Origin of the sequence: Actinomadura sp. NTSP31 (assembly GCF_041951385.1) — a bacterium.
GTDB lineage: Bacteria > Actinomycetota > Actinomycetes > Streptosporangiales > Streptosporangiaceae > Spirillospora > Spirillospora napierensis.
Genome location: NZ_JBGNUT010000014.1, coordinates 165,001 through 219,133, shown reverse-complemented (window position 1 = coordinate 219,133; position 54,133 = coordinate 165,001). Strand labels below are relative to the sequence as shown.

Here is a 54,133-nt window from a genome sequence, read left to right as displayed (position 1 = left end):
GGTTCGGTGCGGCGCCGTGCCAGTGCTCCTCGCCGGCCTCGAACAGCACGCGGTCACCGGGCCGGATGACCTCGACCGGCCCGCCCCGGCGCTGGCACAGGCCGATCCCCTCGGTGACGAAGACGGTCTGGCCCAGCGGGTGGCGGTGCCAATGGGTGCGTGCCCCCGGCATGAAGTGCACCAGGCTGGCGGTGACCCGGGACGGGGCGGGCGCGGCGGCGACGGCGTCGATGTAGACGTCGCCGGTGAACCAGTCCGCCGGGCCCTTGACGGTGTCGATCGAGCTCCGCGTGATCTCCATGGTCGCTCCTCTCCTGTGAGCGTGGTGGTCAGGGCTTCAGGAGGGTCTTGATGGCGCGGCGCTCGTCCATGGCCTTGTAGCCCTCGGCGACCTGGTCCAGGGGAAGGGTGAGGTCGAAGACCTTGCCCGGGTCGATGGCGCCGGTCAGGACGCGGTCGATCAGGTCGGGCAGGTACCGCCGTACGGGGGCGGGGCCGCCGCGCAGGCCGACGTGGGAGAAGAACAGCTCCTGCCCGTCGAGCGCCACGTCGTGGGGGACGCCGACGAAGCCGACGTTGCCGCCCGGCCGCGCCGAGTGCAGGGCCTGCCGCATCGCCTCGGCGGTGCCGACGCACTCCAGCACGCTGTCGGCGCCGATCCCGCCGGTCAGCTCCTTGATCCGGGCCACGCCCTCCTCGCCGCGCTCGGTGACGATGTCGGTCGCGCCGAACGCGCGGGCCAGCTTCTGCCGGGGCTCGTGCCGGGACATGGCGATGATCCGTCCAGCGCCCATCTCCCTGGCCGCGATCACCGCGCACAGGCCGACGGCGCCGTCCCCGACGACCACGGCGGTGGAGCCGGGCCCGACCTCGGCGGCGTCGGCGGCCCACCAGCCGGTGCCCAGCACGTCGGAGACGGCCAGCAGACCCGGCCAGAACTCCTCACCGGGTACGCCGTCGGTGGCCACGAGCGTGCCCTGGGCGTTGGGGATGCGGACGTAGTCGGCCTGGCAGGTGCTCATGAACTCGCGGTTCAGGCAGTTCGACGGGAAGCCGTTGCGGCAGTTGGCGCAGGTGTTGTCCGAGGTCGCGAACGACCCGACGACGAACTGGCCCGGCTTCACCGCGGTCACCTGCGAGCCGACCTCCTCCACGAAGCCGACGTACTCGTGCCCCATCGGATGCGCCGCATCGGTCGGCTCCGTACCGCGGTAGGGCCACAGGTCCGAGCCGCACACGCAGGTCACCGCGGTGCGGATGATCGCGTCGGTGGGGTGGAGGATCTTCGGGTCGTCCAGGGTCTCCAAACGGATGTCGCCGGGGGCGTGGATCACTGTTCCGCGCATGAGGAAATTCCTTTACGTGTTCGATAGGGGCGCGCCGGCAGGTGCCTGGCCGTGCCGGTCGCGCATGGCACGCTGTCCAGATAACCGCTGGTGGGCGCGCGTAACCAGTCACCAGCGAAGGGTGTACCGGCAGTACATCCCTACGGCCGCTTCCGGCACGTAACGTCGAGGTGTGGACAACCATGAGGAAGTCCGCGAGTTCCTGACCTCGCGGCGCGCGAAGATCACCCCGGAGCAGGCCGGGCTGCCGTCCGGGTCCCGGCGGCGGGTACCGGGGCTGCGCCGCAGCGAGGTCGCGGCTCTGGCCGACATGAGCGTCGAGTACTACGCCAAGCTCGAACGCGGCAACCTCGCCGGCGTCTCGCCGGCCGTCCTGGAGGCCCTCGCCCGCGCCCTGCGGCTCGACGACGCCGAACGCGCCCATCTGCTGAACCTGGCCCAGGCCGCCGACGGCACCGACGTGCTCACCCGGCCCCGCCGCCGGCGCACCAAGGACCAGTGGAAACCGCACCGCAGCCTGCAATGGGTCCTGGACGCCGTCACCGCCGGGCCGGCGTTCGTCCGCAACGGCCGCATGGACGTCCTCGCCGCCAACCAGCTCGCCCGCGCCTTCTACACCGACGTCTACGCCACCCCCGGCAACCAGGCGAACCTGGCCCGCTTCAACTTCCTCGACCCCGTCTCCCGCCGCTTCTACCCCGACTGGGACCAGGCCGCCGACATCGCGGTCGCGATCCTGCGCACCGAAGCCGGCCGCAACCCGCACGACAAGGACCTGCACGACCTCGTCGGCGAGCTCTGCACCCGCAGCGACGAGTTCCGCACCCGCTGGGGCGCCCACAACGTCCGCCAGCACGGCACCGGCACCAAACGCTTCCACCACCACGTCGTCGGCGACCTCACCCTCGCCTACGAGGGCCTGGAGATGGCCGCCGAACCCGGCCTCACCCTCACCATCTACACCGCCGAGCCCGGGTCCCCCTCCGAGGAGGGCCTGCGCCTGCTCGCCTCCTGGGCCGCCACCCCTCAGACGCCTTTACCCGCACCGCACTCCGGCAGCTGACGACCCCGCCGCGCGCTGCCTCGGCGGCGCCGGACCGCGTCAGCCACCTGACTCGCCGCCGGGCGTGGCTCCGGTGACGGCCTGCATCTCCTGCCCGGTCATCTCCTGCAGCGGCACGCCGTCGATGTTGCTGAGGATGACGCCGACCCAGCCGCTGTAGGGGTAGATGGTCCAGTTGGCGCCGACGCCGGGGTTGCCGCCGCCGCGACTCCACGCCCATTGGCCGTTGACGATGCGGACCACCGGCCCGTAGGCGCCGAATGACGCCGGTCCGTGGGGGCTGTTGGCGGCGGTGAACACGTCGGCCCAGGGCCGGTCCAGGACTGTGCCGTCGCCCAGCGCGTGCGCGAAGCGAACCAGATCCGGTGCGGTGGTGAAGCCGCCGTCCCCGGGGGCGTCGATGAAGGCGCGGCCCGGGTTCTTGCCCAGCGTGGACGGGGCCGGGCTGCTCTTGTCCAGGTTGCGGACGGCGTCGACCCGGCTGCCGTCGGCCAGTGTCATGTACGGGTGCGCGATGTGGGGGTCGGTGAGCCACTGCGGCCTGGTGGAGAACGCCGTGCCGGTCATGCCGCAGCGCTTGAAGATGTTCTCCTGGACGTAGTCCCAGTACGTCTTGCCGGTGACGGCCTCCACGATCAGCGTGGCCATGGTGATGCCGGCGCCGGCGCCGTCGGTGTGGCCCTGGTTGCCCGCTCCGGGGACGCCCACCAGTTTCGCCTTCCGGGTCCACTGCTCGTAGTACTCGTGCACCTCGTCCCGGCTGTTGAAGATGCGTTGCAGGTCCAGCGGCGGGGCGTCCAGTCCGGCGGTGGTGGTGAGGAGGTGGTGGATGGTCACCTGCTCGGCGATATCTGTGGCGTAGCCCTTCAGATGGGTGCCCACCGTGTCCGCCAGCCGCAGCCTGCCCTGCTGGGCCAGCTGCAAGACGGCCACCGCAAGGAACGGCTTGCCCGCCGAGCTGAGGTTGAACGCGACGTTCTCGCTGTTGGGGATCCCTTTTTCCTTGTCGGCCATGCCGTAGCTGCGCGACAGCACGGTCTTGCCGTGGTGCGACAGCAGCACCACGCCGGAGAACTTCCCATCGGCGGCCAGCTTCGCCACGTACCGGTCATAGGCTCCGCCGGGCCGGGTGTCCGGCGGGATCGCGCCGGCCGGTGCCGGGGCGGCGTGGCCGGGTCGGGCGCCCACCAGCTGCGCACCTGCCGCCACCACGCCCGCGGCCGCCAGCCCGCTCCACCCGAGCAGCCGCCGCCGGTCGACACCACGTACGGAATCCTCGTCCATGATCACGGCCTTCCTGGTCGACGAACCGGACCACCGTCCGGCCCGCAACGTTCTAGCCAACGGGCGGTCACAGCGGGGTGCCGGAAGCTGTGACCCGGCTGCGACCCCGGGACGGGGGGCGGTGCGGACTCCGCGGTGGAGACCTTGGCTGGTCCCGGACGGCCGTTCCCGGACGGCGGAGCCCGTTCTGCTGGAAAACCGCTGTGCGTTCGCTATCTTCCGAACTGTCGGCGGGAGGGGTGGATGCCTGTGTCGAACGTCATCCGGATCAGTGTCAACGGCGATGCCCACGGCGCCGACGAAGACCTGCGCTCGCTTCAGCAATGGCTGCGCGACGAGCCGGACATCCGCGGTCACGCGGTGATCTCGGCGGAGTCGGCGCCGGCCGGCGAAGGCGAGATGGGCGGCGCCCTGGACGTGGTGAAACTGGTGATCGACACCGGCTTCCAGGTCATGAACTTCGGCCTGGCCTATGCCGCCTGGCGCTCGACCCGTCCCCGGCCCGCTCCGGTGACGGTCGAACGCGGCGGGACCAGGATCGTCCTGGACGACGACGACCCGGAGACCATCGCCCGGCTGCTCCGGGCACTCGACGGGTGAACGCCGTTCCCGATCCGTCCGCGTCCCGTGCGGTGCTCGTCGGGACCGGCCGCTACGCCCATCCCTCCCTCGACGACCTTCCCGCCGTGGCGGCCAACCTGGCCGGGCTCGCCGAACTCCTGCGGTCGCCGGACGTGTGGGGCCTGCCCGCCCGCAACTGCACGGTCGTCGCGGACCCCGCCAGCGCGGCCGAAATGATCACTCCGATCGTCCAGGCCGCCGCCGAGGCGACCGACACCCTGCTGGTGTATTACGCCGGCCACGGGCTGGTGGCGCGGCTCGCCGCGGAGCTCCACCTGGCCCTCACCGGCTCAGAGAAGGACAAGGCGTCCTACACCGCCGTTCCCTACGGGCTGATCCGTGAGGAACTGGCGGCCGCGCGCGCCGACCGCCAGATCGTCGTGCTCGACTGCTGCTACAGCGGACGGGCCCTCGGACGCATGGCGGGCGGCGACTCGGCGGCGATCGTCGCCGACGAGGCCGTCATCGACGGCACCTACCTGATCGCCGCCGCGGCCGAGACCCGGACGGCGCTGTCGGTCCCCGGCGAGCCGCACACCGCGTTCACCGCCGAACTGCTCCATGTTCTCCGCCGGGGCGTGCCGGGCAAGGGCCCCTACCTCGACCTGGACACCCTCTACCGGGAGATCGCGGCGTCCTTGCGGGCCAAGCAGCGTCCCCTGCCCCAGCGAAGGGTCCGCAACACCGCGGACCGCCTCACCTTCCGCAACCGCGCCTTCAAGGGAGGCGCCCAGCAGCAGGCCGAGGACGGGAACGCCGGCGACACCACCGCGCCCGCCGACCTCCGCCGCCACGGACGGGAACTGCTGACCGAGGCCGAGCGCATCGCCCACACCGTCAACGCCAAGAACCAGGCGTCGGCCTTCGAATGGGTGTGCGACGGGCTCGCCGAGTACGACCCCGCCGCGGCCGAGCGGCTGGCCCGGACGAAGATCCCGCCGAAGAAGCAGGGCTGGGCGTTGTGGAGCATCGTCAGAACCTGGGCCGGAACCGACCTCGCCGAGGCCGAGCGCGTCGCCAGGACGATCACCGACCCGGAGATCCTGGCCAGTGCGCTGAACATCGTGGTCGGCGAGATGGCCCGACGGGCCCCCGGCGAGGCCGAGCGGCTGGCCCGGACCATCACCGACCCGAGGGCGCGGCTCCTGGCGCTGCGCTCCGTCGGCGAGGCCGTCTCGGACCCCGGCCAGGTGTTGCGAATCCTGGCCGAGGCCGAAGATCTGGCCCGCTCCTTGGCCGACCCGGCCGCACGGATTCACGAGCTGCAGGAGATCGCTGTGCTGCTGCTCGAGCTCGACCCTCGGCGGGCCCGCGATCTGCTGGCCGAAGTCCAACGGCTCGCCCGCTCCACCACCGACCCCTACAAGAGATGGATGGAGCTGCGGAAGGGCATCGTCGCCATCGCGCAGCGTTCGTCTGATGAGGCCGAGCGGCTCATCCACTCCATCGTCGAGGCCGCCGACCCCACGGCCCGGAGGTCGGTGGTGACCTCCATCGTCAGGGAGATGGCCGAGGACGTTCCCGCCGTGGCCGAGCGCATCGCCTACACCATCGCGGATCCCCACCTGCATGCCTGGGAGATCCGGGAGATCATCGAGGCGCTGGCGCGGCGGGACCCCGCCGCGGCCCTGCGCCTGGCCCGCGCCGTCACCGGTCGGGAGGAGTGGGTCTCGGCCTCCTGCATCGTCGCCGAGGTCGTGGCCGACCATGATCCCGGCCATGCGGCGGCGCTGCTGACCGAGGCCGAGGGACTGGCCCGCGCTCACGCTTCCCCTCACGCCCAGGCCCAGGACCTCGCGTCCATCGCCGTCCGCACGGCCGGCTTGAATCCCTCCCATGCCGTGGACCTGTTGACCGAGGCCGAACGCCTCGCCCGCACCGAGATGAGGCCCGCGGCGGGCAAAAGCCGCGATCTCTTCGGGCGCGATCCGGCCACCATCGCGGCGCTGGTCAAGGCGAACGCGCTGCGCTCCACCGCGCAAGCGTGGGCGGTCGTGGACCCGCCCCACGCCGTGGACGTGCTGGCCGAGGCCGAGCGCCTTTCCAGCGGCGGGGCCTACGACCTGATGGACGTCGTCAAGGTGCTGGCCCAGCGGGACCCGGACGCCGCCCTGCGCGCCACCCGCCTCGCCGCCGACCCCGACCAGCAGTCAAGGGCGGTGACCGCCGTCATCGACGTACTCGCCGTGCAGGACCCCGCCGAAGCGGAACAGCTTTCCCTCACCCTCACGGGCCGGCGAAAGCAGTCGACCGCGCTCCAGACCGTCGCCAGGGCGCTGATCGAGCGGGACCCGGCCGAAGCCGAACGCGTCACCCGCATCATCCCGCACCCCGCCTACAGGATCGAGGTTCTGACGCACATCGCCAGGGCACTCGCCCACCGCTCCGCCACCACCGCGCAGAACCCCCGCACCCACGAGATCGGCTAGGTGGCCCGGTCGGAAACGGCCGCCCACGGAGTAGCGCGGGCCCGGCTCGGATCGCTTGATCCGGGCCGGGCCGCGATAGGGGCCGCCGGTCAGTTGGCCATCTCGGCGAACTGTCCGGGCTGGTAGGAGCCGCCCGGGTTGCGGACCATCACGTTGAGCCGGTTGTTGGCGTTGATCATGGCGATCAGGGAGAGCAGCGCGGCGATCTGGTCGTCGTCGTAGTGCTCGCGCGCCTTCGCCCAGGTCTCGTCGGACACGCCGGGGTGGGCGTCGGCGATGCGGGTGCCCTCCTCCGCCAGGGCCAGCGCGGCCCGCTCGGCGCCGGTGAACACCGTCGACTCGCGCCAGGCGGCCACCAGGTGGAGCCGGACGGCGTCCTCACCGGCGGCGGTGGCGTCCTTGGTGTGGTAGTCGACGCAGAAGCCGCAGCCGTTGATCTGGCTGGCGCGCAGCATGACCAGGTCCTGGGTCGACCTGGGCAGCGGCGACTCGGTGATCGCCAGGGCGACGTTGTAGATCCGCTTGGCGATCTTGGCGCCGAGCGCGTTGGCCATCAGGTCGAAACGGGGTTCCATACGTGGTTCTCGCTTTCACTGGGGACGGACCGGGGGATGCGGGTCGTGCGGGTCAGGCGGGCTGGTACTCGCCGCCGCGCTGGTCGACGATGACGGCCATGCGGTTGGTGGCGTTGATCAGGGCGATGAGCATCACCAGATCGGACAGCTGGTCCTCGTCGTAGTGCTCGGCGGCGTTCGCCCATGCCTCGGCGGTGACGCCACCGCCGGCGTCGGCGATGCGGGTGCCCTCCTCGGCCACCCGCAGGGCGGCGCGCTCGGCCTCGGTGAACACCGTCGACTCGCGCCAGGCCGCGACCAGGTTGATGCGGGTGGCGCTCTCCCCGGCGTGCGCGGCGTTCTTGCTCCACACGTCGGTGGCGTAGCCGTCGCCGTTGATCTGGCTGGCGCGCAGCACGACCAGCTTCTGGGTCGCGGCCGGCACCGTCGACTCCTCGAGGATCGTCCGGCTCGCCGTTCCGAAGTGCTTGGCGGCCTTGGCCGCGGTCGCGGTCGGGTTGCCGAAGAGGTTCAAACGAGCAGCCATCGTGAGCTCCTTGATGTGGTGAGCGGTCGGACATGAGATGCCGGCGACCTGGATCCTGTGACACCCGAATCCGGGCGAATCGCGCCAAGGCACTCTGTGGCCGGGCTGGAGGATCCCGTTGCGCGACGGGTGGTTCAGAATCCGATGGTTTCCCGGAGCAGCAGGACGGTGCCGCGTCCTGGTTGGCCACCGGGCGGTGTTGCTAAGTGGACTGCGGTCCGGTAGTTTCCCGAAAGTGATGCGGACCGTAGTCCGCTTGTTGAAGGGAGCAGGTCATGAGCCGTTTGCTGCATGTCTCCGCCTCGCCGCGCGGAGCGTCCTCGGAGTCGCTGGCGCTCGCCGCCACGTTCCTCGACGCCTACCGGGAGACCCACCCCGCCGACACCGTCGACCACCACGACCTCTGGGACGGCACGCTCCCGGAGTTCGGCCCCGCCGGAGCCGGGGCCAAGATGACGGTCTTCGGGGGCGCCGACCCGTCCGGCGCCCAGGAGCGCGCCTGGGCCGCCGCCCGCGCCGTCTTCGAGCGCTTCGACTCCTATGACCGCTACCTGTTCAGCGTGCCCATGTGGAACTCGGGCGTGCCGTACATCCTCAAGCAGTTCATCGACGTGGTCTCCCAGCCCGGCTGGGTGTTCGGGTTCGACGCCGAGCGGGGCTACACCGGCCTCCTGCGGGACAAGAAGGCGGCCGTCGTCTACACGAGCGCCGTCTACGGCGACGGCCGCGAACCGGCTTTCGGCGCCGACTTCCAGAGCACGTTCTTCGAGGGCTGGCTGCGCTGGGCCGGGGTCGCGGACATCACCGCCGTGCAGTTCCGTCCCAACCTCGCCACCGCCGACGCCGAGACGGGACGCCGCGAAGCCCACGCCCGGGCCCGCGAGGAAGGCAAGCGTTTCTGACGGGTCCGCGCCGCCCGCGGCCGCAACGTGACGTCGCATTCCTGCCAGCGCGGGCGGTCTGGCTCGCGAGAGGGTCGGCGACGGCTCGCGGTTCCGGCCGCGGGCCGTCCCCCTCGGCATTCCGCGAAAGGCGCTTCGCATGCACGTCGTCCCCGGACTCAAGGTGCTGTACTTCGGAACTCCGGTGGTGTTGATCAGCTCGGTCAACCAGGACGGCACGGCGAACCTCGCGCCGATGTCGTCCGCGTGGTGGCTGAACCAGTCGTGCATGCTCGGCCTCGGCAACAGCGCCCGGACCACGGCGAACCTGCTGCGCGACGGCGATTGCGTGCTCAACCTGCCCTCGTCGGCGATGGTCGACGCCGTTGACCGGCTGGCCCTCACGACCGGCAGGCCGGACGTGCCGGACCACAAGGCCGCGCAGGGATACCGGTACGAGCCGGACAAGTTCTCGGTCGCCGGGCTGACCGAGCAGGCGTCGGACGTGGTCCGGGCCCCCCGGGTCGCGGAATGCCCGATCCAGCTGGAGTGCAGGGTCGTCTCGGCGCATCCCGTCGGCCGGCCGACTCCGCAGGCCACCGCCTTCCAGGTCGAGGTCCTCCGCGCCCATGTCGAGGAGGAGCTGGTCATCCCGGGGACGAGCCACATGGACCCGCTCGGCTGGGATCCGCTGATCATGAAGTTCTGCGAGTTCTTCGGCGGTGGCGGCAACGTCCATCCGTCCCGGCTCGCCGAAGGCTGGGACATGCCGCACGACCTCCGGACGTCGACCGTCTGAGCCGTGCTCCCCTGGAGGACGTCGTCCGGGAGCCCGGCCACGCCCGCGGGCCGGCCCGAAGGTGGCCCTGCCGGTACGGGTAACCGCCGGGCCTGGGACGCCGGCCGCGCGCTCGGCAGGCTTGCGGCTCATCGGACGACTTCCCCCAGGAGAGATCAGCATGTGTCACGACATCGACAGCAGGCCTCCCGCGGCGCCCGTCGTCACCGGAGGGGTGGCCGAGCACGGGCCGCTGGAGATCGGCGCCGCCGACGGCAACCGGCTCCGGGCCTACCGGGCGGCCCCGGCCGTGCCCAATGGCCTCAACGTGCTGCTGCTGCCCGACGTGCGCGGGCTGCATCCGTTCTACGCCGGCCTGGCCCGGCGGTTCGCCGAGGCAGGCTTCCACACCCTGGTGATGGACTACTACGGACGCAGCGCCGGCACCGCGCCCCGGGACGGCTCGTTCGACGGCTACGCCCATCTGCCCCTGCTGGAACCGCACCACGTCGAGACCGACGCCGCTGCTGCCGCTGAGGCGATCCGCGCCTGGCATCCCGGCCCGCTGTTCAGCGTCGGCTTCTGCCTGGGCGGCGGCTACTCCTGGCGGCTGGGTGCCGCCGGGCTCGGCCTGTCCGGCGCCGCGGGCTTCTACGGGCCGCCGCGCTTCGTCGGCGACCGCGCGGACCAGCCGTCCGCGCCGCTGCTCATGCTCCTGGCCGGCGACGACGTGGCCACCACGCCGCAGGAGCACGCCGAACTGACCGCCGCCTTCGACCGCGCGGGCAAGCGATACGAGGCCCACACCTACGAGGGCGCCCCGCACTCGTTCTTTGACGACTCCTATGACCAGTGGCAGGAGGCGTGCACCGACGCGTGGCACCGCATCCTCGCCTTCACCGCACGCCACGGCGAACAGTCCCCCAGGTGAACGACCGAGGCGCCCCCGTCCGGTTCGCGGACGGGGGCGGTGGCGCGGTGGTCGCGGTCAACTCGCGGTGGCGGGCGCCGGGTCGGGCGCTTCCGCGGCGGTCGAGGACGGTGTGGAAAAGCGGGGCAGGACCAGGCTGACCAGCAGCCCGATGACCATTCCGGCCGCGGTCAGCAGCACCACGACGAACTGGCCGTGGGCGGTGGCGGAGCGCAGGGCCTCGCCGGTCTTGCCGCCGGTGCCGATGTCGGCGAGCGCGGTGAATATCGCCAGCCCGATGGCGTTGCCGATGTTGAGGGCGGTGGAGGCGATGCCGTTGGCGACGCCCTGCTCGTGGGCGGCGGTGCCGGTGGCGGCGGCGATCCACATCGCCGTCCAGACGATGCCCTGGCCGACGCCGGAGACGACCAGTCCGGGCACCAGCAGGCCGTAGCCGGCGTCGGCGTCGAAGCCGAGCGCCATGGCGGCCGTGCCGGCGGCCCCGACCGCGAAGCCGATCAGCAGTGTCGTGCGCAGGCCGGTCCGGGTCGTCAGCCGCTCGCCGAGCTGGGTGCCGGTCGCGATCGCCAGCGAGGGGACCAGGAAGGCCAGCCCGGTCTCCAAGGCGCTGAAGCCGTGCACGCTCTGCATGAGCACGGTGAGGAAGTAGGGCAGCACGCCGAAGGTCGCCATGTAGAGGAACGTGACGGTCAGCCCGATGGTCAGGTTGCGGTTGCGGAACAGCCGGAACGGCATGAGCGGGTCGGCGCTGCGCCCCTCGATGGCCGCGAAGGCCGCCAGCAGCACCGCGGACAGCACGAGGGCGCCGATCACCAGCGGGTTCGTCCAGCCCTCCTCCGGCCCTTCGACCAGCGCGAACACCAGCAGCGTCGCGCCCGCGGTGACGGTCAGCGAGCCGGGCAGGTCGAAGCGCCGCCGCGGCCCGCCGGCCGGGTCGCGCGGGATCACCGCGAGCGCGGCCACCGCGAGCAGGGCGGCCAGCGGCACGTTGACGTAGAAGACGGCCGGCCAGCCGAAGTTCTCGGTGAGGACGCCGCCGAGCAGCGCCCCGATGGTCAGGCCGCTGGCGCCCGCGCCGCCCCAGACCGCGAGGGCCCGGTTGCGCTGCGGCCCCTCGGCGAACAGCGTGTTGATCAGCGAGAGGGTGGACGGCAGCAGCAGCGCGCCGCCGATGCCCTGCACCGCCCGCGCCACGATGATCGTGGCGGGGCTCGGCGCGAGGCCGCCGGCCAGCGACGAGACGGCGTAGAGGGCCAGCGCGAACACGAACACGCGGCGGCGGCCCAGCAGGTCGGCGGCACGGCCGCCGAACAGCAGGAACCCGCCGGCGAACACGACGTAGGCGCTCACCACCAGCTGCCGGGTCTGGCCGGGGAAGCCGAGGTCCGAGCCGATCTCGGGGAGCGCGACGAACACGATGTTCAGGTCCAGCGAGTAGATCAGTTGCGCGAGCGCCAGGAGGGCCAGGGTCCAGCCCAGCCGAGCCTGTCTTGGAGCAGCGGACATGCCAGCGGACACCCTTCGGGGGGACGGGCCGGCGGACGGGGCCGCCCGCCGACGTACGACTGTACGGATAATTACGTATGATCGTACGGAGCTGCAAGGGCGTTCTGGTGGATTGTTCGACCATCGCTGTACGGTGGGACCATGAGGTACCGCCACCCGGAGCGCGACCAGATCCGCATCGACGGGGTGCTGTCGGCGCTCGGCCACCCGGTCCGGCTGGCCGCCGTCCGCGTGCTGGACGCCGGCGGCGAGCACAACTGCACCAGCGTGCTGGTCGAGCTGGGCATCACGGCCAAGTCGACGATGACCCACCACTGGCGCGTCCTCCGCGACAGCGGCGTGATCTTCCAGGAGCCGTCCGGCCGGGAGAACCTGCTGACCCTGCGCCGCGACGACCTGGACGCCCGCTACCCGGGCCTGCTGGACGCCGTCCTCGCCGGCGCCCGCACCGACGAAGCCGGCTCCTGAGCCCGCGCCGGCGCGAGGTGGCGCCGCCTGGATGCGCCGGCTAGAGGTCGAGCACCAGAGCGCGGTGGTCGGAGACTTCCGGCGCGCTCACGATCTCGAACCGTTCCACTGCGCCGGGGTCGGAGACCAGCAGATAGCTGGCGTGCCGGAGCGGCTTCGGGTAGCGCGATGTCCTGGTGTCGGCGTCGCGGACCAGGTTGGTCAGCCCGAGGTCGGCGAGGATCTTGAAGGTCTTGCTGTCGGGGAGCAGGTTGAGGTCGCCGCACACCACGGTGACGTCGCCGTCCTGCCGTGCTCCCTCGATGAGGTCCGCGAGCCGTTCGGCCTGCGCGTGGCGGGCCGGGGTGTCGGCCTTGCCGCGCGGGTCGCGCAGGCCGTGGAGGTTGACGACGGTGACGGACCGCGCCGCCCGGCGGTCGTGCACGCGCACGGCCAACGCGGCGCGGGGCCGTCCGTCGGTCGGCCATCGGTCGCGGTGCTCGGTGTAGTCGCCGTGCACGAACGCCGACCGCACGCCGACCACGGGGAACGGCTCGCCGACGAAGGTGGCCACACCGAAGTCCTGCCGGTGCTGCCGCTGTTCGCGGTCCTGCACCGGGCCGGTGTCGCTCGCGACGAAAAGCCCGTGGTGATGCGGGAGGCGGGAGCGGACATCGGCGAGGAGGTTCGCCCGCTGGGGCAGCGAGCGGTCGGCGTCGTCGAAGCGCGTCCAGCCGCCGAGGGACGGAGTGTGGGTGACTTCTTGCAGGCACAGGACGCCGGCGCCGCACGCGTCGAGCCAGGGGGCGAGTTCGTCGAACATCGCGCCGCCCCAGGCGTTGAGGGAGATGATCCGCACGCCGACCAAATGTAGGTCCGCGGGGTCGAGTCGGCCAGCCGAGCGCTATGCGGGGGAGCGGACGGCGGCCCAGGCGGCGAGGCCGTCCTCGGTGAGGAAGTGGTCGAGCGCGGTCACCGCCGCGCCGTGGAGCGCCCCGTCGCGGCCGAGAGCGGCGGCGACGACCGGAGGCGGGTCCGGGCGGCGGAAGCGCATCAGGCCATCGGTGAGGGCGGCGTCGAACTCCGGCTCGGCGGCGGCTCGGAGCGGCTCCGCGAGGCCGCCCAGCGTGACGACGGCCGGGTCCAGGGCGTTGATCAGCCCGGCGATGCCGCGGCCCAGTCCAGTCGCCGCGCGGCCGACGGCCGTCCGGACGGCCGGGTCCGCCGGGGTGCGGGCGAGGGCGTGCTCCGCATACGCGCGGGAGTCGCGGGGCGGCGGCTCGCCGAGGTCGCGGGCGATGGCGCGGCCGTCGACCACCAGGTCCCAGCAGCCTCGGGCGCCGCACGGGCAGCGCAGGCCGGGGTCGCCGAACGGAAGGTGGCCGAACTCCCCGCCGGCGCCCGTCGCGCCGTCCACCGGCCGCCCGTCGACGACCAGGGTGCCGCCGACGCCCACCTCCACGGTGACGTGCAGGACGGTCCCGGCTTGGGCGGCGACGCCCTGCCGGGCCTCGGCGAGCCCCGCGAAGGTCGCGTCGTTGCCGAGCAGCAGCGGCACACGCGGGTCCACGGCCAGGGCCGCCAGATCGACCGGGCCCCAGCCGAGCGCGGCGGACTGGACGACCCTGCCGCGCTGTACGGTCGCGGCGATCGCCACGGAGACCGCGCGGACGCGCTGTCCGTAGCGGTGGTGGAGGCGCCGCACCGCCTGCGCGACCGTGTCGATCACGTGCTCGGGGTCGCGGCTTCGGTGGGTTCCGGTCTCCGCGATGCCGGGCCTTCCGTCAAGCGCGGCGACCGCGCACCGCCAGTCCCCCTGCCGGACGTCCACCGCGATCACGACGGGCCCGTCCGGATGAGGGGTGAGCACGGTCGTCGGACGGCCCCGGCCCGCCGTGGCGGCGGGCGTCTCGGCGAGGAGCGCGAGGTCGCGCAACCGGGCGGTGATCTCGGTGGCCGAGCCGGTGCTGAGACCGAGCCGGCGCGCGACGGCCGCCCGGGTCACGCCGGGCTCGCGGCGCATCTCTTCGAGCACGGCGAGCGCGCCGCGCCAGCGGGCGTCCCTGGCGCGCGCGGACGGCGACCGGTCCCGGGGGCTTGCCATGCGCACCTTCCCCTCAATTATGCTCGATTAGCGAGTTTATTAGAAGGGAACGCTGTGCGGCGACCACGGCGGCGCGATCCCGCCGTCACGCCCGACCACGCTCACCACCGACGCTCCCAGGAGGAGGGCGGCATGACCGACGAAGTGACCCCGTTCGAACTCGACGTCCCGGAATCCGCGCTGGCCGATCTGCGCGAACGTCTGCGGCGCACCCGCTGGCCGGAGGAGGCGACGGTCGACGACTGGTCGCAGGGCGTCCCCCTGGGCTACCTGCGCGAACTGTGCCGGTACTGGGCCGAGGAGTACGACTGGCGGACCACCGAGCGGCGCCTGAACACCCTGCCGCAGTTCCGCACGTCGATCGACGGCCTCGGAATCCACTTCCTCCATGTCCGATCGCCGCACGACGACGCGCTGCCGATCGTCCTCACGCACGGCTGGCCGGGCTCGATCGTGGAATTCCTCAAGGTGATCGGGCCCCTCACCGACCCGACGGCCCACGGCGGCGACGCCCGCGACGCGTTCCACGTCGTCTGCCCCTCGCTTCCCGGCTACGGATTCAGCGACAAACCGGCCCGCCGCGGCTGGGGCGTCGAGCGGATCGCCGAGGCGTGGATCCGGCTGATGGCGCGCCTGGGCTACGAGCGGTACGGAGCGCAGGGCTCCGACTGGGGCACCACCATCACCACGCTGATCGGCCAGAACGACCCGGACCGGGTGGCCGGCATCCACCTCGTCCCGCCCCTCGCGGCGCCGGACCCGGCGACGTTCGGCGACCTCACCGACGCCGAACGCGCCGCGCTGTCCGCACTCGAGCACGGCCGGGAGTGGGAGGACGGGTACTCGCTCGAACAGTCCACCAGGCCGCAGACCATCGGGTACGGGCTCGTCGACTCCCCCTCGCTGCTGTGCGCCTGGATCATCGAGAAGTTCCGCTCCTGGACCGACTGCGGCGGCCACCCCGAGAACGCGCTCACCCGCGACGAACTCCTGGACAACCTCATGTTCTACTGGCTGCCCGGGACCGGCGCGTCCGCCGCCCGGCTCTACTGGGAGAGCTTCAAGCAGGTCCAGCGGCTCTTCACGGCCGAGACGACCGACCTGGTGACCGTACCGACCGGATGTTCGCTCTTCCCCAGGGAGACTCCCCGCCCGTCCCGGCGATGGGCCGAGAAGCGCTTCACCGACATCCGCCACTGGAGCGAGCCCGGCAAGGGCGGCCATTTCGCCGCGTTCGAGCAACCCGAACTGTTCGTCGACGAGCTCCGCACGTTCTTCCGCCTCGTCCGCTGACATCAAAGCAGCGGCGGTGAAGCCATACGGGGACTCCCGCGAGACGCTGCCTTAACAACGAGAGACGTCGGAGCATTTCGCGTCTCCCCCGTCCCTTTCTACGGTGACGGGATGAAGAAAATCATTCTCGGTGATGTCGAGGTCTCGCGGGTGGTCGAGTGGCAGGGTGCTTTCGCCACCACCGATGTCCTGTTCCCGTCCGTGCCCGCCGAGCTGTGGCGCCGGCACGAATCCTGGCTGGCGCCCGACTTCCTGAACTCCAAGACAGGTGCGTGGCAGGCGAACGTGCAGACCTGGGTGCTGCGGAGCGCCGGCCGCACCATTCTGATCGATACCGGTCTCGGCAATGACAAGCAACGCGAAGTCGAGGTGTTCAACAAGCGCGACGGCGATTTCCTCGACCGACTGGCGGTGGCCGGGGTGCGGCCGGAGGACGTGGATCTCGTCGTCAACACCCACCTGCACAACGACCACGTGGGATGGAACACCCGGTTGGTCGACGGCGAGTGGGTGCCGACATTCCCCAACGCGCGATATCTGATCAGCCGGGACGACTTCGACTTCTGGAACCCCGCCAACGGCCACGCCCCGAAGTCTCCGTTCCAGTCCGCCTCGGACACCGGGGTCACGTTCAACGACAGCGTCCTGCCCGTCCATCAGGCCGGTCAGGCCGTGCTGTGGGAGGGCGACAGTCACCGCATCGACGAGGACCTGGTCCTGGAACTGGCCCCCGGTCACACGCCCGGTTCGACGGTGCTGTGGCTGGAATCCGGCACCGACCGGGCAGTGTTCGTCGGCGACCTGATCCACACCCCGCTGCAGATGCTCGAACCCGATCACGACACCTGCCTGAGCGAGGACCAGACCGAGGCCACCCGGTCGCGGCGCCGCGTCCTGGAGCGGGCGGCCGCGACGAACAGCCTGGTCGTGCCGGCGCACCTGGGCGGAGCGGGTGCCGCCGAAGTCGTGCGGTCGAACGGGGCCGTCTCGATCAAGCGATGGGCGCCGTTCTCGGACACCTGACCCGGTAAGGGAAGATTCGGCCATGGACGTGCTCAGCGACGCGATCGGCACCATGCGAGTGGGGCGCCCCTCCCTGTCGCTGGAGACGGCGGACCCGTCGTCGGAGAAGGAGGTCCGGCCCTTCGAGGGTGCCCGGTTCTATGTGGGCACCACGGGACGCGTCCGGGTGACGGTACCGGACGAAGAGGTCATCACCTTGCAGCCGGGCGACGCCGTTCTGCTCCCGCACGGGACTGCGCACACGCTCGTGAACGCCACCGACGGCACCGCCCAGTTCTTGTCCGGCACCTACCGGCTTCAGCGGGCCCGCCCGCACCCGCTGTTCCAGGACCTCGCCGATCTGGTGACCCTTCCGGCACGGCCGGACCGCTACCCGGGTCTCCAGGCGTCGATCGACCTGTTGCTCAGCGAACTGAGCGAACAGATGCACGGCAGGGACGTGGTGCTGCCGGCGCTGCTCGAAGTGCTCCTCGTCCACCTGATCCGCGCCTGTCTGATCGAACGTGCGGGAGTGCGGGCCACCGGCTGGTGCGTCGCCCTCGACGACGAGATGATCGCGCGATCACTGCGTGCCGTGCACGAACGCCCCGCCGATCCCTGGACCGTGGAGTCGCTGGGCGCGCACGCGGGCCTGTCCCGTGCCGCCTTCGCCCGCAGGTTCACCGCCATGGTGGGGCAGCCACCGCTCACCTATCTGACGTGGTGGCGGCTCACCATGGCGGCACGCCTGCTCCAGACGACCGATGTCCCGCTGTCCACCGTCGCGCAGCGCAGCGGCTACGGCTCCGCCTATGCCTTCGCCAACGCTTTCAAACGCGAGTACGGGATCTCAGCCGGCCGTTACCGGCAGCAGCACCGCACCGACCACCAGCATGGGACGTCGACTACGAACTCCCTGGACGACACCACCCGAGCCATGACTTCACGGCCCCGCGGCTAGTCCTCGACGGTGAACTCCGTGGTGACCGGTGCGGGACCGAGCACCCACTTCGCGGTGAGCTTCACCTTGGTGCCGGCCGGGACCGAGTCGGCGACATAGATCTTGAACTGGGCGCCGGCCTGGTCGGCCGGGATGCTGCCGTCGGACGGCACGTTGAGCTGCGCGATGACGCCGGGGGTGTCGCTGGTCAGGTCGATCCTGGCGCCGAACGGGTGCCAGATGTCGCCGAGGCCGACCACGCCGAAGTTCTCGGCGTTGCCGGGGTGGTGCCGCACCGGCCCGAGGACGCCGACGGAGAACTTCTTCGGCACGCCGATGACGCCGGCGAACTGCCTGGCGGTGCTCAAGGCGGCCATGACGGTGGCGAAACGCGGCTGGTCGTAGGCCGTGGACTCCAGGGAGAAGGTGGCGCTGGTCGCCCCGGCGGGCACGACCACGTAGTACGGGAACGAGACGGCCGCGCTCTCGTAGGGGGTCTTGCGCAGGTCGACGGCCAGCCCGCCGACCGGCGCCGGGGACTTGATCCGCACCGTGCCGGTGATCTTGCCGCCCTCCGCCGCGATGCGCTTGTCCACCGTGAAGCCGGTGACGTCCTGCACGCGAGCGTCGATCGGGTCGACGGTGACGGACGTCTCCGCGGCGCGGCCGCCGACACCGGCGGTCAGCCGGGTCACGGTCCCCGCGCTGGTCGCGGACTGCACCCGGATCGGGAAGCTGACGCGCTGCTGCCCGGCGGGCACCGTGACCTTGTGCTTGGTCGACTGGAAGTAGGTCAGGTCCTCGTACTCGTTGCCGTCCAGGAGGTTCACGGTGACACCGCCGGCGGGAGCCGGCTCGGCCAGGGTGACCGTCTGGATCGCCTCCTCACCGGAGGTGATCCTGGACGGCGAAACGCTCGTGGACTCGACCGTGACCTCGGCAGCCGAAGCCCGCAGCGGGGCGAACACGGCGGCCGCCAGGGCGAGGGGCAGCACGGCGACGGCGGCCCGGCGAGCGGCGAGAACTGACGTGGGTGCGTTCATGGGGCCAAGTCAATGATCTTCGCCGGGGCCCGCACCAGACCGCGGCCCCGTACGTTCGATCTTCGTAAGGACTTCGCCCACCAGAGTGATCAAGCCATCACACCGGTGCCGGCCGGGTGCAGGTCGCCGTGGAGCCAGAGGGGCGGGCCGTCCCAGCCGTGCGCGGCTGCGGCGTCGTCCCGGCCCTCCCGCGGCGGGTGGTCGGCTGTGTATTAGGGCCCGCGGACCTGAGTATGTGTGCTCATGTGCGTGCTGCGCCGGCGGGTCAGTCTCGTGGGCATGGAGATGATCCGGGAATCCGTGCAGGCCCCTTACGGGATCCGATCCGGCGCGGTGGCGTGGGCGCGGCGCCGCTGCTCCTCCTTGTCGTGCCCGGGGCCGTGCTCGCCGCGCGGTGCCGTCCCGGACGCCGGGGCGTCCATGCCGGGATCATGGTCTGGGAGACCGCGCTTCTGGCGGTCGGCGGCCTCGGGCTGGTCGTGCCCGCGCTGAAGATGGTGCTCGTCCTGTTCCTGGCGCTGGCTCCGGTGCCTGTCGTCGAGGTGTTCGCCGGGGTCGCCGTCCTGGTGCTGATGTTGCGGGTCGTGCGAGAAGGCTGAGGCTCACCATGCGAAGGCTTGGGCGGGGTTGGTCTTGAAGATGGCGGTGGCGGCGTCCTTGCCGAGTTGGGCCTCCACTCGGGGGCGGAGGACGCGGAGCAGGTGCGGGATGCCGGGGGTGTCGGGCGTCGTGGTGTCGCCGCCCATCAGGATCCGGCCGGTGTGCCCGGCCTCCACGAGCGCCGCCAGGACGTCGAAGAGCCGCCAGTCGGTGGCCTGATGGGAGCGGGACGGGCCGTCGAAGCACAGGTAGGCGCCCGATTCGGCGGCGCGGCGGTGGACCCAGGGGTCGGGAGAGCGGTTGAGGTGGCTCAGCATCACCCGGTCCGGCGGGACGTCCAGGGCCGCGCAGAGCAGGTCGAGGACGTCCAGGGCCGCGGTCCCCTCTTCGAGGTGGACGCCGATGGGGGCGCCGGTGGCGTTGGACGCCTCGGCGGCGGCGGTCAGGGTGTGCCGGGCGTGCTCGTCGAGGCCGTGGAAGCCGCCGGCGACCTTGATCATGCCGGCGGGGCCGTCGGTGAGCTCGCGGTGGAAGAGCTCGGCGAGGCGGGGGCGGACCCGGGCGAGGACGTCCGGGTCGTAGTGGACCGCCTGGTGCAGCCCCGTCGCGGCGATGATGTGGACGCCCGTGGCGGCGGAGAGCTCGGCGAGGTCCTTTTCGCGGCGGCCGAGGCCGTACGGGGTCCATTGGGCGATGGTCCGGCCGCCGAGGCCGGCGAAGGTCCGCAGGTGGGCGGCGGCGCGGGCCGGGTCGTCCAGTTCCTGGCCGGGCAGCCGGGGCGTGCGGAAGAACAGGTGGTCGTGGGCGTCGCAGACGCCGAGGTCGGCGGCGTCGACGTCGCCGAGGACGGTCCGGGCCCTCATCGGGCGTCGGTCAGGACCGCGGCGGCGACGCGCAGGCCGGCGAGCGCCTTCGGGACGCCGACGTAGGGCGCGAGGTGCACGAACGACTCGATGATCTCCTCGCGGGCCATGCCGAGCCGCAGGCAGGTGCGGACGTGCCCGGTGAGCTGCGGCTCGACGCCGCCGAGGGCGGTGAGGGCGGCGAGGTTGAGCAGCTGGCGGTCGCGCAGGGACAGGCCCTCGCGCTGGTAGGTGCCGCCGAACAGGCTGGTGACGACCCAGTCGGCGAAGCCGGGGGCGAGGCCCTCCAGGGCGGGGAAGGTGGCCTCCCGGGTGGTCTCGTCCTGGAGGACGTCCAGCAGGCGGTGGCCTTCGGCGCGGTCGAGGGTGGCTTCGGTCAGGTCCATGGGAACTCCTTCTGTAACGGCCTGTGCGTTACACACTAGCGTAACGGATGAGGCGTTACAATCAAGCCATGGTGAAGAGCGATCCGGAGGCCTTCCGCCTCGACTGCGGCGCGACCTGGCTGAACCTGCTCGCCACAAAAGGCCGGGCGTTCGGCGCGCGGCCGGTCGAGCGGATCCCCGATGTGCGGCGGTTCGCCGCGTGGCTCGACGCGTGCGAGCTGGCCCCGGCGCGCCCGGTGGACGCCGCCGACCTCGAACGGGCGCGGCGGCTGCGCGAGACGCTGCGGCCGATCGCGCTGGCGACCGTCGACGGCGAGCCCCCGTCGCAGGACGACGTGCGCGCCCTCGCCGGCTTCCTGGACGCCGCGGAGCCGGTCGAGCTGGCCGTGGACGGACGTCTCGTCCGGGCCGCGCCGGCCGATGGCGTCGCGGCGCTCGGCCGGATCGCGCGCCAGGCCGCCGACCAGCTGACCGGCCCGGAGCGGGCCTTCTTGAAGGTGTGCCCCGAGGACGACTGCCGGGGCGTGTTCGCCGATCCGGCGGACCGGCGCCGCTGGTGCCCGTCGCCCGCGTGCGCCAGCCGCGGACGCGTCCGTGCCCTGCGCGCGCGCCGCAACGCCGAAGGCGTGTAGCCGCCGGTGCAACCGGGACCCGCCGGGCGGGGTTCTTGAGGCGTCGCACGCCGGAGGAGGCGTGCGCACCTACGAGAGGGGATCCCATGGACCTGCGGCTCACCGGGCGGGTGGCGGTCGTCACCGGCGCCTCGAAGGGCATCGGGCTGGCCGTCGTCCGGACGCTGCTGGAGGAGGGCGCCCGCGTGGCCGCCGTCTCCCGCAAGCCGGGCCCGGAGCTCGACGCGCTCGCCGGGCCGGACCTGCTGCACGTGGCCGCCGACCTGATGGACCCGGCCGCGCCCGCGCTCGCGGTCGAGCAGGCCGTGGAGCGGTTCGGCGGGCTGGACGTCCTGGTCAACAACGCGGGCGGCCCGCCGCCCGGCGCGGTCATGCCCCGCTTCGGGTTCGGGACGCTGACCGACGACGACTGGCGCGACGTCTTCGAGTTCAACGTGGTCGCCGTGGTGCGGGCCGTCCGCGCGGCGATCCCGCACCTGCTGGAGAGCGACGCGGCGGCGATCGTCAACGTGTCGTCGGTGAACGGGCGCCGCCCGGGGCCGATGAACTTCGACTACAACGCGGCGAAGGCGGCGCTGAACAACCTGGCGAAGGGGCTGTCGGAGGAGTTCGGCCCGCAGGGGATCCGGGTGAACACGGTGTCGCCCGGCCCGGTCCGGACGGACTGGTGGACGAAGGAGGGCGGCGCCGCCGACGTCATCGCGCAGGGCACCGGGTCGGACCGCGACGCGGTCCTGAACGGCGGCGCGGCCGAGATGATGAGCCTCACGACGGGCCGGATGGCCGAGCCGCAGGAGGTCGCGGACGCGGTGGCGCTGCTGGCCTCGCCGCGGTCGGCGAGCACCACGGGGGCCGAGGTCGTGGTCGACTCGGGCTTCCTCAAGGAGCTGTAGCCCATAACTGGAGCTGCTCAACTCCAGAAGATTCATCTCTTTGACTTATGAAATGCCGGTGACCAGGATGGGTGGTGAGCGAGAGAGGCACCGCCCCGGCCAGACGATGACGCGAGGCCCCGCACGGCGCGGCCCGCGCCCTCCGGGCCCTCACGCCAGGACCCCCGCTCCGGATCTCGGAACGGGGGTTCCCGGCGTCACTTCGCCGGGGTCCGGCGCGGCAGGAACAGCGCCGGGACCAGCGCCAGCGCCAGGAGGCCGAGCGCGAAGGCGTAGGTGTGCCGGAACGCGTCCGACAGCTGGCCCGCGATCGCGTCGTGCGCCTCCGGGGTCAGCCCGTGGACGGCCTGGAGCGCGCCGCCCTCCGGGGCCCCGGGGACCAGCCCGCTCATCAGCGCGGACAGCACCACCGACGCCAGGGCCGTCCCGATCGCCCCGGACGCGGTGTTCACCAGGTTCACCGTGGTGCTCGCCGCGGGCGCCTGCTCGCGCGCCATGCCCCGGGTCGCCGCCGTCATCGCCGGCATCATCGTCGCGCCGCCGCCCGCGCCCATCAGCAGCATCGCCGCGCACAGCCCCCAGTACGGGGCGTCCGCGCTCAGCTGGACGGTGAACAGCGTGAACCCGGTCAGCGCGATCGCGATCGACACCGGGACGAGCCGCCCCGGCGGCACCCTGTCCGCGATCCGCCCGGCGACCTGCATCGCCGTCCCCGACCCGAGCGCGAACGGGATGCCGAGCAGGCCCGCGACCGTCGCGCTCTCGCCCCGCACGACCTGGAGGTACAGCGGGAGGAGCAGCATCGTCCCGAAGTAGCCGGACGCGAACAGCGCCAGCGTCCCGGTCGCCGCCGCGAACGTCCGGTCGCGGAACGGCCGCAGGTCGATCAGCGGGTTCCGGACGGTCAGCGCCCGTGCCGCGAACCCGGCGACCAGCAGCGCGCCGCCGGCGAGCGGGACCAGCACGGCGGCCGAGCCGAAGCCGCCGCGATCGCCGCCCGCGGTCACCCCGTAGAGCAGCGCGGCGAGGCCGGGCGAGAGCATCAGCAGCCCGAGGACGTCCAGCGGCCTGCGCTCCCCGGCGGTGTCGCGGGGGAACGTCCGCGCGGCGAGCGCCACGACCGCGACCGCGATCGGCAGGTTGATGAAGAACATCCACCGCCACGACACCTCGTCGATGAGCCAGCCGCCGACGACCGGCCCGGCGAGCGGGCCGACCAGGATCGCCAGCCCGAGCGTGCTCATCAGCCGGCCGAGCCGGTCCGGCCCGGCGGCGCGCAGCAGGATCGTCATGCCGACCGGCATCACCAGGCCGCCGCTGAGCCCCTGCACGACCCGGAACGCGATCAGCGACTCGATGTTCCACGCCAGCCCGGCCAGCATCGAGCCGGCCGCGAACGCGGCGATCGCCGCCAGGTACAGCCGCCGCGCGCCGAACCGCCCGATCGCCCACGCCGCCGACGGGATCACCGCGCCGAGCGCCAGCGAGTACCCGGTCGCGACCCACTGGACGGTGCCGAGCGGCGCGTCGAAGTCCGCCGACAGCCGGTTCACCGCCACGTTCACCACGGTCTGGTCCAGCGCGATCATGATCGAGCCGAGGACCAGCACCAGCACGATCGCCATCGGCCGCGCCGTCCGCCCCGCCGCCGCCGACGGGGCCTGCGTCATCGTCGTCATCTCAGGCTCCGTAGGGCCGGACGGCCCGCGCGTCGCGCAGCGCGTGCCCCCACCAGGCGAGCTGGTCGAGCATGCCCTTGGCCGCCGCGCCGGCGCCGCCCGGGTCGGTGGGCCGGCCGTCGTCGCCGAACCAGTTCCACGGGGCGTGGAAGCTGACGGAGTCCCGCATCGTGACCGCGTGCAGTTCGGCGAAGACGCCCCGCAGGTGCTCGACGGACCGCAGCCCGCCGGACACCCCGCCGTAGGAGACGAACGCGACCGGCTTGGCGCGCCATTCGTGGAAGTGGCTGTCGATCAGGTTCTTGAGCGTGCCGGGGAAGCTGTGGTTGTACTCGCAGGCGATGACGACGAACGCGTCCGCGTCCCGCAGTTTCCGGGTGGTTTCGGCGAAGCCGTCCGGCGCGGGGGAGCCGAGGCGGCTCGGCGGAGGCGCGTCCGCCGTGTCCACCAGGTCGATGACCATGTCGTCCCGCTGCCCGGCCTGCTCGGCGAACCAGGTCGTGACGGTCGGGGCGAACCGCCCCTCCCGGGTGCTGCCGGTGATGACCGCGACGCGAAGTGGTGTGGTTTCCATGGCCCTGACGCTAGGAACGCACCGACCGGCCGGGCATCTGTCACCCGACTGGCCTCCCCGCTCAGCCGACGGGCGTGGTCGTCCATTCGCGGTCGGACGGCGCCGGCGCGCACGCCCGCGCCAGGACGCGCAGGACGGCCTGCGGATCGCACCCGTAGAGGCCCGCGCCCCAGGCCGCGTTCGCCTCGACGACGGCCCAGCCCCGCCCCTTGACCAGGCCGATGTCGACGACGATCGCGGGCGGGAGGGGCACCTCGGCCAGGAGTGTGCCCGCGTACTCGCGGGCCTCCCCGTCCCGGGTCGCCTCCCAGCGGCCGTCACCGGTGAGCGCCAGTTCGCCGTTCCGCAGGTAGGGCGACATCGCGACGACCTCGCCGTCCAGCACCTGGCAGCGGTACTCGACCTCCCACTCGACCGGTTCGCCGACGAGCACGGGGGTGTCGCCGGGCACCGCGTCCGGGAGGTCGGCGGGTGCGCCGTAGACCCGGCCCTCGAAGCCCTTGCGGCCGTCCGCCGGCTTGACGAAGGCCGGTCCGGCGAACGCCTCGCGCACCTCCGCCAATGTCGACATATTCACTTTTCGACGGAGATGCCGCTCCGGCAGGCCCGGCAGCCAGGCCGGCGGCGCGTCGATCAGCGAGACGCCGAGCTGCGCCGCGATGACCTCCACGAACGTCGGCTCCCCGTACAGCGCCACGTCCTGCCGGCGCAGCCGCGCCGGAGCCCGCCACCCGCCCAGGCGCTCCGCCTTCCAGCCGGCTCGACCGGCGGCGACGCGCAGCACCTTCGAGTCCTCGGTGTAGCGAGGCGACAGCACGAGTGTCGGCACGTGGTCCTCCGGTGTCGGCGGCGAGGCCGTCAAAGAATGCCGCTTTCCCAAGCCCATGTCATCCAGATATGGAGGGATAGGTGCCTCCCCGGACCGTTCACACGGCCCCCAGTCGCGAAGCGATGCACACCGCCGCATCGACGACCCTGTCGGCCTCGGAGATCCACTCGCCCCAGGAATGGACGAACCAGAGCCGCCCGCCGTCGTCCGGCCTCGGCCTGCACGTGACGGTGTCGCCCGGCTCGGGGCTGTCGTCGCAGCACCCGTCGCCGAAGGGATTCGTCACCAGCAGGCCGTCGGGCTTGAGGCGGACGTCCAGCCGGTAGAGGTCCAGTCGCCGCATGAGCGCGCCGAGCCGAGCCTGCGCGCTCGCGATGGGGATGGTCATGCCCGAACCATACGCAGGCCTAATACTCCATGCTACTGTCTACCTAGTAATAATGCTGTCTAATAGCGCTCTCTGCGGATAGATACTGTCTGATATGTGACAGAGATCGACTTCGATGGGCCGGACCCGTTGTACCTGCAGCTGGCCGCAGTCCTGCGTGGTCGCATCCAGGACGGCACGTACCAGGTCAACCGGGCCATCCCATCGGTGGCCGCGTTGATCGATGAGTTCGGCCTGTCCACCATGACCGTGCAGAAGTCCCTCACCGTCCTGAAGGGCGAGGGCCTGGTCCGTGCCGTCAAGGGGCGCGGGACGTTCGTGGTGCCCCAGGACGACGCGCCACCGCAGTCCGGGTGATGGGGATCGATCTGGACGCGCCGGAGCCGCTGTACGAGCAGGTGGCCGCGATCCTGCGTGCGCGCATCGAGGACCGGACCTACGCGCGCCGCATCCCGTCCGGACCGTCCTTGTCGGACGAGTTCGGTGTCTCTGTGCCGACCATCGTCAAGGCCCTCGACCTGTTGAAGCGCGAGGGCCTGGTCCGTGCCGTCAAGGGGCGCGGGACGTTCGTGGTGCCTCAGGAGGACGTGCCGCCGAAGGGCACGTGACCGCGCGGCGCCGGGCGGGTCAGAGGGGGGCAGGAGAGGCTGCAGGCGGTGCGCAGGCCGGCGGGGACCTGGAACTCCGCCCATACGGCCGTGCCGCCGAGCGCTCGGTGCGTGCCCCAGGCGGTGGACAGGGCGTCGACCAGCCGCAGGCCGCGGCCGTTCTCGCCGCACGGGTCGTCGTGCACGCGCGGGGCCGCGGCGGTGCCGCCGTCGTCGAGGACGGTCACGCGCAGCACCTCGCCCGCGGCGCTGACGATGACGGTCACCGTCCCGCCCAGCCCGGAGGCGGTGTGCTCGCAGGCGTTGGCGACGAGCTCGTCCACGCAGAGGACGATGTCGGCGAGGGCTTCGGCGTCGATGTGCGGGGCGACCCGGAGCACGAACGCCCGCGCCTGCGGGGCGGACCGGGCGATCCCCGGCAGGCTGGTCGTGCCGAGGAGCCTCAGGGGGCCGCGTGCCCGGATCGTCGTACCCCGTGTCATCGAATCGCTCCCTCGCGTGAGTGCTCCGGCCAGCATGAGTCCGCGGCTTCGGCCGCACAATCGCCTCTGGTGACAAGCCGGGACCCGCGCATTCGCCATTTCCGCAGATGCCCTCGACGGCTGTGCGACGATGCGTGACCGTGCCGACGCGCACGGTGGCAATGGGGTTGCCGTCGGTGGCCGGGCCCAGGGAGGATCACGGGGTGAACGAACTCGAAGAGGGAACGCGGCTCGAACTGGACTTCGGCAAGCTCCGCGCCGTCGCGGCGACCGGCTCGGAGGTCGTCCCGGTGGTGCTGCAGGACGCCGCGTCCAAGGACGTCCTGTTCATCGGCTACGCCAACGAGCAGGCGCTCAAGGCGACGCTGGACGAGCGGATCGCGGTGCTGTGGTCTACGTCGCGCAACGAGCTGTGGCGCAAGGGCGCGTCGTCCGGCGACGTGCTGGAGCTGGTCGAGGTCCGGGTCAACTGCGAGCAGAACTCCCTGCTCTACCTGGTGAACCGGACGACGGGCGGCGCCTGCCACACCAAGGACGCGTCGGGCCGCGCGCGCCCGACCTGCTACTACCGGTCGGTCGCCGGCGAGGGCGCCCTCCGCCACGACTGACCGCGGCGCGGGCCGCCTACTTGGCGGGGAGGGGCACCGGGGCCTGCGGGGTGGGGTGGCCGGTCGTGGAGGGCCGGTGGACCGGGTCGCTGCCCTGGCCGTTGTCGCTGCCGTTGCCCTTCCCGTTCCCGTTGCCCGCGCCGTGGTTCGGGGTCGTCTTGGCCTTCGGCGTCCGGCTCTTGGTCTGCCCGGGGGCGGCCGTCTTGCCGTGCTGCGGCTTGCCCTTCGGGGACGTGCTCGGCCTCGGACGCTGCGCCGGGCTCGCGGGCGGGACGACGGACGGCGACGGCGTCGGCCGTTCGCCGCGGTGCCAGGGCGTGCCGGGCGAATGGCTCGGGGACGGCGCGGGGTCGGCGGACCCGCCGGGAAGGTGCCCGGTGCCGGCCGCGACGGCGACGCCGCCGCCGAACACCGCGAGCGTCACGGCGACCACGGCGACCTTGACCGTCGCGTAGCGGGGCAGGGCGGCCCAGCGCGACCGGCGCGGCGCGGGCCGCGTGCGGGCGGCGCGGAAGGCGGCGGCCGCGGCGTCCTCGCCGGCCAGCTCGCCCGGACGCGGCGGGCCGGCCGCGGCCGACAGCAGCGCGCGCAGCGCCTCGTGGCCGTCGGCGGGACCGTCGCCGGTGCCGTGCGCGGGGCTCGCCGGAGCGCCGCCGAGCAGCCGCTCGGCGGTGCGCTGGTCGAGCCGTCGGGCTCGCTGGTGGTCGCTCATCTCACCCCTTCAGCGCCCGTACCGCCGCTTTTGTCACTCCCGGCGGCGGGCAGCGAGCCCGCCTGCGCCGGTGGAGCGGTCCCGGCGAGCCGCTCGGTGAGCCGGCGCAGGCCGCGGTGGGCGGCGGTGCGGACCGCGCCGGGACGCTTGCCGAGCACCCTGCCCGCGGACTTGGCGTCCAGCCCCACCACCACCCGCAGCAGCACCGCCTCGGCCTGGTCGCGCGGCAGCTCGGCGATCAGCCGCAGCGCGTCCCCGGTGGCGATGCCGTCCAGCGCGAGCGCCTCGGTGTCGGACGGCGCGGCGAGCGTGAGCAGCTCCTCGGGGGGCGCGTCGGCGGCCGGGCGGCGGGCGCGCCGGCGCAGGTGGTCCAGGGCGCGGTGCCGGGTGATGGTGGCGGTCCAGCCGCGGAACCCGTCGATGTCGCCGCGGAAGGCGGGCAGGTCGCGGGCGATCTGCAGCCACGCCTCGGAGGTGACGTCCTCGGCGTCGGCGCCGACGAGCGCGCCGGCGAAGCGGATCAGCCGGGGCTGGACGTCGCGGTAGAGCACGCGGAAGGCCTCCTCGTCGCCCTCCTGGGCCGCGCGGAGGGCGCGGTCGAGGTCGTCCCCGCCGCCCGCGTCCTTCTCCCGCACTCGCGTCACCCGCGTCATTGTGCAGGCATTTCAGGTGTGGTGTGACATGTACCGGGTGCTCGGCGCTGACCGTTCTGAACGACCGCGGTGCCGACCCGCGCGCGGCGTTCGTCCCCTGACGCGAAGCGATGGACGCCATGATCCGCGATTTGCCCGCACACCGGCACGGCCCGGACGAGAGGCCCGGCGCGGCACCGGACCATGCCGGAGGCCCGAGGCACGCCGCGTCCTTGGACGGTCCCGGGGCGACCGCGCCCGACGGGTCGCCGGTGTTCGTGGACGCGACCGGGCGGCGGCACCGGCTGGCCCGGCGGATCGGCCTGGTCGCCGGTGCGGTGATCGTGGTCTTCCTCGGCGCGCTGGGCATCGGGGCGGCGACGGGCGCCGCGGTGCCGGGGACCCCGTGGAACGCGCCGTCCGCGCATCCCGGTGTGGGCGGGAAGCAGCCGGCCGGCGCGCGCGCCGGGAAGACGGGCTCGCCGGGTGAGCGTCGTGGAGCGACGCCGAGCCGGCGTCCTCGCACGGCCCCGCCCAAGGCGCCTTCCGCGACATCGCAACCGGTACCCACGTCGGCGCCCGCGCCCAGCGCCAGACCCTCGGCGACCGCGACCGCGAGCCATCCGGGCAACTCCCACGCGACCCCGCCCGCCCGGGGGCACACGAAGAAGCCGAACTGAGGATGCGGCGCGGCGAACCGCGGGGCCACTGGGCCCTGCTGCTGCTCGGCGGCCTGGCGCTGAGCGTGCTCCTGCTGCTGGACGGCTACGCGCACGGCGCGGTCGGCGAAGCGCCGCGCGCGGACCCGGCGCGCCCCGTCCCGGCGCCGCGGGCCGTCACCTCGGGCGGCCCGGTGATCAACATGGCGGGCGGGACGCCGCACGCGCTGCGGATGCCGGCGAAGACGATCGCGCTGACCTTCGACGACGGCCCCGACCCGGTGTGGACGCCCCGTATCCTCGAGGTGCTGCGCCGCCGCGGCGCGCACGCCACGTTCTTCGCCGTCGGCGCGCACGTGGCCGCGAACCCCGGGCTGACCCGCCGCGTCCTGCGCGAGGGCAACGAGATCGGCTCGCACACCTACACGCACGTCGACCTCGCCACCGCCCCGGCCTGGCGCGCCCGCCTGGAGTTGGACCTGACGCAGCGGGCGCTGGCGGGCGCGGCCGGGGTGCACACCCGGCTGATGCGGATGCCGTACTCCTCCGTCCCGGACGGTCTGACCGCGCCGGAGTGGCGCGCGGCCCGCCGGGCGGGCGAGGACGGGTACGTCGTCGTCCTGACCGACCGCGACACCGAGGACTGGACCCGGCCCGGCACCGGGAAGATCGTCCGGGCCGCGCTCGCGGCCGGCCGGCGGGACGAGGGCGCCGTCGTCATGCTGCACGACGCGGGCGGCGACCGGGCGCAGACCGTCGCGGCCGTCGAGCGGATCATCGACCGGCTCCAGCCGCGCGGCTACCGCTTCACCACGCTCTCGCAGGCGGTGGGGATGCCCGCCGCCGACATCGCCGTGCCGGGCCGGGAGAAGGCGGTCGGCTGGACGCTCGTCGCCGCGCAGCGGACCGCGTCGGCGCTCACCGGCTGGCTCGGCGCGCTGTTCGGGGCCGCCGGGGCGCTGTACGTGCTGCGGCTCGTGCTGCTGGTGGTCTTCGCGCATGTGCACGTCCGGCGCGTCCGGCGGCCGTCCCGCCGGCAGCCGCCGGGGCTCTTTCCGGACGTTTCCGTGATCGTCCCCGCGTACAACGAGGAGGCGGGGATCGCGGCGACGGTCCGGTCACTGGTCGACACCGACTATCCCGGCGGGTTCGAGGTGATCGTGGTCGACGACGGCTCCTCGGACCGCACCTCCGCGATCGTCGAATCGCTGGCGCTGCCGGGCGTCCGCCTCCTGAGCAAGCCGAACGGCGGCAAGCCCAGCGCCCTGAACGCGGGCGCCGCGATGGCGCGCGGCGAGATCCTCGTGCTGGTCGACGGCGACACCGTGTTCCAGCGCGACACCCTCCGGCACCTGGTCGCGCCCTTCGCCGATCCGCGCGTCGGCGCGGTGAGCGGCAACACCAAGGTCGCCAACCGGGGCGGCCTCCTCGGCCGCTGGCAGCACATCGAGTACGTGATCGGCTTCAACCTCGATCGCCGGATGTTCGACGTGCTGCGGTGCATGCCGACCGTCCCGGGCGCGATCGGCGCGTTCCGCCGGTCCGTGCTGGCGCGGGTCGGAGGCGTCCCGGCCGACACGCTCGCCGAGGACACCGACCTCACCATGGCGATCTGCCGGTCCGGGCACCGCGTCGTCTACGAGGAGAAGGCGCTCGCCTGGACGGAGGCGCCGTCGTCGCTCCGGCAGCTGTGGCGGCAGCGGTACCGCTGGTGCTACGGGACCATGCAGGCGATGTGGAGGCACCGCCGCTCCCTGGTCGAGCGCGGCGCGTCCGGCAGGTTCGGGCGCCGCTGCCTCACCTACCTGGCGGTGTTCCAGGTGCTGCTGCCGCTGTTCGCCCCCGCCGTCGACCTGTTCGCCCTGTTCGGGATCGTCTTCCTGAACCCGCTGGAGCCGGTCCTGCTCTGGGCCGGTTTCGTCGCCGCGCAGGTCGCCGCGGGCGCCTACGCGCTGTGGCTGGACGGCGAACGCGTCCGCCCGCTGTGGACGCTGCCGCTCCAGCAGTTCGCCTACCGGCAGCTGATGTACCTGGTCGTCGTCCAGTCCGTGGTCACGGCGCTGCTCGGCGCGCGGCTCGGCTGGCACACGATCCGCCGCACCGGCACCTTCTCCGACGCCCCCGCGGCCCCGCAGCCCACCTCGTCCCGCTGACCTCTCCGGATTCGGGGGCGGGCCGGGAACAATCCCGGGGGTCCCGTCGGTTACACATAACAGCCGGTGTGCCTGGTGTCCCCGGGCCTCACCTATTGCCTTCACGGAATACCGTCCGGCTGGAGCCGTGTTGTGCCTTTCGCCGAGAGGCGACCCACACACCGGCGCTTGACCAGGGCCCCGCCGGGCCGCAAGACCCGGCGGGGCCTGGTCGTTTCCGGAGTGATGCCAGACTTGCCGGCATGAGTCTCGCGGCGCATCTGGAGGAGCTCGGCCGTCCGCTGGTCGAGGAGCAGCTGAAGCACCCGACCGTCCTCGGCATCGCGAACGGCGACCTGGCCGAGGCCGCGTTCCGCTCCTGGCTCGAACAGGACTACCTCTTCCTGCACGACTACGTCCGGGTGTTCTCGCGCCTCGCCTGGCAGGCCCCGTCCGCGCACCTGGGCGATCTCGTCGACCTGGCCCACGCGACCTACCACGACGAACTGGAACTGCACCGGTCGCTGTCCGCCGAGTTCGGCGCCGACCTGGACGGCGCCCGGAAGGGCCCGGCCTGCGCCGCCTACACCTCGTTCCTGCTGGACGGCGCCGCCGACTACGGTGACGGCCTCGCCGCCCTCTACCCGTGCATGTGGGGGTACTCGGCGCTGGGCGCCCGCCTCGCCGAGAACCCGCCCGCGGAGCCGCGCTACCGCCGCTGGGTCGACACCTACGCCGACCCCGGTTTCGCCGGGCTGACCCGCCGCATCGCGCAGATGATCGACGAGTCCGGCGCCGAACCCGGCCGGGCGGAACGCCTGTTCCTGGAGGGCATGCGCCATGAGCTGGCGTTCTGGGACGTCCCGCTCTAGCGCCGGGAAGTTTCACATGAAACAACGAACGCGCGGCCCCGGGCGTGGGGCCGCGCGTCCGCTCCCGCGTCAGCGGGTCGCCGGGACCTCCGGACGGGCCGGAGCCGCGGCCGCAGAGGCCGGCGCGGTGTCGCCGTTCAGCGCCTTGAACCGGCGGAGCCGCAGGCTGTTGCTCACCACGAAGACCGAGGAGAACGCCATCGCGCCGCCCGCGATCATCGGGTTGAGCAGCCCGGACGCCGCCAGCGGCAGCGCCGCCACGTTGTAGGCGAACGCCCAGAACAGGTTGCCCTTGATCGTCCGGAGCGTGCGCCGCGACAGCCGGATCGCGTCCGCCGCCGCCCGCAGGTCGCCGCGCACCAGGGTCAGGTCGGACGCCTCGATCGCCACGTCCGTGCCGGTGCCCATCGCCAGGCCGAGGTCGGCCTGGGCGAGCGCGGCGGCGTCGTTGACGCCGTCGCCGACCATCGCGACCGTCCGCCCCTCGGACTGGAGGCGCTTGACGACGTCCACCTTGTCCTGCGGCAGGACCTCGGCGATGACCTCCTCGATCCCGACCGCGTCCGCCACCGTGCGGGCGACGGCCCCGCTGTCGCCGGTGAGCAGCACGGGCCGCAGCCCGAGCGCCCGCAGCTGCCCGATCGCCTCCGCCGACGTCGGCTTGACCTGGTCCGCGACGGTGATCACCGCGCGGGCCTCGCCGTCCCAGCCGACCGCGACGGCGGTGCGGCCCAGCGCCTGCGCCTCGGACATGGCCCGCTCCAGGCCGGCGGTCAGGTGCTGCGACCACTCGGCCAGCAGCTGCGGCCGGCCCACCAGGACCCCGCGGCCGTCGACGATCCCCTGGACGCCGAGGCCCTCGACGTTCGCGAAGTCCTCGACCGTGCCCAGGGTCCCGACGCGTTCGGCGGCGCCCTTGGCGATGGCCTGCGCGATCGGGTGCTCGGACGCGTTCTCCAGCGCCCCCGCCAGCCGCAGCACCTCCGCCTCGTCCACCCCGTCGGCGGTGTGGACGCCGGCCAGCGCCATCCGGCCGGTGGTGACGGTGCCCGTCTTGTCCAGCACGACCGTGTCGATCGCGCGGGTCGACTCCAGCACCTCCGGGCCCTTGATCAGGATGCCGAGCTGCGCGCCGCGCCCCGTCCCGACCATGAGCGCGGTCGGGGTGGCCAGGCCGAGCGCGCACGGGCAGGCGATGATCAGCACCGCGACCGCCGCGGTGAACGCCCCGGCCAGGCCCGAGCCGGTGCCGACCCAGAAGCCCAGCGTCGCGACGGCCAGCGCGATCACCACCGGGACGAAGATCCCGGAGATCCGGTCGGCGAGCCGCTGCACCTGCGCCTTGCCGGTCTGCGCGTCCTCCACCAGCCGCGCCATCTGGGCCAGCTGGGTGTCGGCGCCGACCCGGGTCGCGCGGACCAGCAGCCGCCCGCCCGCGTTCACCGTCGCGCCGACCACCGCGTCGCCCGGCGCGACCTCCACCGGCACGGACTCGCCGGTCAGCAGCGAGGCGTCCACCGCCGACGACCCCTCGGTCACGACGCCGTCCGTGGCGATCTTCTCGCCGGGACGGACGACGAACACGTCGTCCACCGCCAGCTTCCCGACCGGGACGCGTTCTTCGCGCCCGTCCCGGACGACCGAGACCTCCTTGGCGCCCAGCTCCAGCAGCGCCCTGAGCGCGGCGCCCGCGCGCCGCTTGGAACGCGCCTCGAAGTAGCGGCCGGCGAGGATGAACGCGATGACGCCCGACGCGGCCTCCAGATAGAGGTTCATCGACCCGTCCGAGCGGGTCATGGAGAACTCGAACCCGTGCTTGAGGCCGGTCTCCCCGGCGGTGCCGAAGAACAGCGCCCACAGCGACCAGCCGAACGCGGCGAGCGTGCCGACCGACACGAGCGTGTCCATCGTCGCGGCGCCGTGCCGCAGGTTCGTCCACGCGGCCTTGTGGAACGGCCAGCCCGCGTACACCACGACCGGCGAGGCCAGCGTCAGCGACAGCCACTGCCAGTTGTCGAACTGCAGCGCCGGGGCCATCGCCATCGCGATCACCGGAACGGCCAGCACGACCGAGGTGATCAGCCGTTGCCGCAGCGTGCGCAGCCCGTCGTCGGGTTCGCGCTCTTCGCCCGCTTCGCTCTCGCTCTTGGGCGGGGCGGGCAGCTCGGCGGTGTAGCCGGCCTGCTCGACCGTGGCGACCAGGTCCGCCGGGGATACCCCCGCGGGGAACTCGACCCTGGCCTTCTCGGTGGCGTAGTTGACGGTGGCGGTCACGCCTTCGAGCCTGTTCAGCTTGCGCTCGATGCGGTTGGCGCACGACGCGCACGTCATCCCGCCGATCGCCAGCTCGATCCGCCCGGATTTCGCGTCTGGTACGGCGCCGGTCGTCATCGCTCCTCCTTCGCTTCGACCGTAAGGGATGTCAGTGCGTGTGCTCGCCGTGGCCGCCGGTGCCCTCACCCTGCTCGGGCACCGCGGTGGACGGCCCGGCCGGCACGGTGAACTCTGCCGTGCGGACCTTGCCCCCGTGCTGGAAGTCCAGGTAGAGCCGGTACACGCCGGAACTGGGCACTTCGGCGTAGAACGTCACGTCCGGTCCCGGCTTCGTCCGGCCGTCGCCCGGCTCGCCGTCCGGATGGACGTGCAGGTAGGCCAGGTCGCCCTGGCGCAGCGCGACCAGGTGCCCGTAGGCCTCCAGGTACGGCTCCAGGTCCGCGACCGGCCGGCCGTCCCGGCTCACCGACAGCGTCAGCTTGCTGGCCTTGCCCGGCGTGAGGGCCCCCGCCAGCCGCACCTCGTAGCCGTCCACCTTCGCGACCTGCTCCTGCTTCGGCAGCGGGACGGTCCGGTAGTCGCCCGGCGCGGTGACGTCGACGCCCAGCGTGAGCGACTGCTTCGCGCCCTCCGGCTGGACGTCGGTGAAGAACCGGTACGCGCCGGCCTTCGGCAGGACGACCGCGACCTCCCACACGCCGCCGCCGACCTCGGTCGGGTGCAGGTGCTGGAAGCCGGACAGGTCCCGGCGCGCGACGATCAGGTGCAGCCGCTTGCCGTGCAGCGGCGTGAACCTCGTGACGGGCTTGCCGTCCGGGCCGTCGATGGTGAACCGGAAGTCGGTCGGCACGCCCGGCCGCACGTCGGTCGTCCGCGGGTGCAGGGTGTAGCCGTCCTGGCTGACCTGCAGCCCGCCGGGGACCGCCGAGGCAGCCGCCGTGCCCGTCGCCGTCTCGCCGTGGGATCCGTGCGAGCCGTGCCCGCCGTCGTCGGCCTTGCCGACCGGCCCGGCCGCCGTCCCGATCCCGGCGGCGCCGCCGAAGACGACGGCCAGCGCCGCCACGTAGGCGCCCAGCTTGGTCGCGGTGTTCATCGTCCTTCAACTCCACTCGTCTCGGCCCTGTTCGCCAGGGCGGCAGGCCTCAGGCCTGCAGGGCGTATCCCGCCTCCTCGACGGCGCTCCTGATGAGGGCGTCGTCGACGGGGGCTTCGCTGGTGACGGTGACCGCGCCGGTCTTCAGGTCGACGTCCACGGCGGTCACGCCGGCGACCTGCTCGACCTCCTCGGTCACGGAGGCGACGCAGTGGCCGCAGGTCATCCCGGTGACGGTGTAGGTGGCGGTGCTCATCTCTGGCTGCTCCCTCTCGACTTGTACCCCTGGGGGGTATCCCGTGGGCCTCATGCTGCCATAGCCGGACGCCCCGCACAACCCGTACCCCCTAGGGGTTATTTCGAGATGCGGGTCACACCCCGTCGCGCAGAGTTATCCACACCCCTGTGCGCGGCCACCTCGCGGCGTTTTGTCGATATTCGTGGAGGTATTCACCTCGAAACGCCCCGGCAGCACGGCGAACCCGCGGTTGTGCACAGGGTTTTCCACAGCCTTCCACAGGCTTGTGGACAGCCTGTACACCGCGAGATCGTCGGCGTGTGGCGCCGTTCGGCCGGGCGCGCGCCCCCGGCCCCGGGACGCCGTCAGAGCGTTTACCTTGGGGTTAGTCCGTTCGGCGGGTGGAGGTCACATGCCTGAGTTGCCCGAGGTCGAGGCGCTGGCGACGTTCCTGCGCGAGCGCGTCGTCGGCCACGCCGTCGCGCGCGTCGATGTTCTCGCGATCTCCGCGCTCAAGACCTACGACCCACCGGTGACCGCGCTGGGCGGCCTGACCGTCACCGGCGCCGCGCGGCACGGCAAGTTCCTCGACCTGGACGTCGACGGACTGCACCTGGTCATCCACCTGGCCCGCGCCGGCTGGCTCCGCTGGCGCGACGAGATGCCCGCCAAGCCCGCCCGGCCCGGCGGGAAGAACCCGCTCGCGCTCCGCGTCCACCTGGACGACGGCTCCGGCTTCGACCTCACCGAGGCCGGGACGAAGAAGGGCCTCGCGGTGTACGTCGTCCACGACCCGGCCGACGTGCCGGGCGTGGCGACCCTCGGCCCCGACCCGCTGGACGCGTCGTTCACCGCCGAGCGGCTCGGCGGGATCGTCGCGGGCAAGCGCACCCAGATCAAGGGCCTCCTCCGCGACCAGAGCGTCATCGCCGGCATCGGCAACGCCTACTCCGACGAGGTGCTGCACGTGGCGAGGATGTCCCCCTTCAAGATCGCCGCCACGCTCACCGACGGCGACGTCGCGACCCTCCACGAGGCGATCGTCGCGACGCTCCGCGACGCCGTCGGGCGCTCGCGCGGCCTGGAGGCCCGCGACCTCAAGGGCGAGAAGAAGACCGGCCTCCGCGTGCACGGCCGCAAGGGCGAGAAATGCCCCGTCTGCGGCGACACGATCCGCGAGGTCTCGTTCGCCGACTCGGCCCTCCAGTACTGCCCCACCTGCCAGACGGGCGGCAAGCCCCTGGCCGACCGCCGCCTGTCCCGCCTGCTGAAGTAGCGGCCCTGCCTGGGCGCCCAGGGCGGCCCGGAAACCGTTTCGTCCGCGTTCGCCTCATCAGATACGATCGCGCGGTCGTTTTCGCTGCTGGGGGCGCACGGGATGTGGCCGCCGCGGCGGCTCCCAGGCAGAGAGCAGGTTCCGTTCATGGCATGTCGTATCAGTGAGCTCGTGCTCGGTTGCCGCGACCCCGAGCTGCTGGCCCGGTTCTGGTGCGAGGTCCTGGACTTCGTCGTGCTCGACCGCGAGGACGACGGCACGCTGGAGATCGGGCCGCGCGAGGGGTTCGGCGGCCCGCAGCCGACGATCATCCTCAGCCGCCGGGACGAGCCGGAGCCGGGGAAGTCCCGGCTGCACATCGACGTCAACGCCACCGACCGCGACCAGGACGCCGAGCTCGAACGCCTCCTGGCGCTCGGGGCGCGCCCCGCCGACATCGGCCAGACGGGCGAGGAGCAGTGGCACGTCCTGGCCGACCCCGAGGGCAACGAGTTCTGCCTGCTCAAGGCGCGCCTCGCCCCGCTCTGACGCCCGACCCGAACCGCCGCCGCGGACGGCCCGGGCGGGCCTACGCCGCCCGCGCCGCCGCCGCGGCGGGCCGGTTCCCGGTCAGCGGACCTTGGGGACGGAGCCGAAGACGGGCGCGATCTGGGTCCAGCGGTGCAGCTGGCAGCCGTCGTTGCGCTTGAACGTGGTGTCGATCGGCTTGCCCTGCCAGGTGCCCTTCACCGTGGCGACCTCGGGGCCGCCGTAGATGTCGGTGCACATCCGGTCCTTGGGGACGGGCGCGAAGGGCGCCTTGGCCTTGCTGAGCGCGGCGCAGGCGTCGGCGGCCTTCGGATGGTCGCCGCCGGCCGGGTCGCAGGTCAGCGTGTAGGTCGTGGCGGGAGCCTGGGCGGAGGCCCGGATCCGGATGGTGAGGCTGTCCGCCGGGGAACCCGAGGGCCGTACCGTGGCGGCCCCCGAGGGCCGCTTGGCGGGAAGGGTCTTGGCGTGTTCGTCACCGCAGGCGGCCAGTGAGAAGATCATGGCGAGCCCGGGCGCGGCGAGGATGAGCGTCCGATACCGCATGCGTGATTCGACGCAGGGGCTCTCGGCGCGGTTCCATGGGGGTGTGATGAATTTCGGGGACGAGGTTCCGGCGGTGGTCGCCGCCGACGTTCCGCAGGACTGCTACCTGCTGGACGTGCGGGAGCAGGACGAGTGGGAGGCGGGGCACGCGCCCGGCGCCGTCCACATTCCGATGGGCCGGCTGGGCGACCGGGCCGGGGAGGTCCCCCGGGACCGGGAGATCTTCGTGATCTGCCGGTCGGGTGCGCGGTCGGCGCAGGTGACGGTGGCGCTGAACCAGGCCGGATGGCTGGCGAAGAACGTCGACGGCGGGATGAAGGCCTGGGCCGAGGCGGGCCGGCCGATGGAGAACGGCGGGGACGGCGACCCTTACGTGGCGTGACCGTTCCACACCTTATGAGGGGTTGCGGGCGGTTGTACGATCGGTGCTGACCGATACCCGCGGGAGCTCGGGCCACAAGCCGGGCTGAGAGGGCGGCCTTCCTGGCGCCGCCGACCGCATGAACCTGTCCGGGTAATGCCGGCGTAGGGAGTGTGTCCCGTGACGTCCGACGTCGACGAGCGTCCGCGCAACGAAGTCCCCTACACCCTGGACGAGCCCGCCCCGAAGGTGCTCGGCTTCTGGGACCAGAGCGCGTTCTGGGCGAACCTCGGGGTCAGCCTGCTGGCCTTCTCCGGCGCCTACACCGTCCTCGCGCCGGACGCCGACGGGAAGCCGACGCTGGCGATCGCGGCGGGGATCGCCGCGATGATCGTCGGCACCGTGCTGGGCGGGCTGATGCTCGGCCTGGCCGCCGCGCCGGGCGCGAAGACGGGGCAGCCGGCGATGGTGCTGCTCAGAGGCCTGTTCGGGGCGCGGCTGTCGTACCTGCCGACGGTGCTGAACATCGCGCAGCTCGTCGGCTGGGGCACGTTCGAGCTGATCGTGATCGCGGACGCGGCGCGCGAGCTGTGGGACGGGGTGCCGCGCTGGGGCTACGTGGTCGCGGCCGGGGTGCTCACCACGGTGCTGACGATCTGGCCGCTCGGGTCGGTGCGGCTGCTGCGCCGGTACGTGACGGTCGCGGTGATCGTCGCGCTGCTCTACTTCTACGTGCAGCTCGTCCGGCAGCCGCTGCCCGACCTGAACGACGGGTCGTGGAGCGGGTTCTGGGTCGGCGCGGACGCGGCGCTCGCGGTGTCGATCTCGTGGGTGCCGGTGGCCGCCGACTACACGCGGCACGCCCGGAGCGCGCGGGCGGCTTTCGGTGCGGCGTCGGTGGGGTATTCGGTCACCCAGATCGTGGCCTACGTCCTGGGGCTGCTGGCCCTGGCGCTCGTCGCGGGCGACACCGAGCGGGTGTTCGACCCGTTCCTGCACGTCGCGCTGGGCGCGGTGTTCTTCGCGGTGTTCGTGCTGCGGGAGGCCGACCAGTCGTTCGCGAACGTGTACTCCACGGCGGTGTCGATCCAGAACCTCGTGCCGCGCGCCGACCGGCGGGTGCTGTCGGTCGCGCTCGGCGCCGGCATCACGGTGCTCGCGCTGGTGCTGGACATCAACGACTACGCGAGCTTCCTGTCGCTGATCGGGTCGGTATTCGTGCCGATGCTGGGCGTGCTGGCCGCCGACTTCTTCCTGGGCCGGGGCCGCGGCGGCGGCTGGGACGCGAGCCGGACCGCGCCGTCCCGGTGGAGCATGATCGTCGCGTGGGCGATCGGCATCGTCGCCTACCAGCTGATCAACCCCGGCACCGTGAGCTGGTGGGCCGACCTCTGGCAGGACGTCCGCGACGCACTGCACTTCACCCCGCAGAGCTGGATGAGCGCGTCGCTGCTGTCCTTCCTCGTCGCCGCCGCCGCGACCCTGCTGATCGGCCGGGCGGTGCCGTCCGGCCGGGCGGGGATCGCCCGGGACGGCCGCATTACTCGACAGTAGGGTTGCCGGGACCGCGCGCCGACGGATGCGCCGCGCCCGCCGGAAAGGGCACGACGGATGGCCGATTTCGAGGTCTTCGGGCCGCTGAAGTGGTGTTCTTCCGCTCGGTCGCGGCAGTTGGTGGGAACCTTTCGGCGGCTGTTGTCCGGCGCCGCGCCGGTGCCGGGTGGCACGATGACAGGCGTGCAGCACGTCCACGACCCGATCGCGCGCGCCGTCATCGAGAGCGCCGCCGACGCGATCGTGGCCGTCGACCAGAAGCATCGCGTCACGGTGTGGAACCCGGCCGCCGAGCGGATGTTCGGCTGGAGCGCCGAGGAGATGGTCGGCCGCGTCCCGCCGATCGTCCCCGACGAGCTGAAGGCCGAGCACAACGCCGTCCAGGAGCGGCTGCTCACCCGGCGCGCCGGCGAGTCCGAGAAGGAGGGCGGGCAGATCTCGATCGCGACCCGCCGGTTCCACCGGGACGGCCGGCTGATCGACGTGCGGATCGACACGAGCCTGCTGAAGGACCCGGACGGCACCTCGCTCGGCTGGGTCGGGGTGTACCACCCGGCCGAGGACGACGAGATCGTCCAGCACCACATGACCGAGCGGGCGCGGCTCGTCCGGCGGCTGAACGACATCGTCGCCGACCTGAACGCCGAGCTCGACCTGGCCGTCGTGCTCGACCGGATCACCACCGCGCTGATCGAGCTGACCGGCGCGGACGCGGGCGGGTTCGTCCGGATCGAGGGGGAGCGGCTGCGGCTGGTCAGCACCTCGGGGCTGCCCGAGCGCATGCGCGGGACGACCGCCGAGCTGCGGTCGAGCCTGGTCGGGGAGCTGCTGCGGTCCGGCAAGACGGTCAAGCTGGCGACCGGGGAGCAGCGGCTCGGCGACCTGATCTGGTCCGAGCTGCCCGGCCTGCACACCGTCGCGCTCGGCCTGTCCTACCTGCAGAACCGGCCGTACGGCGCGCTGTACGCGCTGTTCTCCGGGCAGAAGATCGGCCACACCGAGCTGGAGCTGCTGGAACTGCTCGCCGGGCACGCCGGCGTCGCGGTCGGCAACGCCGTCGCCTACGCGGAGGTCGTCCGGCAGCGGGCGCACGAGCGCGCGGTGATCGACTCCAGCGCGGACGGCATCGCGGTGCTCGACCACGACCTCGTCGTCCGGCAATGGAACCCGTCCGCGCACGCCCTCACCGGCATCCCGCCGGAGGAGGCGATCGGCCGGCCGCTGCCGTTCGACATGCCCGCGCTCGGGGAGATGCTGACCTTCCCGCTGGAGTCGGGGGTCTGGCTGAACGTGCTGGCCGCCGAGATCGAGGAGACCGGCGAGCTGGTCGTCGACTTCCGCGACGTCACCGAGGCCAAGGCGCTGGAGGAGGCCAAGGACCTGTTCCTCGCCACCACCAGCCACGAGCTGCGCACCCCGATCACGGTCGTGCAGGGCTTCGCGTCCACGCTGGTCAACCGGTGGGACGAGCTGCCCGACCCCGACCGGCGCGCCGCCGTCGCGACGATCGCCGAGCGGGCGCAGTCGCTCGGTCGGCTGGTGGAGCACCTGCTGCTCGGCTCCCGCGCGGGCGCCGACGAGCTGGCCGTGACGGTCGAGCCGTTCGACCTGGCCCGGGTGCTGGAGGGCGTGGTGGCGGGGTTCCGGTCGCTGTCGCCGCTGCACCGGGTGGAGCTGGAGATCGCGCCGGGCCTGCCGCCGTGCCAGGGCGACGCGATGGCGACCGACATCGTGCTCGGGCAGCTGCTGGAGAACGCCTTCAAGTACAGCCCGGACGGCGGGACGGTCCGGGTCCGCGCGGAGGCCGGCGCGGCCGGGATCGCGGTGACGGTCGAGGACGAGGGGATCGGCATCCGGCCCGGCGACCACGAGCGGATCTTCGAGCGGTTCGTGCAGGGCGAGGCGGGGGACCGGCGCCGGTTCGGCGGCATCGGCCTCGGCCTCTACATCGTCAAACGGCTCACCGAGGCGCAGGGCGGGGCGATCTCGGCGCACCCCCGCAAGGGCGGCGGAGCGGGCACCTGCATGCGGCTCGTCCTGCCGGCCGAATGACCGCCCGGTCGGTCACTTACCGTGAGGGCACCGGTCCGGATGCGGCCGGGTGAGTCCGGTGTGGCCCGCGGTTCCCGCGGTCCTGACTGGTGGCAGTGTTGCCCCGTGCGGGAAAGTACGGTGGCCACCGGGTGTGACGGACGAAACGCGGGCGCGAGGAGTAACCCGTCCGTCCACTGGATAGATCCTTTGTTGGTCGCCGTTGGTGACGGGATCACCCTCCCGCACCGGGCTCGCACACCACGGACGGGGGGTGATCACCGTGACCGGACGGCCGGTGACTCGTTGTGCAGGTGGTGAACCGCGTCGCCCAGGTTTCCGGCCCGTGCCATCAGGGCATTTCGGTCGTACCGGAAGAGCGGCGACGGGACTGGTCCGAGCGAGCACGGGGAGGTGAGGGCGTCGAGCGTCGTACTGCTGCCACACGCGCCGTCGAGCGTCGCGGTCGCCCGCAGGCGCCTCAGCTCGGAGCTGGCCGCCACGGGGGTCTACGAGTCCGTCGTGGACGACGCCAGCGTCATCGTGAGCGAGCTGATCAGCAACGCCCTGCGGCACGCCAGGCCGCTGCCCTCCGGGCAGGTCAAGGTCTGCTGGCTGTGCCGCGGCGACGTGCTCGAACTGGAGGTCAGCGACGGGGGCGCGATGACCGAGCCGCGCCGCGGCCCGGGCACCCTGTCCTCGCTCGGCGGCCGCGGGCTGGGCATCGTCGAGGCCCTGTCGGAGGGCTGGGGCGTCCGGCACGAGGAGGGCGCCACCACCGTGTGGGCCGTGGTTCGCGCGCCGCGCTCGCCCGGCGGCGAGGACGCCGCACCCGTGCGCACCCCGGTCGGCATGCCCGATCTGTCCGACTTCCCGGACCTCATGGACGAACCGGAGAACGACCTGTACGACCGCACGAGGAATGAGGTTGCCCCAAGTAGGGCATACCCCGCCTAGAAGGACCACTGGGAAACCTTGTATGGTCCTCAACAAGCTCGGGCGCTGTCGTGCCCCCGTCGACACCGCCCGAGCGACCAACGTCCCGAAGGCCCCGGCGTCCGCCGGGGCCTTCGGCGTTCACGGGGCGTCGCGCAGGATCGGGCAGGACATGCAGCGCGGCCCGCCGCGGCCGGTGCCGAGCTCGCTGCCGGTGATCCGGATGACCTCGATCCCCGACGCCTCCAGCTGCGCGTTCGTCTCGATGTTGCGCTCGTAGGCCACGCACAGCCGGGGCGCGACCGCGAGGGTGTTGTTCCCGTCGTCCCACTGCTCGCGCTCGGCCGTCACCGGGTCCAGGCCGGTGTCGATCACCTTCAGCCGGTCCAGGCCCATCGCCGCGGCGGCGGCCTCCAGGAACGGGCGCGGCTCGGCGACCCGCAGCGCACCGCCGTCCAGCGTGACCGTGTACGCGGTCAGCGAGTGCGCGACCGGCGGATACATGACCACCGTGTCGACGTCGACCATGGTGCACACCGTGTCCAGGTGCATGGTGGCCCGCTCCTGCGCGATCGGCACCGCCAGCACCGTGTGCGCGAGCCCCGCGCCGATCACCTGCCGGGCCAGCCGCTCGACGCCCGCCGGGGTCGTCCGCTCGCCCGTCCCGACCGCGATCACGCCCGGGCACAGCAGCAGGACGTCGCCGCCCTCCAGGTGCTCCAGCGACGGCGAGTACACCGGCTCCACCCCGTCGAACCGCGGATGGTGCGCGTAGATCAGCCCGGTGAGCCGCGACTCCCGGCGCCGCGCGTCCATGGCCAGGCTGGTCACCGCCACCCGGTCGCCGATCCAGGTGCTGTTGTCGCGGGTGAACAGCAGGCCGGGCAGCGGGTCCACGATGAAGTCGAGCCGGTCCATCAGCCGGTACACCAGGCCGTGCCCGGACTTCAGCTCCTCGTGCGCCAGCCCCGCGACCAGCGTCTGCGCCAGGTCCTCCGGGTCGAGGTCGCGCAGGTAGCCCTCGACGACGCGGCGGAGCTGGTCGCCGAGCCGCAGGTCGACGATCGCGTCGCCGATCGCCTGCTCCCGCGCCGCCTCGTACTCCAGCGCGTCCTGCAGCAGCTCGGTCACGTACAGCACCTCGACGCCGCGCTCCCGCAGCGCCTCCGCGAACGCGTCGTGCTCCTCCTGCGCCCGCCCCACCCAGGGGATCGCGTCGAAGAGCAGCTTGTCGCTGTTGCGCGGCGTCAGCCGCTTCAGCTCCGCGCCCGGACGGTGCAGCAGGACCGTCCGCAGCCGCCCGACCTCGCTGGTCACCCGGTGCTCGTGTGCCGTCGTCCCCGTTGTCTGCGTCACACCAGAAGTCTAGGTCGCCCTTTTCCGGGGGAGCCGACGGCCCTTTCCTGTGCCACGATCCGAGGATGATCAGGGGGCTATCGCTGCATTTGACCGCCGCGACGCTGCTGCGGGTGTCCGCCGAGGGCGTCGCGACGGCGCTCGTCCTGACCGTGCAGGCCCGGACGGGGCACGCCGCGACCGCCGGCTACCTGCAGACCGCGATGACGCTGCCGTACGTGGTGAGCGGCCCGGTGATCGGCAACGCCCTGGACCGGATGGCCCGCCCGCGCCGCGCCGTCGTCGCGCTGGCCGCCGTCTACGCCGCCGCGACCGGCGTGCTCCTGGCGATGGCGGGCGCGTCCCCGCTGGTCCTCGGGCTCTGCGTCGCCGCCGTGATCGGCTGCACCGAGCCCGTCGTCGTGGCGCTGACCAGCCTGCTCCCGCGCTTCGTCCCCGCCGAGCGGCTGTCGCGCGCGTACGGGTTGGAGGCGTCGAGCTACAACGTCGCCGCCATCGCCGGGCCCGGTCTCGCCGCCGGGGTCGCCTCCTTCGCGGGCGGCGGGTACGCGGGCGCCGCGATCGTCGTGAGCGCCGTCCTGAGCCTCTTCGCGCTTCCCCTCCTCCCCTTCGCCGCGCCGCCCGGCCCCGCGGAGCCCGGCGGGGCCGCCGCCGGGATCACCGCGCCGAGGCTCGACCGGCCCGCGGACGGCGACCCCGTCGAGACGGCCGCCGAAGTCGGCAAGGGCGCGATCGCCGAGCGGGACATCGCCGAGGTCGCCGAGGACGGCCGGCCCGGCCTGGCGGACGTGATCACCGGCGGGCTGGTCGTGCTGGCCCGCGGCCGGGTGCTGCGCGCGCTGACCGTCGCGACCACGCTCGCCTGGCTCGGGTTCGGCGGTGTCGCGGTGACGGCCGTCCTGCTGGCCGGGCACGTCGGCGCGGCGCCCAGCGCGGGCGGGCGGCTGCTGGTGGCGATGGCCGTCGGGTCGCTGCTCGGTTCGCTGGCGTCGAGCCGCTGGCTGACGCCCCGGCACGCCGAGCCGGTCCTGATCGGCGGGCTCGTCGCGTTCGGCGCCGCGCTGGCGGCGCTCGCGGTGGCGCCGAACGTGCTCTGGGCGATGGCCGCGTTCTGCGCGGCGGGCCTGGCCGAGGGGCCGGTGTTCGCCGCGACGCTGATGCTCCGCCAGCGCGAGTCGCCGCCGGACCGGCTCGGCCAGGTCAACACCACCGGCGGCAGCCTCAAGATCGGCGCGTCGGCGCTCGGCGCGGCGCTCACCGCCGCGTGCGCCGACGCGGTCGGTCCGGTCGGGCTGGTGCTGGCGATCGCCGCGCTCCAGTTCGCGGGCGCCGCCAGCGGCTGGCTCCTGCTGCGGTCTCCCACACGATGATCAGCCTATATTCCTTGACAGTTATATTCTAGATGAGGCATATTGAGCGACATGGCAACCGCGGTGTGGAGCGCGCTCGCCGACCCGAGCCGGCGCGCGATCCTGGACCGGCTGCTGCACGGGCCGCGTCCGGTCGGCGACCTGGCCCGCGAGTGCGGGCTCAGCCAGCCCGGCGCGTCCAAGCACCTGCGCGTGCTGCGCGAGGCCGGGCTGGTCGACGTCCGACGCGACGCGCAGCGCCGGCTGTACGCGATCCGGCCCGCCCCGATGGCGGAGCTCGACGCCTGGCTCGCGCCCTACCGCAGGTTGTGGAACGCGCGCCTGGACGCGCTCGGCGACCGGCTGGACGCCCAGGCGACCGACGACCGGAAGGGCGATCCATCATGATCATCACCAACCCCGGCGGCTACCTCGAACTCGGCGGGCGCCCCGCCGTCCGCTTCGAGCGGATCTACGACCACCCGGTGGACCGGGTCTGGCGGATGGTCAGCGACCCCGCGGAACTGGCCCGCTGGTTCCCGTCCCCCGAGATCACCATCGACCTCGCCGTGGGCGGCGCGATCACCTTCTCCGGCGACCCGAACATGCCCGGCGCCACGTCCACCGGCCGCGTCATCGACCTCGCGCCGCCGCGCCGGCTCGCCTTCACCTGGGGCGGCGACGAGCTGCACTTCGACCTCGAACCGCTCGCCGGCGGCCGGACCCGGTTCGTCCTCACCAACGTGCTCGGCGCCCGGAACGCGGCGGCGCGCAACGCGGCCGGCTGGGACCTCTGCCTGTCCACGCTCGACGCCCTGGCCGAGGACCGCGCCGCCGAGCCGGGCGAGTGGAAGCCGAAGTACGACGCGTACGTGGCCGCCGGCCTGCCGTCCGGCGCCGAGATCCCCGGCCAGGCCTGAACGGCCGGTGATCAGCGGGGCGGCCGCAGCCCCGCGATCAGGAGGCCGACCAGCCGGCGCGCGTCGTACCGCTCGTCGCTCTCCGCGCCGATGCAGAGGTTCCCGATGCCCCGCATGAGCTCGTAGGCGGAGATGCCGGAGCGGACCTCGCCGGCGGCCGCCGCGGCGTCGAGCAGCCGCCCGCACACGGGCATGAGGCGTTCGAGGAAGTACGCGTGCAGCGTCTCGAAGCCGGCGGTGTCGGACCGCAGCACGGCCGCGAGCCCGTGCTTGGTGACCAGGAAATCGACGAACAGGTCGATCCACCGCCCCAGCGCCGCGTACGGCGTCGCGCTCTCCGCCAGCAGGACGGGGCCGGCCTCGGCGCACGCCTCGACCTGGTGCCGGTAGACGGCCACGATGAGGTCCGCCCGCGTCGGGAAGTGGCGGTAGATCGTGGCCGTCCCGACGCCCGCCTTCGCTGCGATGTCGCGTACGGGCGCCTCCACGCCCGCGGTCACGAAGATCTCGGCGGCCGCGTCGAGCAGCGCCTCCTGGTTGCGCCGGGCGTCCGCCCGCCGGGGCCGGGCCGCGCGCTCCGCGCCGCGCTCGCCGTCGTTCACCGCGCCCTCCGAGTCGTGGGTTGCTAAACGGGACGTCGTTCCGTATCGTTCAAACGGGACAACGTTCCGGTTGTCCATGATGCCAGAGCGCGACTCCGGCCACCAAGCCCCGCCGCCGTCCGCGGTCCCGCGGGGCCCGTCGAACGAACCGAACGAAGGCACATCCATGTCGAACTCCCCGACCACCGTCGTCACCGCCAGGCCGGTCGTGCTCCCCGCCCCAGGCCGCGGCGAGGACCTCCAGGTCAGCGTCTCCGCGCCCGCGACCGGCGATGACCTGCCCGTCATCGTGTTCTCGCACGGCTTCGGCTGGTCGATGGACGGTTACGCGCCGCTGGCCGACCACTGGGCCGCCAACGGCTTCGCGGTCGTCCGGCCCACCCACCTGGACTCCAGAACGCTCGGCATCCCCGCCGACGACCCGCGCACGCCGGACATCTGGCGCCTGCGCGTCGACGACCTGGAGCGCGCCATCGACGGGCTCGACGTCCTGGAGGCCGCCGTGCCCGGCCTCGCCGGGCGCCTCGACCGCACCCGCGTCACCGTCGCCGGCCACTCCTGGGGAGCCCAGACGGCGAGCATGCTGCTGGGCGCGCGGGTCCTCGACTCCGGCGGCGCGCCCGGCGAGGACCTGACCGACCCCCGGGTGAAGGCGGGCGTCCTGCTCGCCCTGACCGGCACGGGCGGAGCCGACCTCTCGGCGTTCGCCGCCGAGCACTTCCCCTTCATGAACCCGTCCTTCGACGGCATGGCCGCGCCCGCGCTCATCGTCGCGGGGGACCAGGACCGGTCCCCGCTGTCCACCCGGGGGCCGGACTGGTTCACCGACCCCTACGTCCTCAGCCCCAAGGACAAGAGCCTGCTCACGCTGTTCGGGGCGGAGCACTCGCTCGGCGGGATTCCGGGATACGAGATCGCGGAGACGACGGACGAGAGCCCCGAGCGCGTCGCCCTGATCCAGCGGCTCACCACCGCCTACCTGCGCGGCGTCCTCTACCCGGGCGACACCGCCTGGCAGGAGGCGCGTTCCGCGCTGGAGGACGCCTCCGAGCCGCTGGGGAAGCTCGAAAGCAAATAAGCGGATCCGCTTCCCCATCCGACCGCGTCGCCACCATGGCGGCGCCTGCCCGTTCGGGCGGGTGCCGCCGAAAGGACCCCGGCTCATGCCGCAGGCACCCAGTTTCGGAATCATGACCGCGCCGATGCAGGTCGGCTACGACGACATCCTGCGGGTCTGGCGCGACGCCGACGCGATCCCGGAGATCGGGCACGCCTGGCTGTTCGACCACCTCATGCCCATCGGCGGCGACCCGGACGGCCCGGCCTTCGAGGGCTGGACGCTGCTGTCCGCCCTCGCCGCCCGGACCCGGCGGCTGCGCCTCGGCCTGCTGGTGACCAGCAACCGGTTCCGGCCGCCCGCGATGCTCGCCAAGATCGCCACAACCGTCGACACCGTCTCCGGCGGGCGCCTCGACTTCGGCATCGGCGCCGGCTCCCGTCCCGGCCACCCGGCGGCCCGCCGGGAGTACGAGGCGCACGGCCTGCCCTTCCACGATTTCGGGCACTCCGTGGAGAGCCTCGCCGAAGCGTGCACGATCATCCGGCGGCTGTGGACGGAGACCGAGCCGTTCGACTTCGACGGGGACCATCACCGGCTGGCCGGCGCGTTCGGCAACCCCAAGCCCGTCCAGCGCCCGCACCCGCCGATCCTCATCGGCGGCCGCTCGTCCGCGACGCTGCGCGTGGTCGCCGAACACGCCGACCTGTGGAACGTCCCTGGCGGCGACATCGAGGACGTCACCGCCCGCAGCGCGCTGCTGGACCGCTACTGCGCCGACATCGGCCGCGACCCCGCCTCGATCACGCGCTCCGTCCACCTGCCGGTCTCCTACGACGAGCCCGGCGCCACCAGGGACGCGATCGGCGAGGTGCTCGACGCCGGGTTCCGGCACATCGTCCTCGGACTGCCGTCGCCCTACCCCGACGGGGTCGCCCGGTGGGTCGCCGACGAACTGGTCAAAGCGTCCGCCTGACCCCGCCGGGGCCCGGTGCCTAGGGCACTCGCACGGACCGGTAGACGAGGAAGGGAAGGCCGGCCCCGACCGTGCGGGCCTCGACCAGGCGCATCGGCTTCTTGGCGCTCGTCTCACCGAAGAGACGCCGGCCGGCGCCGAGCACGAACGGGTAGACGGTCAGCCGCAGCTCGTCGACCAGGTCGTGCTCCAGCAGCGCCTGCACGAGCCGGCCGCTGGCGTAGACGACGATGTCCCCGTCCACGTCCCGCTTCAGCGCCGAGACCTCGTCCACCAGGTCGCCCTTCAGGACCGTCGAGTTGTCCCAACCGGGGTTCCGGAGGGTCGAGGACATGACGTGCTTGGGCAGGCTCCGGAGCCTGTCCGCCCACGCGCCGGTCCGGGACTGCCAGCCCCGCGCGACGAACCACTCGTAGCTCAGCCGGCCCATGAGCAGGGCCTCGGCGTTCATCGCCTCCTCGAACCCGGCCTCGGCCCACGCCTTGCGGTCCTCGTCCGCCATCCAGTCGAACCAGCCGCCGAACCGGGAGCCGTCGTCCTCGGCCGCGACCTCGATGACTCCGTCGAGCGAGACGTTCTCGCTGACAACGATCTTTCCCATGGTGCCTCTCCCGTCGCCGTCGTGCCTGACACCGATCAAGACGCCGCGGCGACGGGAAAGGGGGCGGCCGGGGACCGCCCCCTTTCCGCCTCGGCCGGCGTCCGTACAGGATGGGAACCCGGCGAGAGGTGGCGACGGTGGAGTTGGTGAGAGCCGACCTGGTCTCGAGGGCGCGGGCCGGGGACGGCGAAGCGTTCCGCGAACTGACCGAACCGCACCGCCGCGAGCTGCACGTGCACTGCTACCGGATGCTCGGCTCGTTCCAGGACGCCGAGGACGCCCTCCAGGAGACCCTGCTGGCCGCCTGGCGGGGACTCGGCGGGTTCGACGGCCGCGCCTCCATCCGGACCTGGCTGTACCGGATCGCCACCAACCGGTGCCTCAGCACGCTCCGCTCGGCGGCCCGGCGCCCGGCCAAGGCGTGGGACGTCCCGGGCGTCGAACCTCCCGAACCGACCCGGCTCGGCGAGATCGCGTGGCTGGAGCCGTTCCCCGACGCCCTCCTCGAAGGCGCGCAGCCCGGGCCGCTCGGCCCGGAGGCCCGCTACGAGCGGACGGAATCCGTCTCGCTGGCCTTCGTCACCGCGCTCCAGGCTCTGCCGCCCCGCCAGCTCGCCGTCCTCATCCTGCGCGACGTCCTCGGATTCCCCGCGAACGAGGTCGCCGCCATGCTGGACACGACCGTCGAATCGGTGAAGAGCGCCCTCAAGCGGGCGCGCACCGGCCTGCGGCGGTCGCGGCCGGCGCTCACCGACCGCGAACCCGCCCCGCCCGCCGGCTCGCCGGCCGAGAACGCCCTCGTGGCGCACTTCGTGCGCGCCTGGGAGAGCGCCGACATCGACGCGCTGGTGGCCCTGCTCACCGACGACGTCTTCGTGTCCATGCCGCCGCTGCCCTTCGAGTACGAGGGCCGGGACGTCGTGGCCGGCTTCTGCGCCGGCATGCTCGGTGCGGGCCGGAGATCCGACCTCGTGCCGGCGCGGGCCAACGGCCAGCCTGCGTTCGGGATCTACCTGCACGGCCCCAACGGCGTCCGGCACGGAACCGGCCTGTTCGTCCTCACGCTGGCGGGCGACCGGATCAGCGCCATGACCCGCTTCGAGAACAGCGTGCTCCCCTGGTTCGGGCTCCCGCGCTCGCTCCCGAGCCGGTAGCGGGAGCGCCTCACCTCACCGCGGCCCGGGGTTCGAGAAGAGCGTGGCGCTCGGCCCAGGCGGTGATCGCGGCGGCGATGGTGTCCGGACGGTCCTCGGGGGCGTGGTGACCGGACGGGCCGCCGTGCTCGATCTCCAGGTTCGCGATGTGCTCCGCGCACCACTCGGCCATCGCCGGGGTGATGCCCAGCGTCGGCGAGCTGTCGAAGGTGATCAGCAGCTTGGGGACGTCGTGGGTGGCGGCCAGCCACTCGCCGTACCGGGTGACGCGCGCGTGCACGTCGGCGGGCTCTCCGTCGACCGGCATCGAGCGCGCCCATTGGAGGATCGGACGGCGGCTCTCCGGTGTGGGGTACGGCTCCAGGTACGGCCGCAGCTCGTCCTCGCCGAGCGGCGTGAGGACGCCACCGGTGAACGCGGTCTCCACGAAGAAGTTGGTTTCGAGCACCAGCTTCTCGCCCTCGGCGCCGCGCATGGCCTCGGCGCGGGCGCGCGGCGCCTCGCCCAGCTCGTCCCAGGTCACGGGCTTGACGATCGTCTCGAAGAACGCGACGCCGCGCACCCGTCCCGGATGGCGGGCCGCCCAGTCGAACGCCAGCGCGCCGCCCCAGTCGTGGCCGACCAGCACGACATCGTCCAGGTCCAGTGCGTCGAACCAGGCGTCCAGGTAGCGGGCGTGGTCGTCGAACCGGTACGGCACGTCCGGCTTGCCCGAGCGGCCCATGCCGATGAGGTCGGGGGCGAGGAGCCGCCCGTCCCCGCCCATGGCGGGCAGCACCCGCCGCCACAGCCGCGACGAGCCGGGGTTGCCGTGCAGGAAGACGACGGCGGCGCCGCTCCCTGTCTCCTCGTAGTACATCGTCGAGTCGAGCACATCGATCGTCGGCATGGGGCCCTCCACTCATTGGCGACACCAACGTTGGTGCCACCAATGAAATTACTTTGTTGGCCCCGCCAACGCAAGCCACCGCGATGGCCGGGAAAACCGATCGACTTCCCCCAAAGCGCTCCGTAGGGTGCGAAGCATGTTCCTCGCAGCCGGCACCCGGACGCTCGCAGGCGACTGCCTGCTGAGCGCGGTGCCGGCTGCCTTCCTCACGGCAGCGGCAGCAGCAGCGGCGCCCGCCGGCGACGGCGTCCGACGCTGACCCCTCTCCGTCCCGCCTCCGGAGAACCAGCGGAGGGGGGTGGTCCGGTTGGAGCGCGGCGGCATCCGCAGGGTGCGCGCCGCGCGGGTTCTCACGTTCGGATCATCGTGAGGACGAAGAGACCATGGCGAAGAAGCTGTACGAGCGGGACAAGCCGCACCTGAACATCGGCACGATGGGGCACGTCGACCACGGCAAGACGACCCTCACCGCGGCGATCACCCGGGTGCTGGCCGAGCGCGGGCTGGCGTCCGCCGTGCCGTTCGAGGGCATCGACCGCGCCCCCGAGGAGCGCGACCGCGGCATCACCATCAACATCGCGCACGTCGAGTACTCCACCGCGACCAGGCATTACGCGCACATCGACATGCCCGGCCACGCCGACTTCGTGAAGAACATGATCACGGGGGCGGCGCAGGTGGACGGCGCGGTGCTGGTCGTCTCGGCCCAGGACGGCGCGATGCCGCAGACGCGCGAGCACATCGTGCTGGCGCACCAGGTCGGCGTCCGGCACATCGTGGTCGCGCTGAACAAGTCCGACATGGTCGAGGACACCGAGCTGCTCGACCTGATCGAGTTGGAGGTGCGCGAGCTGCTGGGCGAGTACGGGTTCCCCGGCGACGAGGTGCCGGTGGTCCGGGTGTCCGGGCTGAAGGCGCTGGAGGGCGACCCGTACTGGACGCCCCGGATCGGCGACCTGCTCGACGCGATCGACGCGTACGTGCCGGTACCGGACCGGGTGCTCGACAAGCCGTTCCTCATGCCGGTGGAGGGCGTGCTCACCATCACCGGGCGCGGCACCGTCGTGACCGGGGTGGTGGCGCAGGGCTCCGTCCGGATCGGGGACGCGGTGGAGGTCGTCGGGCTCGGCGAGTCGTTCGGCACGGTCGCGACCGGGCTGGAGACGTTCGGCCGGTCGATGGACCACGCCGAGGCGGGCGACAACACCGCGATGCTGCTCCGCGGCGTGCGGCGCGACCAGGTGCGGCGCGGCCAGGTGGTCGCGGCGCCGGGCGCGATCCGCCCGCACACCCGGTTCCGGGCGCGGGTCCGGGTGCTGACGGCGGCGGAGGGCGGCCGGAGCAGGCCGTTCTTCCACGGGTACCGGCCGCAGTTCCACTTCCGGACGACGGACGTGGTCGGCGGCGTGGACCTCGGCGGCGAGGGCGGCATGGCGATGCCCGGTGACTCCGTCGAGATGGCCGTCGAGCTCGGCCGGGCCGTCGCGATGAGCGAGGGGCTCGGGTTCGCGATCCGGGAGGGCGGCCGGACGGTCGGCGCGGGCACCGTCGTCGAGCTGCTCGGCTAGGCCGGCGGACGCGGGGGTCCGGTGGGTCGGAGACGGCCCGCCGGATCCCGCATTTTGCCGATTTATCGACTTATGCGGTGCCGGAGCTTCGGCCGGACCGGAATTCTCCCCCGCGCAGTGACCGGACGGTCGCGAACCGCTGGCGGACAAGATCGCGATGTGGTGGGATTTCCCCCATCATCCCCGCTGGTATCCCCCTGATGGAGAACGTGTGCGAGCCCCCCGCGCTCTGATTCCCCTGCTGTCGGTCTGCGGAGCCGCGGCCGTCGTCACCGCCGCGGGCCTCGGCGCCGACATCGACGGCCTGCCCGGCGGCGGACCGGCGCACGCCGACGGCGCCGTCCGCAGACCGCCCCCGAAGGCCACCGTCACGGCCCTGACCTGGAACGTCTGCGCCGCCGCCGAGCCCGGCTGCCCGCTCGGCGGACGGCCCGCCGAACTCGCCAAGCGGGTCGCCGACCAGCTGCACTCCACCGAGGTCGGCGGACGCAGGGTCCGCACCAACGCCG

Annotated in this window: 59 protein-coding genes and 1 riboswitch (2 of these 60 running past the window's edge); of the genes, 33 read left to right on the top strand and 26 right to left on the bottom strand. The window is 72.9% G+C overall.

The features are described from left to right. Together ACA514_RS24610 and ACA514_RS24605 are read right to left on the bottom strand one after the other, a co-directional pair. Positions 1-301: the 5' portion of a cupin domain-containing protein gene (locus ACA514_RS24610; protein ID WP_375043580.1), read on the bottom strand. 110 nt of this gene lie to the left of the window's left edge; only the first 301 of its 411 coding nucleotides appear in the window; the start codon lies at positions 299-301; its stop codon lies off the left edge, out of view. Between the two features lie 28 nt (positions 302-329). Continuing rightward, the gene (locus tag ACA514_RS24605) at positions 330-1,346 is read right to left on the bottom strand and encodes a zinc-dependent alcohol dehydrogenase family protein (RefSeq protein ID WP_375043579.1); all 1,017 of its coding nucleotides are present in this window, start codon (positions 1,344-1,346) and stop codon (positions 330-332) included. 172 nt (positions 1,347-1,518) lie between these two features. On the opposite strand from ACA514_RS24605, the gene ACA514_RS24600 reads away from it, so the two are divergent. Continuing rightward, positions 1,519-2,409 (top strand): helix-turn-helix transcriptional regulator, encoded by an 891-nt coding sequence (locus ACA514_RS24600; protein WP_375043578.1) that lies wholly within the window; start codon positions 1,519-1,521, stop codon positions 2,407-2,409. A 39-nt stretch (positions 2,410-2,448) separates the two neighbouring features. On the opposite strand, the gene ACA514_RS24595 is transcribed toward ACA514_RS24600, so the two are convergent. Further along, a complete protein-coding gene (locus ACA514_RS24595) occupies positions 2,449-3,693 on the bottom strand; it encodes a serine hydrolase domain-containing protein (protein ID WP_375043577.1) in 1,245 nt (414 codons plus the stop codon). Positions 3,694-3,936: 243 nt separating this feature from the next. Here ACA514_RS24595 and ACA514_RS24590 point away from each other — a divergent pair, with 243 nt between their 5' ends. After that, on the top strand, positions 3,937-4,293 hold the full coding sequence (locus ACA514_RS24590) for a hypothetical protein (RefSeq protein WP_375043576.1): 357 nt from the start codon (positions 3,937-3,939) through the stop codon (positions 4,291-4,293). After that, positions 4,290-6,743: a caspase family protein gene (locus ACA514_RS24585; RefSeq protein ID WP_375043574.1), complete on the top strand. Its 2,454-nt coding sequence runs from the start codon at positions 4,290-4,292 to the stop codon at positions 6,741-6,743. The genes ACA514_RS24590 and ACA514_RS24585 overlap by 4 nt, the downstream gene beginning before the upstream one ends. An 89-nt stretch (positions 6,744-6,832) precedes the next feature. Here ACA514_RS24585 and ACA514_RS24580 read toward each other — a convergent pair whose 3' ends face one another. Together ACA514_RS24580 and ACA514_RS24575 are read right to left on the bottom strand one after the other, a co-directional pair. Beyond that, entirely contained in the window at positions 6,833-7,318 is a 486-nt protein-coding gene (locus ACA514_RS24580) for a carboxymuconolactone decarboxylase family protein (protein WP_375043573.1), read from the bottom strand. A 52-nt stretch (positions 7,319-7,370) separates the two neighbouring features. Next, positions 7,371-7,844, bottom strand: a complete 474-nt coding sequence (locus tag ACA514_RS24575) for a carboxymuconolactone decarboxylase family protein (protein ID WP_375043572.1) — start codon at positions 7,842-7,844, stop codon at positions 7,371-7,373. Between the two features lie 275 nt (positions 7,845-8,119). Between ACA514_RS24575 and ACA514_RS24570 the strand changes: the two genes are divergently transcribed. From ACA514_RS24570 to ACA514_RS24560, 3 genes are all read left to right on the top strand, one after another. Continuing rightward, positions 8,120-8,746: an FMN-dependent NADH-azoreductase gene (locus ACA514_RS24570; protein WP_375043571.1), complete on the top strand. Its 627-nt coding sequence runs from the start codon at positions 8,120-8,122 to the stop codon at positions 8,744-8,746. Between the two features lie 139 nt (positions 8,747-8,885). Then, complete coding sequence (locus tag ACA514_RS24565) at positions 8,886-9,524, top strand: flavin reductase family protein (protein WP_375043570.1); 639 nt, start codon at positions 8,886-8,888, stop codon at positions 9,522-9,524. Between the two features lie 160 nt (positions 9,525-9,684). Continuing rightward, complete coding sequence (locus tag ACA514_RS24560) at positions 9,685-10,434, top strand: dienelactone hydrolase family protein (protein ID WP_375043569.1); 750 nt, start codon at positions 9,685-9,687, stop codon at positions 10,432-10,434. 57 nt (positions 10,435-10,491) lie between these two features. Here ACA514_RS24560 and ACA514_RS24555 read toward each other — a convergent pair whose 3' ends face one another. Next, a complete protein-coding gene (locus ACA514_RS24555) occupies positions 10,492-11,940 on the bottom strand; it encodes an MFS transporter (RefSeq protein ID WP_375043568.1) in 1,449 nt (482 codons plus the stop codon). 141 nt (positions 11,941-12,081) lie between these two features. Between ACA514_RS24555 and ACA514_RS24550 the strand changes: the two genes are divergently transcribed. Beyond that, entirely contained in the window at positions 12,082-12,408 is a 327-nt protein-coding gene (locus ACA514_RS24550; RefSeq protein WP_375043567.1) for an ArsR/SmtB family transcription factor, read from the top strand. Between the two features lie 40 nt (positions 12,409-12,448). Here ACA514_RS24550 and ACA514_RS24545 read toward each other — a convergent pair whose 3' ends face one another. Next, positions 12,449-13,246 carry an endonuclease/exonuclease/phosphatase family protein gene (locus ACA514_RS24545; protein ID WP_375043566.1) on the bottom strand — a complete coding sequence of 266 codons (798 nt, stop codon included), beginning with the start codon at positions 13,244-13,246 and terminating at the stop codon, positions 12,449-12,451. A gap of 45 nt (positions 13,247-13,291) precedes the next feature. Continuing rightward, a complete protein-coding gene (locus tag ACA514_RS24540) occupies positions 13,292-14,491 on the bottom strand; it encodes an ROK family transcriptional regulator (RefSeq protein WP_375043565.1) in 1,200 nt (399 codons plus the stop codon). Positions 14,492-14,623: 132 nt separating this feature from the next. On the opposite strand from ACA514_RS24540, the gene ACA514_RS24535 reads away from it, so the two are divergent. The 3 genes from ACA514_RS24535 (at position 14,624) to ACA514_RS24525 (ending at position 17,747) form a co-directional block, all read left to right on the top strand. Then, positions 14,624-15,784 carry an epoxide hydrolase family protein gene (locus tag ACA514_RS24535; protein ID WP_375043564.1) on the top strand — a complete coding sequence of 387 codons (1,161 nt, stop codon included), beginning with the start codon at positions 14,624-14,626 and terminating at the stop codon, positions 15,782-15,784. A 150-nt stretch (positions 15,785-15,934) separates the two neighbouring features. Beyond that, a complete protein-coding gene (locus ACA514_RS24530; RefSeq protein ID WP_375043563.1) occupies positions 15,935-16,807 on the top strand; it encodes an MBL fold metallo-hydrolase in 873 nt (290 codons plus the stop codon). A gap of 22 nt (positions 16,808-16,829) precedes the next feature. Beyond that, positions 16,830-17,747, top strand: a complete 918-nt coding sequence (locus tag ACA514_RS24525) for a cupin domain-containing protein (protein WP_375043562.1) — start codon at positions 16,830-16,832, stop codon at positions 17,745-17,747. On the opposite strand, the gene ACA514_RS24520 is transcribed toward ACA514_RS24525, so the two are convergent. Further along, positions 17,744-18,769 carry a hypothetical protein gene (locus ACA514_RS24520; protein ID WP_375043561.1) on the bottom strand — a complete coding sequence of 342 codons (1,026 nt, stop codon included), beginning with the start codon at positions 18,767-18,769 and terminating at the stop codon, positions 17,744-17,746. The genes ACA514_RS24525 and ACA514_RS24520 overlap by 4 nt on opposite strands. A gap of 431 nt (positions 18,770-19,200) precedes the next feature. On the opposite strand from ACA514_RS24520, the gene ACA514_RS24515 reads away from it, so the two are divergent. After that, entirely contained in the window at positions 19,201-19,368 is a 168-nt protein-coding gene (locus ACA514_RS24515) for a hypothetical protein (RefSeq protein ID WP_375043560.1), read from the top strand. Positions 19,369-19,371: 3 nt separating this feature from the next. Here ACA514_RS24515 and ACA514_RS24510 read toward each other — a convergent pair whose 3' ends face one another. Together ACA514_RS24510 and ACA514_RS24505 are read right to left on the bottom strand one after the other, a co-directional pair. After that, positions 19,372-20,232: a phosphotriesterase gene (locus ACA514_RS24510; protein ID WP_375043559.1), complete on the bottom strand. Its 861-nt coding sequence runs from the start codon at positions 20,230-20,232 to the stop codon at positions 19,372-19,374. After that, positions 20,229-20,618: a carboxymuconolactone decarboxylase family protein gene (locus ACA514_RS24505; protein WP_375043558.1), complete on the bottom strand. Its 390-nt coding sequence runs from the start codon at positions 20,616-20,618 to the stop codon at positions 20,229-20,231. Before ACA514_RS24505 ends, ACA514_RS24510 begins: the two co-directional genes overlap by 4 nt. A gap of 68 nt (positions 20,619-20,686) precedes the next feature. Here ACA514_RS24505 and ACA514_RS24500 point away from each other — a divergent pair, with 68 nt between their 5' ends. Together ACA514_RS24500 and ACA514_RS24495 are read left to right on the top strand one after the other, a co-directional pair. Next, positions 20,687-21,250 carry a CGNR zinc finger domain-containing protein gene (locus ACA514_RS24500; RefSeq protein ID WP_375043557.1) on the top strand — a complete coding sequence of 188 codons (564 nt, stop codon included), beginning with the start codon at positions 20,687-20,689 and terminating at the stop codon, positions 21,248-21,250. 86 nt (positions 21,251-21,336) lie between these two features. Continuing rightward, complete coding sequence (locus ACA514_RS24495; RefSeq protein ID WP_375043556.1) at positions 21,337-22,143, top strand: SDR family NAD(P)-dependent oxidoreductase; 807 nt, start codon at positions 21,337-21,339, stop codon at positions 22,141-22,143. Between the two features lie 197 nt (positions 22,144-22,340). Here the strand turns inward: ACA514_RS24495 and ACA514_RS24490 are convergent, their stop codons facing one another. The 4 genes from ACA514_RS24490 to ACA514_RS24475 form a co-directional block, all read right to left on the bottom strand. Further along, on the bottom strand, positions 22,341-23,822 hold the full coding sequence (locus tag ACA514_RS24490) for a DHA2 family efflux MFS transporter permease subunit (RefSeq protein WP_375043555.1): 1,482 nt from the start codon (positions 23,820-23,822) through the stop codon (positions 22,341-22,343). A 1-nt stretch (position 23,823) separates the two neighbouring features. Beyond that, complete coding sequence (locus tag ACA514_RS24485; protein WP_375043554.1) at positions 23,824-24,396, bottom strand: NADPH-dependent FMN reductase; 573 nt, start codon at positions 24,394-24,396, stop codon at positions 23,824-23,826. A 61-nt stretch (positions 24,397-24,457) separates the two neighbouring features. Next, a complete protein-coding gene (locus tag ACA514_RS24480) occupies positions 24,458-25,225 on the bottom strand; it encodes an ATP-grasp domain-containing protein (RefSeq protein WP_375043553.1) in 768 nt (255 codons plus the stop codon). A 97-nt stretch (positions 25,226-25,322) separates the two neighbouring features. Beyond that, positions 25,323-25,613, bottom strand: a complete 291-nt coding sequence (locus ACA514_RS24475; RefSeq protein WP_375043552.1) for a hypothetical protein — start codon at positions 25,611-25,613, stop codon at positions 25,323-25,325. Between the two features lie 96 nt (positions 25,614-25,709). Here ACA514_RS24475 and ACA514_RS24470 point away from each other — a divergent pair, with 96 nt between their 5' ends. Further along, complete coding sequence (locus tag ACA514_RS24470) at positions 25,710-25,970, top strand: GntR family transcriptional regulator (RefSeq protein WP_375043551.1); 261 nt, start codon at positions 25,710-25,712, stop codon at positions 25,968-25,970. Continuing rightward, positions 25,970-26,221 carry a GntR family transcriptional regulator gene (locus ACA514_RS24465; RefSeq protein ID WP_375043550.1) on the top strand — a complete coding sequence of 84 codons (252 nt, stop codon included), beginning with the start codon at positions 25,970-25,972 and terminating at the stop codon, positions 26,219-26,221. The genes ACA514_RS24470 and ACA514_RS24465 overlap by 1 nt, the downstream gene beginning before the upstream one ends. On the opposite strand, the gene ACA514_RS24460 is transcribed toward ACA514_RS24465, so the two are convergent. Continuing rightward, positions 26,191-26,703: an ATP-binding protein gene (locus tag ACA514_RS24460; RefSeq protein ID WP_375043549.1), complete on the bottom strand. Its 513-nt coding sequence runs from the start codon at positions 26,701-26,703 to the stop codon at positions 26,191-26,193. The genes ACA514_RS24465 and ACA514_RS24460 overlap by 31 nt on opposite strands. A 203-nt stretch (positions 26,704-26,906) precedes the next feature. On the opposite strand from ACA514_RS24460, the gene ACA514_RS24455 reads away from it, so the two are divergent. Beyond that, a complete protein-coding gene (locus ACA514_RS24455; RefSeq protein WP_375043548.1) occupies positions 26,907-27,311 on the top strand; it encodes a phosphoribosyl-AMP cyclohydrolase in 405 nt (134 codons plus the stop codon). 16 nt (positions 27,312-27,327) lie between these two features. Here the strand turns inward: ACA514_RS24455 and ACA514_RS24450 are convergent, their stop codons facing one another. Next, positions 27,328-28,023: a hypothetical protein gene (locus tag ACA514_RS24450; protein WP_375043547.1), complete on the bottom strand. Its 696-nt coding sequence runs from the start codon at positions 28,021-28,023 to the stop codon at positions 27,328-27,330. After that, complete coding sequence (locus tag ACA514_RS24445) at positions 28,020-28,667, bottom strand: RNA polymerase sigma factor (protein ID WP_375043546.1); 648 nt, start codon at positions 28,665-28,667, stop codon at positions 28,020-28,022. The genes ACA514_RS24450 and ACA514_RS24445 overlap by 4 nt, the downstream gene beginning before the upstream one ends. A 221-nt stretch (positions 28,668-28,888) precedes the next feature. Here ACA514_RS24445 and ACA514_RS24440 point away from each other — a divergent pair, with 221 nt between their 5' ends. From ACA514_RS24440 to ACA514_RS24430, 3 genes are all read left to right on the top strand, one after another. Then, the gene (locus ACA514_RS24440) at positions 28,889-29,335 is read left to right on the top strand and encodes a hypothetical protein (RefSeq protein ID WP_375043545.1); all 447 of its coding nucleotides are present in this window, start codon (positions 28,889-28,891) and stop codon (positions 29,333-29,335) included. A gap of 2 nt (positions 29,336-29,337) precedes the next feature. Next, positions 29,338-31,467 carry a bifunctional polysaccharide deacetylase/glycosyltransferase family 2 protein gene (locus ACA514_RS24435; protein ID WP_375043544.1) on the top strand — a complete coding sequence of 710 codons (2,130 nt, stop codon included), beginning with the start codon at positions 29,338-29,340 and terminating at the stop codon, positions 31,465-31,467. 242 nt (positions 31,468-31,709) lie between these two features. After that, positions 31,710-32,318, top strand: coding sequence for a TenA family protein (locus ACA514_RS24430; protein ID WP_375043543.1), 609 nt, complete (start codon positions 31,710-31,712; stop codon positions 32,316-32,318). Positions 32,319-32,387: 69 nt separating this feature from the next. Here ACA514_RS24430 and ACA514_RS24425 read toward each other — a convergent pair whose 3' ends face one another. From ACA514_RS24425 to ACA514_RS24415, 3 genes are read right to left on the bottom strand one after another with little or no spacing between them, the layout of a single operon-like run. Continuing rightward, complete coding sequence (locus ACA514_RS24425) at positions 32,388-34,709, bottom strand: heavy metal translocating P-type ATPase (RefSeq protein ID WP_375043542.1); 2,322 nt, start codon at positions 34,707-34,709, stop codon at positions 32,388-32,390. A 31-nt stretch (positions 34,710-34,740) separates the two neighbouring features. Then, on the bottom strand, positions 34,741-35,685 hold the full coding sequence (locus tag ACA514_RS24420) for a hypothetical protein (protein WP_375043541.1): 945 nt from the start codon (positions 35,683-35,685) through the stop codon (positions 34,741-34,743). A 49-nt stretch (positions 35,686-35,734) separates the two neighbouring features. Next, entirely contained in the window at positions 35,735-35,941 is a 207-nt protein-coding gene (locus ACA514_RS24415) for a heavy-metal-associated domain-containing protein (protein ID WP_375043540.1), read from the bottom strand. A gap of 394 nt (positions 35,942-36,335) precedes the next feature. On the opposite strand from ACA514_RS24415, the gene ACA514_RS24410 reads away from it, so the two are divergent. Continuing rightward, positions 36,336-37,199, top strand: a complete 864-nt coding sequence (locus ACA514_RS24410; protein WP_375043539.1) for an Fpg/Nei family DNA glycosylase — start codon at positions 36,336-36,338, stop codon at positions 37,197-37,199. 147 nt (positions 37,200-37,346) lie between these two features. Continuing rightward, positions 37,347-37,727: a VOC family protein gene (locus tag ACA514_RS24405; RefSeq protein WP_375043538.1), complete on the top strand. Its 381-nt coding sequence runs from the start codon at positions 37,347-37,349 to the stop codon at positions 37,725-37,727. A gap of 81 nt (positions 37,728-37,808) precedes the next feature. Here ACA514_RS24405 and ACA514_RS24400 read toward each other — a convergent pair whose 3' ends face one another. After that, positions 37,809-38,270, bottom strand: coding sequence for an SSI family serine proteinase inhibitor (locus ACA514_RS24400; RefSeq protein ID WP_375043537.1), 462 nt, complete (start codon positions 38,268-38,270; stop codon positions 37,809-37,811). Between the two features lie 46 nt (positions 38,271-38,316). On the opposite strand from ACA514_RS24400, the gene ACA514_RS24395 reads away from it, so the two are divergent. The 4 genes from ACA514_RS24395 (at position 38,317) to ACA514_RS24380 (ending at position 43,173) form a co-directional block, all read left to right on the top strand. Next, entirely contained in the window at positions 38,317-38,652 is a 336-nt protein-coding gene (locus ACA514_RS24395) for a rhodanese-like domain-containing protein (RefSeq protein WP_375043536.1), read from the top strand. Between the two features lie 49 nt (positions 38,653-38,701). Beyond that, positions 38,702-38,819: riboswitch (TPP riboswitch) on the top strand. Further along, entirely contained in the window at positions 38,812-40,185 is a 1,374-nt protein-coding gene (locus tag ACA514_RS24390; protein WP_375043535.1) for a purine-cytosine permease family protein, read from the top strand. Its footprint overlaps the riboswitch before it by 8 nt. A gap of 174 nt (positions 40,186-40,359) precedes the next feature. Beyond that, the gene (locus ACA514_RS24385) at positions 40,360-42,237 is read left to right on the top strand and encodes a PAS domain-containing protein (protein WP_375043534.1); all 1,878 of its coding nucleotides are present in this window, start codon (positions 40,360-40,362) and stop codon (positions 42,235-42,237) included. A 393-nt stretch (positions 42,238-42,630) separates the two neighbouring features. Next, positions 42,631-43,173 (top strand): ATP-binding protein, encoded by a 543-nt coding sequence (locus ACA514_RS24380; protein ID WP_375043533.1) that lies wholly within the window; start codon positions 42,631-42,633, stop codon positions 43,171-43,173. 120 nt (positions 43,174-43,293) lie between these two features. Here the strand turns inward: ACA514_RS24380 and ACA514_RS24375 are convergent, their stop codons facing one another. Continuing rightward, positions 43,294-44,508, bottom strand: coding sequence for an arginine deiminase (locus ACA514_RS24375; protein WP_375043532.1), 1,215 nt, complete (start codon positions 44,506-44,508; stop codon positions 43,294-43,296). A 65-nt stretch (positions 44,509-44,573) separates the two neighbouring features. Here ACA514_RS24375 and ACA514_RS24370 point away from each other — a divergent pair, with 65 nt between their 5' ends. Genes ACA514_RS24370 through ACA514_RS24360 form a run of 3 tightly spaced genes read left to right on the top strand, consistent with a single transcriptional unit; the run spans position 44,574 to position 46,777 of the window. Continuing rightward, positions 44,574-45,878 carry an MFS transporter gene (locus tag ACA514_RS24370; RefSeq protein ID WP_375043531.1) on the top strand — a complete coding sequence of 435 codons (1,305 nt, stop codon included), beginning with the start codon at positions 44,574-44,576 and terminating at the stop codon, positions 45,876-45,878. Between the two features lie 51 nt (positions 45,879-45,929). Further along, positions 45,930-46,265, top strand: coding sequence for an ArsR/SmtB family transcription factor (locus ACA514_RS24365; RefSeq protein ID WP_375043530.1), 336 nt, complete (start codon positions 45,930-45,932; stop codon positions 46,263-46,265). Then, complete coding sequence (locus ACA514_RS24360; RefSeq protein ID WP_375043529.1) at positions 46,262-46,777, top strand: SRPBCC family protein; 516 nt, start codon at positions 46,262-46,264, stop codon at positions 46,775-46,777. The genes ACA514_RS24365 and ACA514_RS24360 overlap by 4 nt, the downstream gene beginning before the upstream one ends. Before the next feature lie 11 nt (positions 46,778-46,788). Here the strand turns inward: ACA514_RS24360 and ACA514_RS24355 are convergent, their stop codons facing one another. Beyond that, on the bottom strand, positions 46,789-47,379 hold the full coding sequence (locus ACA514_RS24355; RefSeq protein WP_375043528.1) for a TetR/AcrR family transcriptional regulator: 591 nt from the start codon (positions 47,377-47,379) through the stop codon (positions 46,789-46,791). Between the two features lie 166 nt (positions 47,380-47,545). On the opposite strand from ACA514_RS24355, the gene ACA514_RS24350 reads away from it, so the two are divergent. Then, positions 47,546-48,457 carry an alpha/beta hydrolase family protein gene (locus ACA514_RS24350; RefSeq protein ID WP_375043527.1) on the top strand — a complete coding sequence of 304 codons (912 nt, stop codon included), beginning with the start codon at positions 47,546-47,548 and terminating at the stop codon, positions 48,455-48,457. Between the two features lie 112 nt (positions 48,458-48,569). Further along, positions 48,570-49,412, top strand: coding sequence for an LLM class flavin-dependent oxidoreductase (locus ACA514_RS24345; protein WP_375043526.1), 843 nt, complete (start codon positions 48,570-48,572; stop codon positions 49,410-49,412). Between the two features lie 19 nt (positions 49,413-49,431). Here the strand turns inward: ACA514_RS24345 and ACA514_RS24340 are convergent, their stop codons facing one another. After that, on the bottom strand, positions 49,432-50,013 hold the full coding sequence (locus ACA514_RS24340) for a dihydrofolate reductase family protein (RefSeq protein ID WP_375043525.1): 582 nt from the start codon (positions 50,011-50,013) through the stop codon (positions 49,432-49,434). Positions 50,014-50,150: 137 nt separating this feature from the next. Here ACA514_RS24340 and ACA514_RS24335 point away from each other — a divergent pair, with 137 nt between their 5' ends. Beyond that, on the top strand, positions 50,151-51,167 hold the full coding sequence (locus tag ACA514_RS24335) for a sigma-70 family RNA polymerase sigma factor (RefSeq protein WP_375043524.1): 1,017 nt from the start codon (positions 50,151-50,153) through the stop codon (positions 51,165-51,167). Between the two features lie 10 nt (positions 51,168-51,177). Here ACA514_RS24335 and ACA514_RS24330 read toward each other — a convergent pair whose 3' ends face one another. Further along, a complete protein-coding gene (locus ACA514_RS24330; protein ID WP_375043523.1) occupies positions 51,178-52,056 on the bottom strand; it encodes a haloalkane dehalogenase in 879 nt (292 codons plus the stop codon). Positions 52,057-52,439: 383 nt separating this feature from the next. Between ACA514_RS24330 and tuf the strand changes: the two genes are divergently transcribed. Further along, positions 52,440-53,624 (top strand): elongation factor Tu, encoded by a 1,185-nt coding sequence (gene tuf / locus ACA514_RS24325; protein WP_375043522.1) that lies wholly within the window; start codon positions 52,440-52,442, stop codon positions 53,622-53,624. 211 nt (positions 53,625-53,835) lie between these two features. Further along, positions 53,836-54,133, top strand: the 5' end (the start) of a protein-coding gene (locus tag ACA514_RS24320; RefSeq protein ID WP_375043521.1) for an endonuclease/exonuclease/phosphatase family protein. 605 nt of this gene lie beyond the right edge of the window; only the first 298 of its 903 coding nucleotides appear in the window; the start codon lies at positions 53,836-53,838; its stop codon lies off the right edge, out of view.

Bases quoted from the DNA above. Each gene is read 5' to 3' on its own strand.
- ACA514_RS24450 (WP_375043547.1), bottom strand. From the start codon at position 28,023: ATGAGCGACCACCAGCGAGCCCGACGGCTCGACCAGCGCACCGCCGAG.
- ACA514_RS24525 (WP_375043562.1), top strand. From the start codon at position 16,830: ATGGACGTGCTCAGCGACGCGATCGGCACCATGCGAGTGGGGCGCCCC.
- ACA514_RS24605 (WP_375043579.1), bottom strand. From the start codon at position 1,346: ATGCGCGGAACAGTGATCCACGCCCCCGGCGACATCCGTTTGGAGACC.
- ACA514_RS24410 (WP_375043539.1), top strand. From the start codon at position 36,336: ATGCCTGAGTTGCCCGAGGTCGAGGCGCTGGCGACGTTCCTGCGCGAG.
- ACA514_RS24550 (WP_375043567.1), top strand. From the start codon at position 12,082: ATGAGGTACCGCCACCCGGAGCGCGACCAGATCCGCATCGACGGGGTG.
- ACA514_RS24415 (WP_375043540.1), bottom strand. From the start codon at position 35,941: ATGAGCACCGCCACCTACACCGTCACCGGGATGACCTGCGGCCACTGC.
- ACA514_RS24560 (WP_375043569.1), top strand. From the start codon at position 9,685: ATGTGTCACGACATCGACAGCAGGCCTCCCGCGGCGCCCGTCGTCACC.
- ACA514_RS24330 (WP_375043523.1), bottom strand. From the start codon at position 52,056: ATGCCGACGATCGATGTGCTCGACTCGACGATGTACTACGAGGAGACA.
- ACA514_RS24360 (WP_375043529.1), top strand. From the start codon at position 46,262: ATGATCATCACCAACCCCGGCGGCTACCTCGAACTCGGCGGGCGCCCC.
- ACA514_RS24350 (WP_375043527.1), top strand. From the start codon at position 47,546: ATGTCGAACTCCCCGACCACCGTCGTCACCGCCAGGCCGGTCGTGCTC.
- ACA514_RS24345 (WP_375043526.1), top strand. From the start codon at position 48,570: ATGACCGCGCCGATGCAGGTCGGCTACGACGACATCCTGCGGGTCTGG.
- ACA514_RS24435 (WP_375043544.1), top strand. From the start codon at position 29,338: ATGCGGCGCGGCGAACCGCGGGGCCACTGGGCCCTGCTGCTGCTCGGC.
- ACA514_RS24555 (WP_375043568.1), bottom strand. From the start codon at position 11,940: ATGTCCGCTGCTCCAAGACAGGCTCGGCTGGGCTGGACCCTGGCCCTC.
- ACA514_RS24340 (WP_375043525.1), bottom strand. From the start codon at position 50,013: ATGGGAAAGATCGTTGTCAGCGAGAACGTCTCGCTCGACGGAGTCATC.
- ACA514_RS24575 (WP_375043572.1), bottom strand. From the start codon at position 7,844: ATGGCTGCTCGTTTGAACCTCTTCGGCAACCCGACCGCGACCGCGGCC.
- ACA514_RS24580 (WP_375043573.1), bottom strand. From the start codon at position 7,318: ATGGAACCCCGTTTCGACCTGATGGCCAACGCGCTCGGCGCCAAGATC.
- ACA514_RS24465 (WP_375043550.1), top strand. From the start codon at position 25,970: ATGGGGATCGATCTGGACGCGCCGGAGCCGCTGTACGAGCAGGTGGCC.
- ACA514_RS24460 (WP_375043549.1), bottom strand. From the start codon at position 26,703: ATGACACGGGGTACGACGATCCGGGCACGCGGCCCCCTGAGGCTCCTC.
- ACA514_RS24420 (WP_375043541.1), bottom strand. From the start codon at position 35,685: ATGAACACCGCGACCAAGCTGGGCGCCTACGTGGCGGCGCTGGCCGTC.
- ACA514_RS24425 (WP_375043542.1), bottom strand. From the start codon at position 34,709: ATGACGACCGGCGCCGTACCAGACGCGAAATCCGGGCGGATCGAGCTG.
- ACA514_RS24510 (WP_375043559.1), bottom strand. From the start codon at position 20,232: ATGAGGGCCCGGACCGTCCTCGGCGACGTCGACGCCGCCGACCTCGGC.
- ACA514_RS24495 (WP_375043556.1), top strand. From the start codon at position 21,337: ATGGACCTGCGGCTCACCGGGCGGGTGGCGGTCGTCACCGGCGCCTCG.
- ACA514_RS24475 (WP_375043552.1), bottom strand. From the start codon at position 25,613: ATGACCATCCCCATCGCGAGCGCGCAGGCTCGGCTCGGCGCGCTCATG.
- ACA514_RS24590 (WP_375043576.1), top strand. From the start codon at position 3,937: ATGCCTGTGTCGAACGTCATCCGGATCAGTGTCAACGGCGATGCCCAC.
- ACA514_RS24520 (WP_375043561.1), bottom strand. From the start codon at position 18,769: ATGAACGCACCCACGTCAGTTCTCGCCGCTCGCCGGGCCGCCGTCGCC.
- ACA514_RS24430 (WP_375043543.1), top strand. From the start codon at position 31,710: ATGAGTCTCGCGGCGCATCTGGAGGAGCTCGGCCGTCCGCTGGTCGAG.
- ACA514_RS24505 (WP_375043558.1), bottom strand. From the start codon at position 20,618: ATGGACCTGACCGAAGCCACCCTCGACCGCGCCGAAGGCCACCGCCTG.
- ACA514_RS24400 (WP_375043537.1), bottom strand. From the start codon at position 38,270: ATGCGGTATCGGACGCTCATCCTCGCCGCGCCCGGGCTCGCCATGATC.
- ACA514_RS24385 (WP_375043534.1), top strand. From the start codon at position 40,360: ATGACAGGCGTGCAGCACGTCCACGACCCGATCGCGCGCGCCGTCATC.
- ACA514_RS24595 (WP_375043577.1), bottom strand. From the start codon at position 3,693: ATGGACGAGGATTCCGTACGTGGTGTCGACCGGCGGCGGCTGCTCGGG.
- ACA514_RS24500 (WP_375043557.1), top strand. From the start codon at position 20,687: ATGGTGAAGAGCGATCCGGAGGCCTTCCGCCTCGACTGCGGCGCGACC.
- ACA514_RS24395 (WP_375043536.1), top strand. From the start codon at position 38,317: ATGAATTTCGGGGACGAGGTTCCGGCGGTGGTCGCCGCCGACGTTCCG.
- ACA514_RS24515 (WP_375043560.1), top strand. From the start codon at position 19,201: ATGGTCTGGGAGACCGCGCTTCTGGCGGTCGGCGGCCTCGGGCTGGTC.
- ACA514_RS24370 (WP_375043531.1), top strand. From the start codon at position 44,574: ATGATCAGGGGGCTATCGCTGCATTTGACCGCCGCGACGCTGCTGCGG.
- ACA514_RS24365 (WP_375043530.1), top strand. From the start codon at position 45,930: ATGGCAACCGCGGTGTGGAGCGCGCTCGCCGACCCGAGCCGGCGCGCG.
- ACA514_RS24535 (WP_375043564.1), top strand. From the start codon at position 14,624: ATGACCGACGAAGTGACCCCGTTCGAACTCGACGTCCCGGAATCCGCG.
- ACA514_RS24485 (WP_375043554.1), bottom strand. From the start codon at position 24,396: ATGGAAACCACACCACTTCGCGTCGCGGTCATCACCGGCAGCACCCGG.
- ACA514_RS24565 (WP_375043570.1), top strand. From the start codon at position 8,886: ATGCACGTCGTCCCCGGACTCAAGGTGCTGTACTTCGGAACTCCGGTG.
- ACA514_RS24570 (WP_375043571.1), top strand. From the start codon at position 8,120: ATGAGCCGTTTGCTGCATGTCTCCGCCTCGCCGCGCGGAGCGTCCTCG.
- ACA514_RS24540 (WP_375043565.1), bottom strand. From the start codon at position 14,491: ATGGCAAGCCCCCGGGACCGGTCGCCGTCCGCGCGCGCCAGGGACGCC.
- tuf (WP_375043522.1), top strand. From the start codon at position 52,440: ATGGCGAAGAAGCTGTACGAGCGGGACAAGCCGCACCTGAACATCGGC.
- ACA514_RS24490 (WP_375043555.1), bottom strand. From the start codon at position 23,822: ATGACGACGATGACGCAGGCCCCGTCGGCGGCGGCGGGGCGGACGGCG.
- ACA514_RS24405 (WP_375043538.1), top strand. From the start codon at position 37,347: ATGGCATGTCGTATCAGTGAGCTCGTGCTCGGTTGCCGCGACCCCGAG.